The 55,457-nt window shown below is 66.4% G+C and carries 53 protein-coding genes, 1 tRNA gene and 1 riboswitch (2 of these 55 only partly in view); of the genes, 24 read left to right on the top strand and 30 right to left on the bottom strand.

Annotated features, from left to right (window positions below; genetic code table 11):
• On the bottom strand, positions 1–862 hold the 5' portion of the coding sequence (locus V3328_RS21780; protein ID WP_340331833.1) for an aspartate aminotransferase family protein. Its footprint begins 431 nt before the window's first position; 862 of the gene's 1,293 nt are visible here — the first part of the coding sequence; its start codon is at positions 860–862; its stop codon lies beyond the left edge, outside the window.
• A 97-nt stretch (positions 863–959) separates the two neighbouring features.
• The gene (locus tag V3328_RS21775; protein ID WP_340331832.1) at positions 960–1,349 is read right to left on the bottom strand and encodes a hypothetical protein; all 390 of its coding nucleotides are present in this window, start codon (positions 1,347–1,349) and stop codon (positions 960–962) included.
• Positions 1,350–1,525: 176 nt separating this feature from the next.
• On the opposite strand from V3328_RS21775, the gene V3328_RS21770 reads away from it, so the two are divergent.
• Genes V3328_RS21770 through mprF form a run of 3 tightly spaced genes read left to right on the top strand, consistent with a single transcriptional unit; the run spans position 1,526 to position 5,394 of the window.
• Positions 1,526–2,461, top strand: a complete 936-nt coding sequence (locus V3328_RS21770) for an aminotransferase class IV (protein WP_340331831.1) — start codon at positions 1,526–1,528, stop codon at positions 2,459–2,461.
• Positions 2,462–2,487: 26 nt separating this feature from the next.
• Positions 2,488–2,781 carry a GNAT family N-acetyltransferase gene (locus V3328_RS21765; RefSeq protein ID WP_340331830.1) on the top strand — a complete coding sequence of 98 codons (294 nt, stop codon included), beginning with the start codon at positions 2,488–2,490 and terminating at the stop codon, positions 2,779–2,781.
• A 15-nt stretch (positions 2,782–2,796) separates the two neighbouring features.
• Positions 2,797–5,394: a bifunctional lysylphosphatidylglycerol flippase/synthetase MprF gene (gene mprF, locus V3328_RS21760; RefSeq protein ID WP_340331829.1), complete on the top strand. Its 2,598-nt coding sequence runs from the start codon at positions 2,797–2,799 to the stop codon at positions 5,392–5,394.
• 70 nt (positions 5,395–5,464) lie between these two features.
• Here the strand turns inward: mprF and V3328_RS21755 are convergent, their stop codons facing one another.
• The 3 genes from V3328_RS21755 to V3328_RS21745 form a co-directional block, all read right to left on the bottom strand.
• A complete protein-coding gene (locus tag V3328_RS21755; protein WP_340331828.1) occupies positions 5,465–6,616 on the bottom strand; it encodes a GGDEF domain-containing protein in 1,152 nt (383 codons plus the stop codon).
• Positions 6,617–6,879: 263 nt separating this feature from the next.
• Complete coding sequence (gene rpoH, locus V3328_RS21750) at positions 6,880–7,773, bottom strand: RNA polymerase sigma factor RpoH (protein ID WP_340331827.1); 894 nt, start codon at positions 7,771–7,773, stop codon at positions 6,880–6,882.
• Positions 7,774–7,901: 128 nt separating this feature from the next.
• Positions 7,902–8,915, bottom strand: coding sequence for an RluA family pseudouridine synthase (locus V3328_RS21745; RefSeq protein ID WP_340331826.1), 1,014 nt, complete (start codon positions 8,913–8,915; stop codon positions 7,902–7,904).
• Here V3328_RS21745 and V3328_RS21740 point away from each other — a divergent pair.
• From V3328_RS21740 to V3328_RS21725, 4 genes are all read left to right on the top strand, one after another.
• Entirely contained in the window at positions 8,914–9,288 is a 375-nt protein-coding gene (locus V3328_RS21740) for a DUF6476 family protein (RefSeq protein WP_340331825.1), read from the top strand. The two genes, V3328_RS21745 and V3328_RS21740, sit on opposite strands and share 2 nt — an antisense overlap.
• Positions 9,289–9,417: 129 nt before the next feature.
• A tRNA-Glu gene (locus tag V3328_RS21735) sits at positions 9,418–9,493 on the top strand.
• A gap of 113 nt (positions 9,494–9,606) precedes the next feature.
• Complete coding sequence (locus V3328_RS21730) at positions 9,607–10,305, top strand: 2OG-Fe(II) oxygenase (protein ID WP_340331824.1); 699 nt, start codon at positions 9,607–9,609, stop codon at positions 10,303–10,305.
• A gap of 212 nt (positions 10,306–10,517) precedes the next feature.
• Positions 10,518–12,869 (top strand): putative bifunctional diguanylate cyclase/phosphodiesterase, encoded by a 2,352-nt coding sequence (locus V3328_RS21725; RefSeq protein ID WP_340331823.1) that lies wholly within the window; start codon positions 10,518–10,520, stop codon positions 12,867–12,869.
• Here V3328_RS21725 and V3328_RS21720 read toward each other — a convergent pair.
• The 3 genes from V3328_RS21720 to cysQ form a co-directional block, all read right to left on the bottom strand.
• The gene (locus V3328_RS21720; RefSeq protein WP_340331822.1) at positions 12,838–14,175 is read right to left on the bottom strand and encodes a coiled-coil domain-containing protein; all 1,338 of its coding nucleotides are present in this window, start codon (positions 14,173–14,175) and stop codon (positions 12,838–12,840) included. The two genes, V3328_RS21725 and V3328_RS21720, sit on opposite strands and share 32 nt — an antisense overlap.
• A gap of 94 nt (positions 14,176–14,269) precedes the next feature.
• On the bottom strand, positions 14,270–14,851 hold the full coding sequence (locus tag V3328_RS21715; protein ID WP_340331821.1) for a DUF1134 domain-containing protein: 582 nt from the start codon (positions 14,849–14,851) through the stop codon (positions 14,270–14,272).
• Between the two features lie 250 nt (positions 14,852–15,101).
• Positions 15,102–15,887 (bottom strand): 3'(2'),5'-bisphosphate nucleotidase CysQ, encoded by a 786-nt coding sequence (gene cysQ, locus V3328_RS21710; protein ID WP_340331936.1) that lies wholly within the window; start codon positions 15,885–15,887, stop codon positions 15,102–15,104.
• Between the two features lie 239 nt (positions 15,888–16,126).
• Between cysQ and V3328_RS21705 the strand changes: the two genes are divergently transcribed.
• Positions 16,127–16,777 carry a histidine phosphotransferase family protein gene (locus tag V3328_RS21705; protein ID WP_340331820.1) on the top strand — a complete coding sequence of 217 codons (651 nt, stop codon included), beginning with the start codon at positions 16,127–16,129 and terminating at the stop codon, positions 16,775–16,777.
• 93 nt (positions 16,778–16,870) lie between these two features.
• On the opposite strand, the gene ctrA is transcribed toward V3328_RS21705, so the two are convergent.
• Positions 16,871–17,566 carry a response regulator transcription factor CtrA gene (ctrA, locus tag V3328_RS21700; RefSeq protein ID WP_340331819.1) on the bottom strand — a complete coding sequence of 232 codons (696 nt, stop codon included), beginning with the start codon at positions 17,564–17,566 and terminating at the stop codon, positions 16,871–16,873.
• A 635-nt stretch (positions 17,567–18,201) separates the two neighbouring features.
• On the opposite strand from ctrA, the gene V3328_RS21695 reads away from it, so the two are divergent.
• Positions 18,202–18,609: a flagellar FliJ family protein gene (locus V3328_RS21695; RefSeq protein WP_340331818.1), complete on the top strand. Its 408-nt coding sequence runs from the start codon at positions 18,202–18,204 to the stop codon at positions 18,607–18,609.
• A 6-nt stretch (positions 18,610–18,615) separates the two neighbouring features.
• Here V3328_RS21695 and V3328_RS21690 read toward each other — a convergent pair whose 3' ends face one another.
• A complete protein-coding gene (locus V3328_RS21690) occupies positions 18,616–19,371 on the bottom strand; it encodes a sulfotransferase-like domain-containing protein (RefSeq protein ID WP_340331817.1) in 756 nt (251 codons plus the stop codon).
• A gap of 391 nt (positions 19,372–19,762) precedes the next feature.
• Between V3328_RS21690 and V3328_RS21685 the strand changes: the two genes are divergently transcribed.
• Positions 19,763–20,332 carry a peroxiredoxin-like family protein gene (locus V3328_RS21685; RefSeq protein WP_340331816.1) on the top strand — a complete coding sequence of 190 codons (570 nt, stop codon included), beginning with the start codon at positions 19,763–19,765 and terminating at the stop codon, positions 20,330–20,332.
• Positions 20,333–20,393: 61 nt separating this feature from the next.
• Here the strand turns inward: V3328_RS21685 and V3328_RS21680 are convergent, their stop codons facing one another.
• From V3328_RS21680 to V3328_RS21665, 4 genes are all read right to left on the bottom strand, one after another.
• Positions 20,394–21,824: a homospermidine synthase gene (locus V3328_RS21680; protein WP_340331815.1), complete on the bottom strand. Its 1,431-nt coding sequence runs from the start codon at positions 21,822–21,824 to the stop codon at positions 20,394–20,396.
• A gap of 46 nt (positions 21,825–21,870) precedes the next feature.
• Positions 21,871–22,428 (bottom strand): GNAT family N-acetyltransferase, encoded by a 558-nt coding sequence (locus V3328_RS21675; RefSeq protein ID WP_340331814.1) that lies wholly within the window; start codon positions 22,426–22,428, stop codon positions 21,871–21,873.
• Between the two features lie 11 nt (positions 22,429–22,439).
• Complete coding sequence (locus V3328_RS21670) at positions 22,440–23,573, bottom strand: type III PLP-dependent enzyme (RefSeq protein ID WP_340331813.1); 1,134 nt, start codon at positions 23,571–23,573, stop codon at positions 22,440–22,442.
• A gap of 373 nt (positions 23,574–23,946) precedes the next feature.
• Positions 23,947–24,894, bottom strand: a complete 948-nt coding sequence (locus V3328_RS21665) for a DMT family transporter (RefSeq protein WP_340331812.1) — start codon at positions 24,892–24,894, stop codon at positions 23,947–23,949.
• A 184-nt stretch (positions 24,895–25,078) separates the two neighbouring features.
• Here V3328_RS21665 and V3328_RS21660 point away from each other — a divergent pair, with 184 nt between their 5' ends.
• The 9 genes from V3328_RS21660 to V3328_RS21620 all read left to right on the top strand — a co-directional run bounded on the left by V3328_RS21660 (position 25,079) and on the right by V3328_RS21620 (position 32,823).
• Positions 25,079–26,371, top strand: coding sequence for an adenylosuccinate synthase (locus tag V3328_RS21660; protein WP_340331811.1), 1,293 nt, complete (start codon positions 25,079–25,081; stop codon positions 26,369–26,371).
• 29 nt (positions 26,372–26,400) lie between these two features.
• The gene (locus V3328_RS21655) at positions 26,401–27,795 is read left to right on the top strand and encodes a hypothetical protein (protein WP_340331810.1); all 1,395 of its coding nucleotides are present in this window, start codon (positions 26,401–26,403) and stop codon (positions 27,793–27,795) included.
• A gap of 74 nt (positions 27,796–27,869) precedes the next feature.
• Positions 27,870–27,990, top strand: a riboswitch (TPP riboswitch).
• A 137-nt stretch (positions 27,991–28,127) separates the two neighbouring features.
• Positions 28,128–28,874, top strand: coding sequence for an ABC transporter permease (locus V3328_RS21650; protein WP_340331809.1), 747 nt, complete (start codon positions 28,128–28,130; stop codon positions 28,872–28,874).
• 17 nt (positions 28,875–28,891) lie between these two features.
• A complete protein-coding gene (locus V3328_RS21645; protein WP_340331808.1) occupies positions 28,892–29,830 on the top strand; it encodes an ABC transporter substrate-binding protein in 939 nt (312 codons plus the stop codon).
• A 36-nt stretch (positions 29,831–29,866) separates the two neighbouring features.
• Entirely contained in the window at positions 29,867–30,382 is a 516-nt protein-coding gene (locus V3328_RS21640) for a DUF1697 domain-containing protein (protein ID WP_340331807.1), read from the top strand.
• A gap of 151 nt (positions 30,383–30,533) precedes the next feature.
• Positions 30,534–31,163: a glutathione S-transferase family protein gene (locus V3328_RS21635; RefSeq protein ID WP_340331806.1), complete on the top strand. Its 630-nt coding sequence runs from the start codon at positions 30,534–30,536 to the stop codon at positions 31,161–31,163.
• A 67-nt stretch (positions 31,164–31,230) separates the two neighbouring features.
• On the top strand, positions 31,231–31,644 hold the full coding sequence (locus V3328_RS21630) for a hypothetical protein (protein WP_340331805.1): 414 nt from the start codon (positions 31,231–31,233) through the stop codon (positions 31,642–31,644).
• Positions 31,645–31,699: 55 nt separating this feature from the next.
• Positions 31,700–32,185 carry a copper chaperone PCu(A)C gene (locus V3328_RS21625; RefSeq protein ID WP_340331804.1) on the top strand — a complete coding sequence of 162 codons (486 nt, stop codon included), beginning with the start codon at positions 31,700–31,702 and terminating at the stop codon, positions 32,183–32,185.
• 20 nt (positions 32,186–32,205) lie between these two features.
• Positions 32,206–32,823 (top strand): SCO family protein, encoded by a 618-nt coding sequence (locus V3328_RS21620; protein WP_340331803.1) that lies wholly within the window; start codon positions 32,206–32,208, stop codon positions 32,821–32,823.
• A gap of 2 nt (positions 32,824–32,825) precedes the next feature.
• Here V3328_RS21620 and V3328_RS21615 read toward each other — a convergent pair whose 3' ends face one another.
• The 4 genes from V3328_RS21615 to V3328_RS21600 form a co-directional block, all read right to left on the bottom strand.
• Positions 32,826–33,398 carry a histidine phosphatase family protein gene (locus V3328_RS21615; RefSeq protein ID WP_340331802.1) on the bottom strand — a complete coding sequence of 191 codons (573 nt, stop codon included), beginning with the start codon at positions 33,396–33,398 and terminating at the stop codon, positions 32,826–32,828.
• 128 nt (positions 33,399–33,526) lie between these two features.
• Positions 33,527–35,113 carry a phosphoglycerate dehydrogenase gene (gene serA / locus V3328_RS21610; RefSeq protein ID WP_340331801.1) on the bottom strand — a complete coding sequence of 529 codons (1,587 nt, stop codon included), beginning with the start codon at positions 35,111–35,113 and terminating at the stop codon, positions 33,527–33,529.
• 167 nt (positions 35,114–35,280) lie between these two features.
• Complete coding sequence (locus tag V3328_RS21605) at positions 35,281–36,453, bottom strand: phosphoserine transaminase (protein WP_340331800.1); 1,173 nt, start codon at positions 36,451–36,453, stop codon at positions 35,281–35,283.
• A gap of 205 nt (positions 36,454–36,658) precedes the next feature.
• Entirely contained in the window at positions 36,659–37,012 is a 354-nt protein-coding gene (locus tag V3328_RS21600; RefSeq protein ID WP_340331799.1) for a hypothetical protein, read from the bottom strand.
• Between the two features lie 244 nt (positions 37,013–37,256).
• On the opposite strand from V3328_RS21600, the gene V3328_RS21595 reads away from it, so the two are divergent.
• On the top strand, positions 37,257–37,472 hold the full coding sequence (locus tag V3328_RS21595; protein WP_340331798.1) for a hypothetical protein: 216 nt from the start codon (positions 37,257–37,259) through the stop codon (positions 37,470–37,472).
• A gap of 85 nt (positions 37,473–37,557) precedes the next feature.
• Here V3328_RS21595 and V3328_RS21590 read toward each other — a convergent pair whose 3' ends face one another.
• Both V3328_RS21590 and V3328_RS21585 read right to left on the bottom strand, forming a co-directional pair.
• Positions 37,558–38,232, bottom strand: a complete 675-nt coding sequence (locus V3328_RS21590; protein ID WP_340331797.1) for an outer membrane protein — start codon at positions 38,230–38,232, stop codon at positions 37,558–37,560.
• A gap of 321 nt (positions 38,233–38,553) precedes the next feature.
• Positions 38,554–39,333, bottom strand: a complete 780-nt coding sequence (locus V3328_RS21585; protein WP_340331796.1) for an outer membrane protein — start codon at positions 39,331–39,333, stop codon at positions 38,554–38,556.
• Positions 39,334–39,549: 216 nt separating this feature from the next.
• On the opposite strand from V3328_RS21585, the gene V3328_RS21580 reads away from it, so the two are divergent.
• Positions 39,550–40,719: an aminotransferase class V-fold PLP-dependent enzyme gene (locus tag V3328_RS21580; protein WP_340331795.1), complete on the top strand. Its 1,170-nt coding sequence runs from the start codon at positions 39,550–39,552 to the stop codon at positions 40,717–40,719.
• 6 nt (positions 40,720–40,725) lie between these two features.
• Here V3328_RS21580 and glmM read toward each other — a convergent pair whose 3' ends face one another.
• On the bottom strand, positions 40,726–42,069 hold the full coding sequence (gene glmM, locus V3328_RS21575; RefSeq protein WP_340331794.1) for a phosphoglucosamine mutase: 1,344 nt from the start codon (positions 42,067–42,069) through the stop codon (positions 40,726–40,728).
• Between the two features lie 203 nt (positions 42,070–42,272).
• Here glmM and V3328_RS21570 point away from each other — a divergent pair, with 203 nt between their 5' ends.
• The gene (locus tag V3328_RS21570) at positions 42,273–43,685 is read left to right on the top strand and encodes an amidase (RefSeq protein ID WP_340331793.1); all 1,413 of its coding nucleotides are present in this window, start codon (positions 42,273–42,275) and stop codon (positions 43,683–43,685) included.
• A 74-nt stretch (positions 43,686–43,759) separates the two neighbouring features.
• Here V3328_RS21570 and ftsH read toward each other — a convergent pair whose 3' ends face one another.
• The 4 genes from ftsH to V3328_RS21550 all read right to left on the bottom strand — a co-directional run bounded on the left by ftsH (position 43,760) and on the right by V3328_RS21550 (position 49,334).
• Entirely contained in the window at positions 43,760–45,694 is a 1,935-nt protein-coding gene (gene ftsH, locus V3328_RS21565; protein WP_340331792.1) for an ATP-dependent zinc metalloprotease FtsH, read from the bottom strand.
• 162 nt (positions 45,695–45,856) lie between these two features.
• Positions 45,857–47,161 carry a tRNA lysidine(34) synthetase TilS gene (gene tilS, locus V3328_RS21560; RefSeq protein ID WP_340331791.1) on the bottom strand — a complete coding sequence of 435 codons (1,305 nt, stop codon included), beginning with the start codon at positions 47,159–47,161 and terminating at the stop codon, positions 45,857–45,859.
• On the bottom strand, positions 47,148–48,062 hold the full coding sequence (gene ybgF, locus V3328_RS21555; protein WP_340331790.1) for a tol-pal system protein YbgF: 915 nt from the start codon (positions 48,060–48,062) through the stop codon (positions 47,148–47,150). The genes tilS and ybgF overlap by 14 nt, the downstream gene beginning before the upstream one ends.
• A 120-nt stretch (positions 48,063–48,182) precedes the next feature.
• A complete protein-coding gene (locus V3328_RS21550; protein ID WP_340331789.1) occupies positions 48,183–49,334 on the bottom strand; it encodes a helix-turn-helix transcriptional regulator in 1,152 nt (383 codons plus the stop codon).
• Positions 49,335–49,604: 270 nt separating this feature from the next.
• On the opposite strand from V3328_RS21550, the gene V3328_RS21545 reads away from it, so the two are divergent.
• Positions 49,605–50,555 carry a hypothetical protein gene (locus V3328_RS21545; protein ID WP_340331788.1) on the top strand — a complete coding sequence of 317 codons (951 nt, stop codon included), beginning with the start codon at positions 49,605–49,607 and terminating at the stop codon, positions 50,553–50,555.
• A gap of 27 nt (positions 50,556–50,582) precedes the next feature.
• The gene (locus V3328_RS21540) at positions 50,583–51,506 is read left to right on the top strand and encodes a hypothetical protein (protein WP_340331787.1); all 924 of its coding nucleotides are present in this window, start codon (positions 50,583–50,585) and stop codon (positions 51,504–51,506) included.
• 108 nt (positions 51,507–51,614) lie between these two features.
• Here the strand turns inward: V3328_RS21540 and pal are convergent, their stop codons facing one another.
• The 5 genes from pal to tolQ form a co-directional block, all read right to left on the bottom strand.
• Complete coding sequence (pal, locus tag V3328_RS21535; protein WP_340331786.1) at positions 51,615–52,106, bottom strand: peptidoglycan-associated lipoprotein Pal; 492 nt, start codon at positions 52,104–52,106, stop codon at positions 51,615–51,617.
• A 181-nt stretch (positions 52,107–52,287) separates the two neighbouring features.
• Entirely contained in the window at positions 52,288–53,574 is a 1,287-nt protein-coding gene (gene tolB / locus V3328_RS21530; protein ID WP_340331935.1) for a Tol-Pal system beta propeller repeat protein TolB, read from the bottom strand.
• Positions 53,575–53,653: 79 nt separating this feature from the next.
• Positions 53,654–54,571, bottom strand: coding sequence for a cell envelope integrity TolA family protein (locus tag V3328_RS21525; RefSeq protein ID WP_340331785.1), 918 nt, complete (start codon positions 54,569–54,571; stop codon positions 53,654–53,656).
• A gap of 4 nt (positions 54,572–54,575) precedes the next feature.
• The gene (tolR, locus tag V3328_RS21520) at positions 54,576–55,022 is read right to left on the bottom strand and encodes a protein TolR (RefSeq protein WP_340331784.1); all 447 of its coding nucleotides are present in this window, start codon (positions 55,020–55,022) and stop codon (positions 54,576–54,578) included.
• 3 nt (positions 55,023–55,025) lie between these two features.
• Positions 55,026–55,457 carry the 3' portion of a protein TolQ gene (tolQ, locus tag V3328_RS21515; protein ID WP_340331783.1) on the bottom strand. Its footprint extends 267 nt past the window's final position, so only the last 432 of its 699 coding nucleotides appear in the window; its start codon lies beyond the right edge, outside the window; the stop codon is at positions 55,026–55,028.

Here is a 55,457-nt window from a genome sequence, read left to right as displayed (position 1 = left end):
CGTGGCAATCCTCCTCGATCGCGGCGGTCGTGCATGTCGCCGCCAGCGGCACGCCGCCGCCCAGCGTCTTCGACAGGGTCAGGATATCGGGCTCGACCCCGAAAACGTCGCAGGCGAAGTTAGCCCCGAGCCGGCCGAACGCCGTCTGCGCCTCGTCGAGGATCAGCAGCATGCCGCGCTCCCGGCACTTCTCCTTCAGCCGCTGCAGGTAGCCCTCCGGCGGCACGATCACGCCGCCCGACGACTGCACCGGCTCGGCGATCACGGCGGCCGGCGATCCCGACGACTGCGCATCGACCATGGCGAAGCCGACGTCGAGGCAGGTCATGTCGCAGGTGCCCTGGCAGTGCCGGATCGGGCAGCGGTAGGCGTTCGGCGCGGGAATCGCCGCGGTCCCCGGCATCGCCGGGCCGTAGCCCTTGTGGCCGGCGACATAGGTCGAGGAGGCGGCTCCCGCCGTCATGCCGTGCCAGGAGCCGGTCATGCCGACCACTTCCCATTTGCCGGTATGGAGCTTGGCCATCCTGAGCGCCGCCTCGTTGGCCTCGCCGCCCGTCGACAGCAGCAGCGACTTGCTCATGTCTCCGGGCAGGATCGCCGCCAGCCGCCGGGCGAGATCGACGACCGGCGGGCTCAGCATACCGGAGAACAGGTGGATGGCGCCGTCGCAGGACGCCTTCACGGCGTCGACGATCCTCGGGTGGTTGTGGCCGAGCGTCGAGCACATCTGTCCCGACGTGAAGTCCAGGATCGCCCGGCCATCGCCATCGTAGACGTAGGAGCCGAGCGCCCGCTCGATCAGCCAGGGGCTGAACTGGGCACCGTAGCGGATCAGGTGTTCGTCTTGGGCTGTGGCGGTCATGCGCGGCTCCGGCATCGGGGGACGGAGACGACACTACCGCACCTGCGCGCATTGATGAACTGGCGCGCCGGTGCCTGCGGCGCCATTTCAGCGTCGCTCAGGCGTGGCAGAACACGATCACGCTGAAGCTCCGGTCCTCGAAGTTCGAGTTCGGCGCGTAGGTCCGCACGAGCAGTGCGCCGGATGCATTGGCTTCCGCGACGATGAAGCCCTGCTCGCCGCTCGCGCCCGGGCCGGTGATGGTCGCCGTCGCGGCGCAGGTCGGCGTCAGTTCCCTTGCGAAGGCAATCCTGTACTGTCCCTGCGGCCCGACCTTCTGTGCCGACACCGCCCCGGCGCCGCCGGCGAGGTTGCCGCTCGCGCCGACCCGCGCCGACATCACCGACATGCCGAGCGTCTTATCGGCGGCGGCCGTCAGCCGGTCGATCGGCAGGATTGCCATCATGGCGACTGCGGCGATGATCGCGGCGACTGTCCGTGCGGTCATGATCTGAACTCCTTTGCTCACGCGGGACGGCGTGCGGTGGTGATCGATTTCGGACCGAGGTCTCCTGTGGGAAAGTAGACCATATTGCAGGCCTTGGCGCAGCCTGCGCCGATCCGACTCGCCCAACGGCGATATGCGCCGTATGGAGGAGAAGCGTTCAACGAGAGGCACGGGCAATGGCCACCGGAACCCACGAATACGACGACGATCCCCGCAATGCCGATATCCTGATCTCGGTGAACGGGGAGCTGTTTCCCAGGGAGAAGGCGGTCGTCTCGGTGTTCGATTCAGGTTTCATCCTGGGCGACGGGGTCTGGGAGGGGCTGAGGGTGATCGGCGGCGGCGTCGCCTTCCTCGACGCCCATCTCGACCGGCTCTACGAGGGCGCGAAGTCGATCGACATGGACATCGGCCTGTCGCGCGAGGGGCTCGCCTCGCGCATCTTCGACTGCCTCGACGCCAACGCCATGAGCGACGGCGTGCACGTCCGCCTGATGGTGACGCGCGGTCTCAAGAAGACGCCCTACCAGGACCCGCGGGTAACTATCGGCCCCGCCACCGTCGTCATAATACCGGAGTACAAGACCGCTTCAGAGGATATAAGGCGGCGTGGCCTCAACCTGTTCACCGTCCACATCCGCCGCACGGCGCCCGACATGCAGGACCAGAAGCTCAACAGCCACTCCAAGCTCAACTGCATCCTCGCCTGCATCCAGGCGACGAAGGCCGGCGCCGACGAGGCGCTGATGCTGGATCCCGACGGCGCGGTGGCGACCTGCAACTCGACCCATTTCTTCATCGTCCGCGACGGCGAGGTGTGGACGTCGGACGGGCTCTATTGCCTCGGCGGCATCACCCGGGCCAACGTCCTGCGCGTCTGCCGCGACAACGGGGTGCCGGCGCGCGAGAAGCGGTTCTCGCTGGTCGACGTTTACGGGGCGGACGAGGCCTTCGTCACGGGGACCTTCGCCGGCCTGACCGCGGTTCACCAGGTCGACGGACGGTTGATCGGCACCCCGCCCGGCGACGGTGAGCGCACCGGACCGGTGACGCGCCGGCTGGCGGGCCTGTACAAGGAGCTGGCGCGACGGGAGTCGGTCAGGCCGGCTTGAATTGGCAAAGGGATGGGGACGGAATAATGGATGAGCCAGTGGACATCGCACTCGAGGACGGCGCGAGCAAGGGCCGCTACGTCGCCCGGATCGAGGGGGCGCCGGACGCCGAGATGACCTTCTCGCGCGGCAATCCTCATCTTGTCATCATCGACCACACCGAGGTGCCCGACGAGATGCGCGGCAAGGGGGTCGGCAAGGCGCTGGTCGAGCGGATCGTCGCCGATGCGCGCGAGAAGAACTTCAAGATCATCCCGCTGTGCCCGTTCGCGCGCGCCACCTTCGAGCGCCATCCCGACTGGCGCGACGTCCTCGCCTGACCGCGGCGCGTTCGGATGACATCGGCCGCCTGGAGCGCCCGGCTGCGCACCTTCGACACGCGACAGATGGTGATCTCGGCGCTGACTGTGCTGATCGCGGTCGCGGCGGTGCTGATCCTGCGCCACCAGCTGGCCCATGTCAGCGCCAACGACATCCGCAACGCGCTCGCCTCGGTGCCCTCGGGCGCCATCGCGCTGTCGCTGCTGATGGTGGTGGTGGGCTATGCGTGCCTCGCCTCCTACGACTGGTTCGCCCTGCGGATTCTCGATCGTGACATTCCCGCCCGCGACGTGCTGCTGACGGGCTTCACCTCCTACGCGTTTTCCAACAGCCTCGGCTTCGCCCTGCTGACCGGCGGTTCGATCCGCTATCGCGCCTATTCCGCGCTCAAGGTGCCGCTGTCCGACATCGCGCTGATCACGATCTATTCGCACATCGCATTCGTCATCGGCGCCGGTTCGATCATGGCCATGGCGGGCATTGTCGACACGAGCCAGCTGGCGGCCGCCGTCACCCTGCCGCCTGTCATCGTCCGCGCCCTTGCAATCGGCGGCGCGGTGGTCGTCGTCGGCTACCTTGCGATGGCCGCGCTCGGCGGCGGCAAGGTCTTCGAGTTCCGGCGCTTCTCGCTGCCCATCCCGACCCCGCAGATCGCGTTCTCGCAGTTCGTCATCTCCACGATCGACGTGCTGGTCTCCGCGGCCGCGCTGTACCTGCTGGTGCCTGTCGACCTGCCGTACGGGTTCCTGACATTTGCCGGAATCACCGTGGCCGCATTCGCGATCGGCGCGGCAAGCCACGTGCCGGGCGGCCTCGGCGTGGTCGAGGCGGTGCTCTTGCTCAGCGTGCCCGCCGACACCAAGGCCGGCCTGTTTGCCGCGATCCTCGCCTTTCGACTGTTCTACTTCATCCTGCCGCTCGGGATCGCCGTGGCGCTGGTATCGGCAGGCGTCGCGCGCAGCGGTGCCAACCACATCGCCGGGCTCGGCGGACAGGCGGGCGCCGCGCTGCGGACCGTCGCGCCGCAGCTGATCGGCGCCGGCGTCTTCCTGGCCGGCGCGGTGATGATCTTTTCTGCAGCCATTCCGGCCGCCACCGCCCATGTCGAAGCCCTGCGGCCGTTCCTGCCGCTGAGCCTGCTGGAAGCCTCCCACCTGATCTCCAGCCTTGCCGGCCTTGCCCTGCTCATCCTGTCGCGCGGACTGATGCGACGACTTGCCGTCGCCTGGCGGCTGACCGTGATCACACTGGCGCTCGGCACCACGCTGTCGCTGTTCAAGGGCCTCGGCCTGCTGGTTACCGTCCTGCTCGCGGCCATGATGATCCTGGTCGTGCTCGCGCGCCCGGCCTTCCATCGCCGCTCGGGCTTCGCGGCGGGCACCTTCTCGCTCGCCTGGGTGGCGGCGATTGGCGCGATCCTGGTGATCGCGGCCTGGTTCGGCTTCTTCAGCTACCGTCACGTCGAGTACCGCAACGAATTGTGGTGGCAGTTCGCCTGGAGCGGCGATGCGCCCCGCTTCCTGCGCGCCATGATCGTCGTCGGCGGGGCGATGCTGCTGTTCCTGATCTGGCGTATCCAGGCCCCCACCCGGCCCGCCGGACCCTCGGCGGAGCCGGTGCCGGATTCGGTGCGGGCGCTGCTCGCCTATGCGGAGGATCCGGAGGCGAGCGTCGTCCTGCTCGGCGACAAGCGGCTGCTCGTCACGCCCGACGAGACCGCCTTCATCATGTACCAGATCCAGGGCAACTCGTGGATCGCGCTGGGGGAGCCGGTCGGCACGCCGGAAGGCCGGCAGGAAGCGGCATGGGCGTTTCGCGAACTGGTCGACAGCTACGGCGGCACGCCGGTGTTCTACAGCTTCCGTCCGGAGTCGCTGCCGCTGTTTCTCGACCTGGGGCTGACGGTGACGAAGTTCGGCGAGGAGGCACGGGTCCCGCTCGCCAACTTTTCGCTGGAGGGACCCGAGTACAAGGACTTCCGGTACGCCATTCGCCGTGCCGGCCGCGAGGGTGCAACCTTCGAGATCGTCCCGAAGGCCAACGTGCCGGCGATCCTGCCGGAGCTCAGGGACGTTTCCGACGAGTGGCTGCAGGGCAAGTCAGGCGGCGAGAAGGGCTTTTCGCTCGGCTTCTTCTCCGACGACTATCTGCGGAACTTCGACATCGCGGTGATCCGTGCCGGCGACCGCATCGTCGCCTTCGCCAACATCCTGCGCTCCGGCGTCGACAAGGCGGAGTTCTCGATCGATCTGATGCGCCACCGCTCCGTGTCGCCCTACGGCACGATGGACTACCTGTTCGCCGAACTGATGCTGGCTGCCAAGGCGGAGGGCTATACCTGGTTCGACCTGGGGATGGCGCCGCTGTCGGGCTTCGAGCACCACCCGCTCGCCCCGATCTGGCACAAGGTCGGAAACTTCGTCTTCGCGCACGGCACGTCCCTCTACAACTTCACCGGCCTGCGCGCCTACAAGGACAAGTTCCACCCGGTCTGGACGCCGCGATACATGGCGATGCCCGGCGGCTTCGCCCTGCCCCGCGTGCTGATGGACTGCGCCACACTGATATCCGGCGGCCCGGGTGACTTCGTGCGCAAGGCGATCGGGCGCTAGTTCGCGTCAGGAGGTCAGCCTTGGCCGGCGCCCGTCCGGCAACTCTTGCAGCAGCCCGTCGAGCGCGCGGTCAGGCTATCGACCTCATCGCCGGCTCGGCATCGGCGGCGATGATCCGGTCCCTCCCGCCTTGCTTGGCCAGATAGAGACGGCGGTCGGCGCGGTCGAGGAGGCTGCCCATTGTGTCGCCCGGTTCGGCGCCGGCAATGCCGAAACTTGCCGTCACAGCTGTCTCGGGGCGCAGGAAGGCGTATTCCATCCTGGAAAGTTCCACCCGCAGCCGCTCGGCGAATACGATCGCCGCATCCCGTCCGCCATGCAGCAGGATCGCGAATTCTTCGCCGCCCGTCCTGCCGACGACATCCACAGGCCGCGCCGATACGCCCAGCAGGCGTCCGAAGGCCCGCAGCACCTCGTCGCCCGCGCCGTGTCCGTAGCTGTCGTTGATCTGCTTGAAATGATCGAGATCGCAGGCGATCAGCGTCAGGGGGCGACTGCCCGAGGTCATGATCGTGCGGGCCCTGACCTCGAAGCCGCGCCTGTTGAGCACCCCGGTCAATGCGTCGACGTCCCGCTCGCGGCGGAGGTCCTCCACCAGGTCGGAGACCGCCGCGGCAAGGAGGGCCGTGGCGAAAGCCGTTCCGAGGACCGCAAGCGACAGATGCAACGCCGCCCAGAACAGCGACTCGGCGAAGGCTGCGGCGGATTTGGGCGCATCCAGCCCGATCGTCAGCGCCGTGCGGAAGAAGAACTGCAGCGCGAACACCAGCAGCACCCAGAACAGGACCCGATCGACCAGCCGTCCCCGTCGGAGTGAGACCAGTTTGCAGGCCGCCAGCAGGAAGATCGCGCCATAGCCGAAGTTCTGGATGTAGACCCGCACAAGCGTGTTGGGCTCGATCACGGCGAAGTACCAGAGCCCGCCCATGACGGCCGCCAGCAGGACGAGACCGGTCCGGACACCGAGCCGCTTGCCGGAGCGCCACAACACGGCTTCGGCGACGAACAGCACCGCGGCCGTATAGAACAGGCCCGATGCCAGGGCATTCGGAGCCGTCCCGTCGGGGAAGCTGAACACCTGCATCAGCGCGCCGACCGCAAAGAGGAAGGGCCCGGCGGCGAGCAGCAGCAGATAGTGGCGGGTCTTCTCGATCGTCCACGCCCACAGAAAGGCGAGCGCGAACACGCACAGCACCCCGGGCGCGACGAGCGCCATGGTCATTCTGGCAGTGGATCCGTCCACTTCGAGCGCGTCTCTGGGCTCCGCCGCGATCGCGGCCAGGGAACACGAATGGCCTTCCGGTACGTCAGAAAGGGGGCTCTATACGCTGTTTTGCACGGCAAGCAAACGGTCGCTGTCTCCGCTGCCAGCGACCCGGCCGTTCGATGCCCCGGACACGGTCCGCAAAGGTAGCGAGGTGCCGACAAAGCAAGACCGCGCCGGTGGCCGGCGCGGTCCGAACATGTTCCGAAGATGTCGAAAGCCTAGGCGGCGGCTGCGCCGGCCTCGAACTTCTTGGCCGCGTCCGTCACGGCCTTCTGCACCTTCTCGAAGGCACGCACCTCGATCTGGCGAACCCGTTCGCGCGACACGCCGAACTCTTCGGACAGCGTCTCGAGCGTCAGCGGGTCCTCGTCGAGGCGACGCGCGGTGAAGATGCGCTTCTCGCGATCGTTGAGCACCTCGAGCGCGTTGGCGAGCATCTGCTTGCGGTTGTCCAGTTCCTGGGTTTCCGCGAGCGTCGTCTCCTGGGTGTCCTGTTCGTCGACCAGCCAGTCCTGCCACTCGCCGCCGCCGTCGCCGTCGACGCGCAGCGGCGCGTTCAGCGAGGCATCGCCGGACAGGCGCCGGTTCATCGAGACCACGTCCTCTTCCGGAACGCCGAGGCGCTCGGAGATCGTGGCGATCTGCTCGGGATTGAGGTCCCCCTCGTCGAGGGCGGCGATCTGGCCCTTCACCTTGCGCAGGTTGAAGAACAGCTTCTTCTGATTCGCCGTGGTGCCCATCTTCACCAGGCTCCACGAGCGCAGGATGTATTCCTGGATCGAGGCCCGGATCCACCACATCGCATAGGTCGCCAGGCGGAAGCCCTTGTCCGGCTCGAACCGCTTGACGGCCTGCATCAGGCCGACATTGCCCTCGGAGATGATTTCCCCGATCGGCAGGCCGTAGCCGCGATAGCCCATGGCTATCTTTGCGACCAGCCGCAGGTGGCTCGTGACGAGCTTGTGCGCAGCCTCGCGGTCGTCATGCTCGCGCCAGCGCTTGGCGAGCATGAACTCCTCGTTCGGCTCCAGCATCGGGAATCGGCGGATCTCCGCGAGGTATCGCGACAGTCCACCTTCCGCCGTGACGGCGGGAAGTCCAATATTGGCCATGGTTCCTCCTCTTGCGGCCCCTGCGAACTGTCCCCGTCTACGGGCGACCTCCGCCGCAGGTCCTGGAATCAGCCAAGATTTCGGTAGTTGAGAGGAAATTTGTGTCGAAACTGCGTTCCCTCTCGCAGTCACCCTCGCTTCAGAGAGTCTACCAGCGCCTGAAAGTCGGCTGGCAGCTGGCTTTCGAAACGCATCGTCTCCCCGCTGCGCGGGTGACTGAACACCAGTAGATAGGCATGCAGGGCTTGTCTTCCAAGGGATGCCAGCAAATTTCGTTGGGTTTCGGTGAGCAGGCTGGATTTCGTGCTGAATCCCGACCCGTAGGCCGCGTCCCCGAGGATCGGGTGGCCGACATGGGACATATGGACGCGGATCTGGTGCGTCCGCCCCGTTTCCAGCCTGCATTCGATCAGTCCGGCGACCGGCGAGCCGTCCGCGCCCGCGAACGTGTCGAGCAGGCGCCAGTGGGTCACCGCCGCACGCCCGCCCTCGCGCACCGCCATCCTTTCGGGATTGCGGGGCGACCGGCCGACCGGAGCGTCGATCGTTCCCTTCCGGCGCGGCGGCACGCCCCAGACCAGCGCCTTGTAGGCGCGCTCCAGCACGCCGGTGCGGCCGTGGTCGGCGAACTGCCCGGCGAGCGAGCGATGCGCCGCATCGGTCTTGGCGACGACCAGTAGCCCGGAGGTATCCTTGTCGAGCCTGTGCACGATGCCGGGCCGCTCGACCCCGCCGATCCCGGACAGGCTGCCGGCGCAATGATGCAGCAGCGCGTTGACCAGCGTGCCGTCCGGCGTGCCGGCGCCCGGATGCACGACGATGCCGGCCGGCTTGTCGATGACGATCAGGTCGTCGTCCTCGTGGACCACGCTCAGCGCAATGTCCTGCGGCGCCGGCTTCGCCGGTTCCGGCGGCGGCACCGTGAGGCGGATCTCGTCGCCCGCGTTGACCCGGTATTTCGGCTCCACTATCGTCCGGCCGCCGACCGTGACCTGGCCCGTCCGGATCAGTGCCTGCAGCCGCGAGCGGCTGAACCCGGGCAGCGACAGGGCAAGCGCACGGTCGAGCCGGTCGGACAGGTTTTCGGCTGGAAGCCTAAACGCGATCTCGTCCCCGTCCCTGCTGCTGGCGCCTGTACCCATGTCCGCTCCCGAAGCTTCCGATCAGGATCACGACCCCAATGCGGGCGGCTGGTCCGAACGCAACTACCGCATCCTGAAGATCTCGGTGATCGTCATGGGCGTGCTGATCGTGCTCGGATTGATCGTCGTCTTCGCGACGATCGTCAACCGGATGGTCGCCAGCGATGCGCCTGACGAGGCCGCACCGGTCGCCGTCGCCCTGCCCGCCGACGTCGCCACGATACTGGGGCCCGACGGCGACGTCGTCTCCACCGCGCTCGACGGCAGCCGGCTGGCGATCGTCTTCAAGCGTCCCGAGGGCCATGCGGTGCTGGTGGTGGACCTGCGCTCCGGCCAGGTGCTGAACGTGATCTCGGGCGAAGCCGCGCGGTAGGCTGGCGACCGCGCCCGGTGCGTGGTCCCGCACGGCCCCGGCCGGCTTGGCCGGCACGGTCGCAACACGCCCTTGCGGGGTCTTCGCTTCCGGTCTATATCCCGTCGACTACGTCGATCGCCTACCGCTGCTCCCTTCGTCTAGCGGTCTAGGACGCCGCCCTCTCACGGCGGAAACAGGGGTTCGAGTCCCCTAGGGAGCGCCAGCGATCGACAGATGCCGGGTGTCGGGAGCTCCTGCTAGCCGCTGCGATGCGCTGGCTTCACCCTGGCCCAATCCATCAGGACCCGAACGGTTACTCCCGGAAAGCATGATCCCATGAACGAGCAGAGCACCGCCCGAAATCTCGCGACCGCACCGAATTCCGCCGACGAGGTCCGCGACTTCGTCATCCGGTCCTTCCGCCAGTCGGCCCGCCACGACCGTCCCTACGTCCATTGGGTCCTCGACGACATGATTCCGGAGGCCTCGGCCCGCGCCGTGGTGGAGTTGCCGTTCCCCGCCCCCGTCATCGACGACACCGGCGGCAAGCGCGACACCCACAATTCCACCCGCATCTTCTTCTCGCAGGAGAACCAGGCCGCGTTCCCGGTCTGCGAGGCCATCGCGCTCGCCTATCAGCACCCCGATACCGTCGCCGCCATCAAGGAGGTGACCGGCGCCGATCTGGACGGGTCGTCGTTGCGCGTCGAGTACGCCCAGGACCGCGACGGCTTCTGGCTCGAGCCGCACACTGACATCGGCCCCAAGCGGATCACCATCCTGCATTACCTGATCGACCTGCCGGGCGCCGAGACCCTGGGCACCGACATCTACGAGGACGACGAGTCCAACACCCACTTCGCCGCCTCGCCGAGCGCCTTCAACCAGGGCATGGTCTTCGTGCCGGCGAGGAACACCTGGCACGGCTTCGAGAAGCGGACCATTCCGGGCATCCGGCGTTCGCTGATCGTCAATTACGTCGGTCCGGAGTGGCGCAACCGTCAGGAACTGGCATTTCCCGACGCCCCGGTGTGACTGGACCGGAGTGACTGGACGCCCGCCACCCGACACCGTTTCTATCCGAGGCGCCGGCGGATATTAGCCGGCGCCTTCGTTTTGTTGTATGCATTGTTCGCAAACACTGGTTTTCATCGGACCGGTCGCAGTCACGTAACGGGTTTTAAGTCGTCGCGAGCTCCGATCGGCCGGGTTCAACAGGTCCGGCGGCAGCGTGCGGACGGCAGGCAATGGCACGCGAGGCAGAAAACCCCACTCCTGGCCCGATAGCGCGGTCGCTCCGGCTGATTCGACAGATGGGCTGGAGCGACATCGGCTTCCTGTGCACGGCCGTGGCGCTTCTGTTTGTCGGGCTGGTCCGGCAGTTGCTGGGGTATCCCCCGAACCGGCCGCTGGCGTTGCTCATGTTCTTCGGGCTGTTCGTCTTTGCCGTGTGGTACGTGATCACCGCGGTACGCCGGCGGCAACGCCTGGCATTCTTCAGCGAAGCCATCAACAAGGCGCCCTCGGCCTTCGCACTGTATGACGATCTGGACCGGCTGATTGCCTGGAACGACATGTACGAGACCGTCCATCCGGGCGCCTTCAGGCAGCTCTCCCCGCCTTTCACCTACGAGCAGTTGGTACGCACGAGCCTCGCCAAGACGCTGTCGGGCAGGGAACTCGACGAGGAGCTCGAACGGCGCCTTCGCAGCCATCGCGAGGCGACCGGCGTGCCGGTCGACCGGCAAGGCAGCGACGGCCGCTGGCTGCGCGTCCTGAAGGCCCGCACCGAGAGCGGGGCCAATGTCGGAGTGGGGATCGACGTCACCGAACTCTACGAAGCGACCGCGCAGGCCGACCGCGAACACGCCCGCTTCAGGGGCGTCGCGGAAACCCTGCCGGTCGGCATCTGGCACTACGACGCCGACGGCCGCACCTTGTTCGTCAACCACAAGCTGCTGGCCCTGTTCGGCTTGTCCGATGCCGGGGAGCTGGACGGCGTCTGCGCGCCGGACTACCTGTCGCGGAACGTCGAAGGCTATCAGTCAGGCGACTGGTCCGCCAACCGCTATGAACTCGGCAACCTCACGATCCGCGGCAAGGACGGGAGTTCATGCCACGTCATCCTCTATACGTCCAAGCTGCCGAAGGGCGTAGCCGGCGGCAGCGAGACGATCATGTCTTTCGTCGACGTGACGGCGCTGAAGGACGCCGAACGGCGGATCGAATATCTGGCCCTGCGCGACATGCTGACCGGTGCCCGCAATCGCGCAGCGTTCATGGATGCGGTCGCAAGGGCCGCGGATACCGCGACGCACTCCAGGCCGTGCTGGCTGCTGGCAATGGACCTGGATGGCTTCAAACCCGTCAACGACCGCTACGGCCATGCCGCCGGCGACATCCTGCTGCGGGTCCTGACGGACCGGATCCAGAAGGCGCGGCCCGCCAATTCACGCCTTTATAGGGTCGGCGGCGACGAATTCAGTCTCGTGGTGGAGGGCGCCTCGCGGACGGAGGCCGAGGAGATCGCGAACGCCATTCTGACCGTCACCAGGGAACCGTTCCGACTCGATCACGGACAGGTCTTCGTCAACATGACGATCGGCATCGCGGCGATGCCGTTCGATACCAGCGTGCCGGAGACCGTTCAGCGCTACGCGGATCTCGCCCTGTATGCCGGCAAGCAGGTCGGCGGCGGCACCTACGTGTTCTTCGCTCCCGAACTGGCCGAGCGCAATCTTGAAGAGCACATCCTTACGCTCGATCTCGGCCGGGCGCTTGCCGACAATGAATTCTCCATGGTCTATCAGCCCGTCTTCGATCGCGAGACGCGAACGGTGGTGGCGGCCGAGGCGCTGCTTCGCTGGACCAATCGGCGCACGGGACAGAGCGTGCCGACCGCAGACTTCGTCCGCACCGCCGAACACGTCCGCCTGATAACGGGGATCGACTTCTGGGTACTGAACCACAATGCTAGGCTTGTCAGCGCCTGGCAGGCGCGCGGAGTCGCCGTCCCGCTGGTGATGGTGAACATGTCGCCGCCGACCCTGGAAGATCCCGATTTCCTCCCCAGGCTCGACGAGATACTGCGACAGTACCCCGCGATCAGGGGCCGCCTGTGCATGGAGCTGACCGAGGGTGTCGCCGTGAAGGACCGGCGCAAGCTGAGCCAGACGTTCCGGGAACTCGAAAGCCGCGGCATTCGCACCGCCATCGACGATTTCGGCACCGGCCAGACCTCGGTCACCTTGTTGCGGGACCTGCCGGTCGACTTCATCAAGATCGATCGCAGCTACATCGAGGGCATCGAGGACGACACCCAGGCCATGGCAATCGTCTCGACGATCCTGAACCTCGGCCGCAAGCTCGACGTCCGGGTGATCGCCGAGGGCGTGGAAACGAATGCCCAGCTCGACGCGCTCGAGGAAGCGGGCTGCGAGCTGATCCAGGGCTACCTGTGGGGGCGGCCGACGTCGGCTGCGGAGATCGAGGCGATGGTCGGCGGGCAGACGACTGCCGATGCGGAGGCCGGGGACCCGGACGCCGTGCAGGAACCGATGGCAGCCGTTATTCGCCGGGCGTCAGATCGACTTCCTTGATACGCTTTGCCAGCGGCAGGTGCCCTTGGGCACCCTTCTTGATCTTCACCTTGCTGCCGGCGCCGCCGTCGCCGCCGGAACCGTTGAGCGTCCGGTTGTCGCTGGTGACCGCGTCGATCAGCGCGCGGATCTCGTTGTCGCCATCTTCTGCCGCCAGCCGGGTAATGCGCGCCGCGAGGTCGGCGATGTTCTCGCGCAGCAGCGCGTCGCCAGCGCCGTCGCCGGCATGACCGTCGGTCGCCGCGGCTGCAGGCGCAAGGGCCGCAGCCACGCCCGGTGCGGGCGCCCCGGCTGTCCCGCCCGACTCGCGTTCCCGGGATTCGAACTTGGCCTCGAGTTCGGCCAGCGACGCCTTGAGTTCGGCGCGCTCGGCGGTAAGCTTCTTGATGTCTTCCTCGAACTTCAGCCGCTTCAATTCGGCCGCCGAAAGCGCCGCGGTTTTCTCGGCGACGCGCTCTCGCTGGCCATCGAGCAGTTTCTCGAGTTCCTTGGCCCGGCGCCGGCGCTCCGCCGTCAGCTGGCGGCGCTGCTTTAGCCGGTCGTTCAACAGCGCGATCTTCGCGTCCCGGCTCTTCAGGATGCCCGACATCTCGTCCACCGCGGAGGCGCGGCCTTCGGATTCCACCGATCGGGTCGCCAGTTCGGCGCGCATCTCCAAGAGCCGGCTCTTGTAGTTCTCGAGCTGCGTCGTCAGTGCGGCGATTTCCACCTTGCGGCTGTCGGCGAGGCTCTGGAGCTCGGAAAGTTCGGTGCTGCGCCCGCGCAGCGCATCGTTGGAATCCGAAATGGCCTTCTGCTTTTCCTTCAGCGAGGACGCTTGCAGCGTAACCTGGCGCTCAAGACCGAGAACCGTGTTCTTCAGCTCCTCCTCGCGGGCCTCCAGGTCCTCGATCGTCTCCTCGCGCGCGTCGAGCTCTGCCTCTAGCTCGCGGATCGTCGAGTCGCGACGCCCCAGTTCGATCTGACGACGCGCGGCCTGCGCCTTTATCTCGTCGTACTTCACCTCGATCTTGCGAAGCTGCACGGCGAAGTCGGCGCGGATCATGTCCTTTTCCGACTGGATCTCGGTCATCGACAAAGGTGTCGTCGTCCGGATGCGCTCCTCGATCAGACGCGCACCGCGGCGCCAGATGACCGGGATCACCAGAAGCGCGAACAGGGTGGCGACAAGCGCGCCTAGAACGAAGACGACGATATTTTCGATCATATGCCGACCTGCACCCCTCCGGGGCGCACGTAAAATACACATACCGGCGCCGTGCGCCAGTCCAAGCTGGCAACAGGGTAACTGGTAGCGCGGCCACACTCCAGCAAAGAAAGTGCCGCCCCGTATGTGCAGGCGTAGGCGGCGTCCGCTGCCGCGGGGTCCTACGCGTCGTCCGCTTTGCGGAGCGAAGCGCCTAGAACGGGTTCCAGGTCGCTTTGCGGGTCATCTTCAGGTAGCCGATATTGACGCCGAGCCTGGCGCCGAGGCCGGAGCGGATCGGCGCCACAAGGATCTCGTGGTTGGAGTAGAGCGAGACGCCGAACCCCGCGACGAGGTAAGCCGAGCCGTTGAGGCCGACGAAATGCCGGTAGATCGCCTCGACGTCCGGCAGGTTGTAGACCAGCATCATCGTGCGGGCGCCGTCGCCGCCGAAATCCCAGCCGATCGAGGGACCCTGCCAGAAGACCTTGTGCTGCCCGACGTTCTTCGTGTTCAGGACGCCCTCGCCATAGCGCAGGCCGGCGACGAACGCGCCGCCGCCCTCTTCGCCGAGGATGTAGCCGTTCGGCCGTCCCTGGCTGCTGAACAGCGACTCGATTGCCTCCGCAAGGCCCTGGCTGAGCTGGCCGAAGAAGCCGTGCCCGGCCTCGATGATCTCGTCTGTGGTATAGGTGCCTGGCTGGCCGGCGGTCTGCGCCGGCAGCCGTGTGGGCAGGAGGCTTCCGCCGGCCGTCGCGGCCAGGCCGACGAGCACTGATCGCCGCGTTTCCTTCATGTCCGATCCTCCGTCTCGCGCCGCGTCCGAAGGCGGCGCGTAGTGGCAAGCCCCGGCCCGCAAGGCTGTTTGGTCACCGTTACGGTCCGCCGGTTTGGCGCCGCGACGGCGCATGTGCGTGGCGCGACCGCGATGGCCGGAACGCCCGCAACCGGCCCGTCTCGCGTCGATTCTTGGGGATCAGATGGTTAATATTGTGTCTTCAAGGCGATGATTTGTGGCCCACGGCAAAGTGGGATCGAGCGGTCCGCTACCCCGGCCGGCGGCCCCAGGCGACGAATTCCGGATTGTCGTAGCCGCGCTCGCGCTTGGCGTAGGTCAGCGGCGCGCCGTCCATGGTCAGGACGCAGCCGCCGGCCGCCCTCAGCACCGCATGTCCGGCCGCCGTGTCCCATTCCATCGTCCGCCCGAGCCGCGGATAGACGTCGGCCTCGCCGCGCGCGACCAGGCAGAACTTCAGCGACGAGCCGGCGCTGCGGGTGTCGCTGACGCCGTGCCTGGTCAGGAATTCGTCGGTTTCCGCCGACCGGTGCGAGCGGCTGGCGACGGCCACGGGTCCGTCGGCGGGAACCTCGCGCGTGGTCAGCGCCGTCCAGCCTGCGGCGGCCGGCCCGCGCGCCGGATCGACCTCGGCCTGGCGCGCGGCATCGGGTCCGTCGGCAACCGCCATCATGCCCAGCGCCGGGGCGTAGACGACGCCGGCCACCGGCTCGCCGTCCTCGACGAGGGCGATGTTGACCGTGAACTCGCCGTTCTTGCGGATGAACTCCTTGGTGCCGTCCAGCGGGTCGACCAGGAAGAAGCGCTTGCCGACCTCGGGGATCCTCCCCGCCGCGGCGGCTTCCTCGGCGATGACGGGAATGTCGGGGGCATAGGCGGCGAGCCCCTTCAGGATGATCGCCTCGGCGCATTCGTCGGCCTGCGTCACCGGCGAGTTGTCGTCCTTGCGGTCGACCTCGAAGTCGGTGTCGTAGATCTCCATGATCGCCTTGCCGGCCTCGAAGGCGATCGCGGCGAGCGCGTCGCCGAGAGCCATGCCGCTGTCGATTGAAACGCTGTTCTCGGCCCTTGCGGTCACGGCAAATCCCCTGGCTGCACCCCTCCCGACGGGACCGTCCGGAGGCTGGTTGACGGCGCTGTTAGCAGATTGCGGCGGTTCCGCCCACCCCGCTTGTGGCCCCCAGTTGCACGATGTAACACTCCGGCTCCTCGTTGGGCTGTGGCCGGTGATTCTGTCGCCGATCCGGCAGTCGATACCCACGGAGGCGGACCCGAATGAGCGATACGGCACCGATGAGCGACCTCGACCTCGCCGCGCTGATGTGCAGCAAGCTGTGCCATGACGTCATCTCGCCGGTGGGGGCCATTACCAACGGGTTCGAGGTCCTCGAGGACGAGACCGACGAGTCGATGCGCGAGATGGCGCTCGACATCATCCGCACCAACGCCAACAAGGCCTCGACCCGCCTCCAGTTCCTGCGACTCGCCTTCGGGGCGATGGGCGCGACGGGCGACCGGTTCCCGCTCGATGATGCCCGCAGCCTCACCGAGAGCCTCTACGAGGGCGAGCGGGCAAGGATCGACTGGCGCGCCGGGGCCGGCAGCCTGCCCAAGGACAAGGTCAAGCTGCTGGTCAACCTGATCGTCATCGCCGTCTCGGCCATTCCGCGCGGCGGCGACGTCGTCGTGGAGGTGGACCAGGGCGGCGACGCCGTCGACGAGAGCGTCTCGATCAGCGTCAGGGCGACCGGCAAGCTCGCCAACATGCCCGACGCCGTCTACACGATCTTCGAGGGCAAGATGCCGCCGGACGGGCTAGACGCCCGTTCCGTCCAGCCCTACTATGCCTACCGCCTGTCGCGCTCTCTCGGGATGACCCTGAAGGTGAAGCCGGTCGACGGCGGCGTGCTGATGTCCGCCGCCTGAAACCCCGACACCGGTCGCCTCGGCCGCCATCCAGATACAAAAAAGCCCCGGCTCGCGACGGGGCTTTTTTCTGTTGCCTAGGGTGGACGGGCGTCAGGCCGAGAGGGCTTCCGGATCGGGATCCCGCAACACGTAGCCGCGCCCCCACACGGTCTCGATGTAGTTCTTGCCGCCGGTCGCCGCCGACAGCTTCTTGCGCAGCTTGCAGATGAAGACGTCGATGATCTTCAGCTCCGGCTCGTCCATGCCGCCGTAGAGATGGTTGAGGAACATCTCCTTGGTCAGCGTCGTGCCCTTGCGCAGCGAGAGCAGCTCCAGCATCTGGTATTCCTTGCCGGTCAGGTGGACGCGCTGGCCGTTCACCTCGACGGTCTTGGTATCCAGGTTGACCTTCAGCTCGCCGGTCTCGATGACCGACTCCGCGTGGCCCTTGGAGCGGCGCACGATTGCGTGGATGCGCGCCACCAGCTCGTCCTTGTGGAACGGCTTGGTCAGATAGTCGTCGGCGCCGAAGCCCAGGCCCCGCACCTTGTCCTCGATGCCCGCCAGCCCCGACAGGATGAGGATCGGCGTCTTGACCTTGGACAGCCGCAACGTCTTGAGCACCTCGTATCCGCTCATGTCCGGCAGGTTCAGGTCGAGCAGGATGATGTCGTAGTCGTACAGCTTGCCGAGGTCGATCCCTTCCTCGCCGAGGTCGGTCGTATAGACGTTGAAGCTTTCCGACTTGAGCATCAGTTCGATGCTTTGCGCGGTCGCGCTGTCATCTTCGATCAGCAGAACTCGCATGCCCGTCCCTTTCCGCATGCCTTTCCAGGCTGGGCGCCGCACTCGCAATTGCGGCGGTCCGATGGGGCACCGTCCCGGTGTCCACGAATCGGAAAGCTAAAGCCCAATGGTTAACAAAAGATCATTTTCGTCAACCGCGTTTTTGGATTTCAGCTTCCGCGAATCGCGCCAGCCCTCTGAAAATTAAACGAAACCTGACTTCGTCATAGTTAACGCTTTACATTAAGAAACCCGCAAAACCGATTCATTCGACTCACTCCCGCCGGATGCGGAAACGGACCGTTCCTGGTTTACGAGGCCTTAAGAGGTTCGCTCAAATTATTGACAGGAGACGTAAACGAAAGGTTACGCCCGCTTCACCCGCCGACGGTGGGCCCGCCACCGGGTCGCAAGCGCCGGTCGGCAGCCGCCGACCCATCTCGGGCGCATTAACCTTTTGAAACCAGTCTTTCGTACCATGTCCGTGTCCGCCCTGCCGCGACGGAGCGTTTTGCGGCGCGGTTCGGCAGCGCCGGACGTCTTTCTCGCTCTGAGAGAAGGAACAGCAGTCCACGACCGGCGACGCCTTGGGGGCTGGCACGGGCCGTGATCGGAAATGGCGAGGAAGCACCTCATGAGCCGGGGAGTACCGACCGATGAAGTCACGTGAAAACCTCATCCGCCTGAAGCGGTTTCAGGCCGACGAGAAGCGGCGCCAGGTGATGCAGATCGAAACGATGATCGCCGACTTCGCCCGCATGGTCGAGGAGCTCGACCGGCAGATCCTCGAGGAGGAGCGGCGCGTCGGCGTCGACGACGTCACCCACTTCGCCTATCCGACCTTCGCCAAGGCGGCCGCCCAGCGCCGCGACAATCTCAAGGGCTCGATCGCCGGCCTGGAGGAACAGCTCGCCACCGCCCGCGAGGCCTTCGCCGAGGCCCATGAGGAGCTCAAGAAGGTCGAACTGCTGCAGGAGCGCAACCAGGACCGCGAGCGCGGCGACGACGCCCAGGCGATGGGCGCCGAGATGGGCACGATCGGTCTTGCGATGCGGGCCGGCTGACGGCGCTCAGTCTGCTGCCGCCACCGGCGCCAGCTTGACCTGCGAGAGCCGGTCGTAGATCGGCCGCGCCGCCTCGGCGATCCGCAGCAGGTGCGGCGGCAGGTCCTCCACGTCCGGGTTCGGCGGACCGAATCCCGTCGACGCCGCCACCGCCTCGTACCAGTGCGCGCCCCACACCCCGTCGGTTGCCCGGAAGCCCGGATCCCAGGCCAGCATCTCGTCGCGGAACGGAATGCCGACGGCCCCGCACAGGGCGGCCAGCATGCCTTTCGGATCCTCCAGGACGTCGCGCGCGTCGATCACCGGGGGCGGTTCGCCAAGCGCGTCGGCCACGAGGTCGAACAGCTCGGCCTGCTGCAGGAAGCCGATGTCCTCGAGCGTCACCGCCTCGCGCTTGCGCACGTAGGATGCCAGCACGTTCTCCGGCCGGCGGATCAGGAAGGCGTTCTTCATCCGCGCCAGCCAGTCGCGGCCGATCTCCGGCAGCATGTGGTGCGTCATCTGCTTCTGGTAGTGGACCGAGATTCCCTCCGCGTCGAACGACAGCAGGTCGTCGGCGACCCGGCGCCAGTCGGTGGTGCCCGACGCGATCACCTCGTTGCGCATCGGGTGGTCGATGCCGGTCAGGTCGAGATAGGCGGCATAGAACGGCTCGTCCACCACGCGCGTATCCGGCCGGTTGCCGAAGGATCGCATCATCGCGGTCGAGATGTTGCGGGGGCCGGACCACATGGCGATCCGGACGGGTTCGGCGGGCGCCATCGCTCAGGCTCCCATCAAACCGGGAACCGGCCAACCACGGACCGGCCGGCCAAAGACCCTCCGGATCCACGACGTCCTGCCGGCGCGGAACCCGCCGCCGCACGGCCCGGTTTTGCAGGATCGGCTCGCCTCGCGAACGCGAACGGCCGTGCCGCGTCTCTCCATCGGCATCTCTCCCTCAGCGCCGGTATTGTCCCCGGTCGCACACCCCGCACACCCCGATGGCGGACCGCCCAAACCGGCTCCGCCCGACATCCCGGTGTCACACCAAGTTGATGGCAATTTGGCTTTCCCGGCGGAATACCGCAACCTATGTGGCCGCGTACCGCAACCTACTTTCCCGCAAACCGTTGTCCCAGGACATCTTCTCGATTCCGGAAAGGCTTCCCGAATGTCGGAAATCACCCCATTGATGCCGCGCCAGCCGGTGCCCGAACTCGAGGTCGACCTGGCCCGCGGTGGACGCTGGTGTCTCGCCGACCGGCATCCGCAGAATTTCACGCTGGTGGTGTTCTACCGCGGGCTGCACTGCCCGATCTGCAGCCGCCAGCTTCGCGACCTGGAGGATCTGCTTCCCGACTTCGACAAGCGCGGCGTCGATGTCGTGGCCATCTCCACCGACGACAGGGAACGCGGTGAGCGCACCCCCTCGGACTGGAAGCTCGACCGGCTGCCGATCGGCTATGGCCTGGGGCTCGATGTCGCCCGACGCTGGGGGCTCTATGTGTCCTCGGGCCGCGGCAAGACCTCGGCCGGCCTCGAGGAGCCGGCGCTGTTTTCCGAGCCCGGCATGTTCCTGGTCAGGCCGGACAACACGCTGTACTTCGCCTCGGTGCAGTCGATGCCGTTCGCCCGCCCGAAGACGCAGGATCTCCTGACCGCCATCGATTTCGTGCTGGCCAAGGACTATCCGGCCCGCGGCGAGGTCGTCAGCATCGATCAGGCCCTGGCGGCGGAGTAAACGCCGCAGGAGCCTATCGAAGCATCGGTTTTCCCGGCGGTTCCGCCAGGGGAAGTCGTCGCTACCGGACGATCACGTTCCTGAACTGCCAGGGATCCTCGGGATCGATGTCCTCCGGGAACAGCTCGCCGCGATCTGCAAGCGGATTCCAGTCCGTGTAGAAGCCGTCGACCGGGCCGAGATAGGGCAGTTGCACCTCCAGGCACCGCCGGTAGTCCAGTTCGTCGACCTCGACGATGCCGCTGTCCGGATTCTCGATCGCCCAGATCATGCCGGACAGCACGGCGGACGTGACCTGCAGGCCGGTCGCGTTCTGGTAGGGCGCCAGTTCGCGGGCCTCCTCGATCGACAGCTGCGAGCCGAACCAGTAGGCGTTCCGGTCGTGCCCGTAGAGCAGCACGCCGAGTTCGTCGATGCCGTCGACGATGTCCTTCTCGTCGAGGATGACGTGCTCCGACTGCGCCTGCCACTGGCGGCCGGCCATCTCGTGCAGCGACAGAACGGCGTCGTTGCAGGGATGGTAGGCGTAGTGGCAGGTCGGACGATAGACCGCCTCCTCGCCGTCCATCACCGTGAAGTAGTCGGCAATCGAGATGGACTCGTTGTGCGTCACCAGGAAGCCGTGCTGGGCCTTCGCCGTCGGCGTCCAGGACCGCACCCTGGTGCCGGCGCCGGGCCGCATCAGGTAGATCGCGGCGCCTGAGCCGAAGTCGTGCTCTCGCCCGTCAGGCGGCAGCTCCTTCTCGTGGGTGCCCCAGCCGAGTTCGGCCGGCTGCAGCCCCTCCGAGATGAAGCCTTCCACCGACCAGGTGTTGACGAACACCTCGAGCGGCTTCGGCGACTTCGCCCGCTGGGTGTCGCGCTCGGCGATGTGGATGCCCTTGACGCCTAGGCTCTGGGCGAGCCTGCCCCACTCCTCGCGGCTTTCCGGTTGCGTGAATTCGACACCGAGATCGCCCGCCAGGTTGACCAGGGCCTGCTTGACGAACCACGACACCATGCCCGGATTGGCCCCGCAGCACGACACGGCGGTCGAGCCTGTCGGCCGCCGCCTGCGCAGGTCGAGGACCATCTCGCGCAGCGCGTAGTTGGAACGCTGCGACACGGTCAGGCTGGAATCCGTGTAATAGCCCAGCCAGGGCTCGGCCACCGTGTCGATATAGAGGCAGCCGAGGTCGAGGCAGAGTTCCATGATCGCGACCGAGGAGACGTCGACGGAGAGATTGACGCAGAACCCCTTGCGGCCGCCGGCGGTCAGAAGCGGCGTGAGAACGTCCTTGTAGTTTTCGCGCGTGATCGATTCCTGCAGGAACCGGACGCCGTTCTCCTCGGCGATGTGGCGGTGCGCGTCGCTCGGGTCGACGATCACCATGTCGGCCTTGTCGAACGCGATGTGCCTGAGGATAAGCGGCAGCGTGCCGGTGCCGATGGAACCGAAGCCGATCATCACGATCGGTCCGTCGAATGTCGCGTGGGTCGTCCACTCAGCCATTTAGGGGCGCGCCCTCCTTGTCAGCGGTCGGTGTGGGTCTCTTCTCTCAGTACGGATGGGCCACGCGCGGCGCGTCCATCTCGGCGAACGGCTCGGTGTCCGGTTGTTCCACCAGCGCGCCGGTTGCCCGGACCATGCCTTTGGCCCCGGCGAGCGCGCCGGCGTAAAGCTCCAGCCCCAGGAACCGGTCGAGGTCGACCGGACCCGGCAGCGACAGGTCGCGCGTCAGCTCCCGGCTGAACGCGAACCGCCCGTAGTAGGGAGCATCGCCGACAAGTATGACGGCGCCGTGGCCCTGGGCCGTGGCCCGCTTCAGCGCGGTCTCCACCAGTTTCGCACCGATGCCGAGGTTGCGCCGCTCCCGGCGCACGGCGACCGGTCCCAGCAGCAGCGCAGGCGCGCTGCCGGCGTCGATGTTCCACAGGCGGATGGTGCCGACGAGCGAGCGCCCCTCGAACGCCACCAGCGCCAGCCCTTCGGCGGGACGCCGGCCTTCGCGAAGCCGCTCGGCGGTCTTCATCAGACGCCGCGGACCGAAGGAATCGTCCAGCAGCGCATCGATCTCCGCCCCGTCCTGGGGGTATTCGGATGCAATCATGATCATCGTCGTATCCCCTAGATCACATAGGATTGCAGAGGGGCAAAGCCGTTGAATGCGACCGACGCGTAGGTCGTCGTGTAGGCACCGGTCGACTCGATCAGGATCTCGTCGCCGATCTCCAGACCGAGCGGCAGGTGATAGGGGTCGCGTTCGTAGAGCACGTCGGCGGAATCGCAGGTCGGACCGGCGATCACGCAGGGTGCGACCTCGCCACCGTCGTGCGGGGTGCGGATCGGGTAGCGGATCGCCTCGTCCATCGTCTCGGCAAGGCCGCCGAACTTGCCGATGTCCAGGAACACCCAGCGCAGCGGGTCCTCGTCGCTCTTCCTGGAGACCAGCACCACCTCGGCCTTGATCACGCCGGCGGAGCCGACCATGCCGCGGCCGGGCTCGATGATCGTCTCCGGCAGGCGGTTGCCGAAATGCCGACGCAGAGCGCCGAAGATCGCCTCGCCGTAGGCGCCGACCACCGGCACGTCCTTCAGGTAGCGGGTCGGGAAACCGCCGCCAAGGTTGACCAGGGTCAGCTGGATGCCGCGCTCGGCGAGCGTCCGGAAGACGCCTGCCGCCATCTCCAGGGCCCGGTCCCACGCCTCGGTGTCGCGCTGCTGCGAGCCTACGTGGAACGATACCCCGGCGGCGGTCAGGCCGTTGCGGTGGGCGTATTCGAGAATTTCGATCGCCATCGCCGGATCGCAGCCGAACTTGCGGCTGAGCGGCCAGTCCGCCCCCACCCCGTCGGTCAGCACGCGGCAGAACACCCGGGCGCCGGGAGCGGCCCGGACGATCTTGTCGACCTCGGCGATGGAATCGACGGCGAACAGGCGCACGCCGAGCTCGTGGGCGCGCGCGATGTCGCGCTCCTTCTTGATGGTGTTGCCGTAGGAGATCCGGTCGGCCGACGCGCCGGCGGCGAGCGCCAGTTCGATCTCGACCACGGACGCGGTATCGAACGAGCTCCCCAGCTCGGCCAGCAGCTTGAGGATCTCCGGCGCCGGATTGGCCTTCACCGCGTAGAAGATGCGGGTGTCCGGCAGCGCGTGCGCGAAGGCCTGGTAGTTTTCGCGAACGACGTCGAGGTCGACGATCAGGCAGGGGCCCTCGGGTCGTCGCTCGGTGAGGAAGGAGCGGATGCGGTCGGTGGTCATCGGGTCGTCTCCCGTTCCCGAAAGGTTGAACCTCGCCGGCACGGATGCCTTCGGCCCCGCGGTGTGGAGACGCGGGTGCCGTCAGCGTCGACGCCGACTTCGATGCTCGGGATGCGCGAACGCGGCCGTCAGGCCGTTTCCACGTCCGGAGCCTGGTTGCCTTTGATTGGGTCGGGAGAACCGATCCGCACGTCGGGCAAGGATGGTGTGCCTCTTCAGTGACCCCGGCCTTTGGAGGGCCGGCAGAGACCAAAAAAGCCCGCACCGTCGTTGCTTTAAGCCGCCACCCTACGGAGAAACCGCGGTTGCCCGGCGACCACAGGCACGTGCGAATATTGGGCAAGCGCGGAGGTATGCCCTTCGCTGTTCACAATCAAGAAGAAATCGCAGGTGAATCGATCTTTTTTTGCCGGCGCGGCGGCGCCGTCGCCAACGCCACGCCGGACAGGATGGCGACCATGCCGATCGCGTGGAAAAGTTCGAACCGCTCGCCGAGGAAAAACACCGCCATCAGCGCCCCGAACAGCGGCATCAGGCTGAAGAACGGCCCTGCCCGGTTGGCGCCGATGAGTTCCACTCCGCGGTTGAAGAACGCATAGGCGATCAGCGAGGGGAAGATCGCCACGTAGAGACAGGCGGCGACCGTCATCAGGTCGAGCGTCGGCACGTAGCCTGTCGAGGCCTCCCAGACGAGGACCGGCGCCAGCAGGATGCTGCCGAACAGGAAGGTGGCGGACAGGAAGCTGATCCAGTGGATCGACGGCCGCTTGCGCAGGAGCGCCGAATAGAGCCCGTACAAGGCCACGGCGGCGAGGATGACCAGGTCTCCGAAGTTGAAGTGGATGGCCAGGAGCCTCGCCATGTCCCCCTGGCAGATGATCACCGTGACGCCGGCCAGCGAGATCAGGATGCCGGCCGCCTGGCGCATCGTCAGGCGCTCGCCGAAGATCAGGAACGTCGCCAGCGCGATGATCAGCGGCTGCGAGGACTGCAGCAGCACCCCGTTCAGCGCGCCGGTGAACTGCAGGCCGAAATAGACCATGGTGTTGTAGGCCGTGATGCCGGTGAAGCTCAGCACCAGCATCATCGGCATGTGCCGCATGATCACCGGCCAGTCGCGCTTCAGGTGCGGCCAGGCGAACGGCAGCAGGATCAGGAAGGCGCCGCCCCAGCGCACCGACGCCAGCGCCACCGGCGGAACGTGCCCGGCGACGAGCCGGCCGAGCACGATGTTGCCGGCCCAGAACAGCGTCGTGAGGGTGAGCAGCAGATAGGCCTGGCCGTAGAGCCACTGGCCGAATCGGGCGAACCTTCCTGGCATCGGTCTTTTTGGAAGTTGCTTGGAAAGGCGCTTCGCTACCGGCTATAGGCTGCCATGTAAAGCCGTTTGGGACAGTCGCGCAGACGCAAAAGTGTCGCTATAGTCGCGCGCCTTTGGCCCGGGGGAAAGGCTCGAGGCAACGAACCGGACACGCGTAAAGCGGCGCACAGGGAAATCTGGATATATGGCGAATGTCGTAGTCGTCGGCTCGCAGTGGGGCGACGAGGGAAAAGGCAAGGTTGTCGACTGGCTGTCGGAGCGCGCCGACGTGGTGGTGCGCTTTCAGGGCGGCCACAACGCCGGTCATACGCTGGTGGTCGACGGCAAGACGTACAAGCTGAGCCTGCTGCCGTCCGGCATCGTGCGGCCCGGCAAGCTGTCGGTGATCGGCAACGGCGTGGTGATCGACCCGTGGGCGCTGGCCGACGAGATCGGCCGGCTGCGCGAACAGGGCGTCGAGATCACGCCCGAGAACCTGCGCATCGCCGACAACGCGACGCTGATCCTGCCGCTGCACCGCGAACTCGACGCGTTCCGCGAGGAGGCCGCCGGCGCCGCCCAGATCGGCACCACCAAGCGCGGCATCGGCCCCGCCTACGAGGACAAGGCCGGCCGCCGCGCGATCCGCGTCTGCGATCTCGCCGAGCCCGACCGGCTCGCCGGCAAGGTCGAGCGTCTGCTCGTTCACCACAACGCGCTGCGCCGCGGGCTTGGCAGACCGGAGGTCGATGCTGACACACTGGAGGCAGAGCTACGGCACATTTCTGACAGTATCCTGGCACACGCATGCTCGGTCTGGGCACTGCTCGACAGCGAGCGCCGCGGCGGCCGCCGGATCCTGTTCGAAGGCGCCCAGGGCACCCTGCTCGACATCGATCACGGCACCTATCCGTATGTCACCTCGTCGAACACCGTCGCCGCCCAGGCGGCCACCGGCACCGGCAGCGCGCCGTCTGCGCTGGGCTATGTGCTCGGTATAACAAAGGCTTACACCACCCGCGTCGGCGGCGGTCCGTTCCCCACCGAGCAGGACAACGAGATCGGCAACCGGCTCGGCGAACTCGGCCACGAATTCGGCACCGTCACCGGCCGCAAGCGCCGTTGCGGCTGGTTCGACGCCGTCCTCGTCCGCCAGGCGATCCGCACCGGCGGCATCCACGGCATCGCCCTCACCAAACTCGACGTCCTCGACGGATTTGACGAGATCAAGGTCTGTGTGGAATACCGGCTCGACGGCAAATCCGTCGATCACCTGCCGGCGTCGCGCGACGCACAGGCGCGGGTCGAACCGATCTACGAAACGTTCGAAGGCTGGTCGGAAAGCACGGAAGGCGCGCGGTCCTGGGCCGAGCTCCCGGCCCAGGCGGTCAAGTACGTACGCAGAATCGAGGAACTGATCGCCGCACCGGTCGCGCTGCTGTCGACGAGCCCGCGCAGGGAAGACACAATTCTTGTTCACGATCCGTTTGAGGATTAAGAGCACCTCAGGAAAGCAAAGTACGAAAAATGGCTGATTTCGTTTCGGTTCTCCGGCGGGCGGTGGGGAACCTCGACAACAACACCGAAGCCACGCGCCAGGCCATCTACGGCAAGGCCCGGACGGCCTTGCGCGCGCAGCTCGAAGCGATCGAGCCGCCGCTCGGCCCCGAGGAAGTCGACCGTCAGATCAGGGGGCTCGACGAGGCGATCGAGGATCTCGAGAAGGAGTTCGCGGGCGCCGACTCCGAGGAGGCGCAGGAGAGGACCGAACCCGAGACGAGTTCTCCTGCAGCCGGTGCACAGGCATCCGCCTCTGCCGCCGCCGCTGCCGCGTCATCCGGCGCACACGCGCCCGCCACACCCGACCGTGGATTCCAGCCCGCTCCGCCGCCGCCTCACAATCCGCCATCTCACGACTACGAGACGCCCGAGACCGATCACGCCGCCGCCGATGCGGGCGGGTGGGAGGATTCCTACGCGTCCCGCCACGAGCCGGCGGCCTCGGCGCAATACGACACCCCCCCGGGCCGCGCATCCCGGCAGACGGAGTATTACGACGAGGAGGACGTGGCCGAGAAGGGCGGATCGGGCCGCTTCGTCGCGTGGATCATCCTGGGGCTCGTGATCGTGGGCATCGCCGGCGTCGGTTTCTGGCAGCGCGACACCGTCTCCCAGATCGTCGACTCGCTGAGTTCCGGCGACGCGACCGAGGACGGCGGCAAGATCGCCGATCGCCTGCCGGGCGACGCTGACACGCCCGACCAGCAGCAGCCGGCACAGGGCCAGTCCGGAACCTCCGAACCGCAAACCCCATCCCCTTCGACCTCGGCGCCGGCAAGCCAGCCGCAGTCGCCGCCGCCGGCGACCGCGGCGGATGGCGATCGGGTCGCCCAGGCGCTGTTGATCGAGGAGAGCGCCGCCGGCGTCACTCCCGCCTCGACGCTGGGCGGCTCGGTGGACTGGGTCCTCGCTGACGACACCGAGGCGATCGGCGGCACCGAAAAGGTCATCCGCGGCACCGTGCGGGTGCCGGAGAAGGATATTTCCCTTTCTGTCAGCATCCGCCGCAACGAGGACCAGGCGCTGCCGGCCAGCCATCTCGTCGAGCTGGTGTTCGAGACCGGGCCCAACTTCACGAACGGCGGCATCTCCAACGTACCGGGCCTGATCATGAAGGCGACGCCGCGGTCGACGGGCCAGCCGCTGGTCGGTGCGGTGGTGCCGGTGATGGACGGCTACTTCCTCGTCGGTCTGTCGGAATCGGAACTCGACCAGACCCGCAACATCGAGGAAATGAAGTCGCGCGGCTTCATCGACGTGCCGATCATCTACGAGGACGGCGGCCGGGCGATGCTGTCGCTCGCCAAGGGCGAAACCGGCACCCGGGTCTTCAACGAAGCCTTCGCAGCCTGGGGCGAATAGCGGGCAGCCGGAAGGCGATGGCAGGTATCGCGGTCTTCGCACTTGCCTTCGCCGCCGACCTGCTCCATGTTTTCCGTCGTTCCGAGGGGTGCTCCGAACGGAGCTGAGATGGTCATGCCGCGATGTGCGGACCGGCCGAACCCTTCGAACCTGATCCGGGTCATGCCGGCGAAGGGACAGGAACCTCAGTCGACCGAGCCTGATCTCCCCTAAGCCTAGAGTCCCCGGATCTCCCTGTCGTCAGAAGCGGAGATCCAAGATGCATCCTTCGCCAAATTCGCAGCCGCCGGACCCAGCCGCAACGCCACGCGGCCACTAGGCGGTCGCTCTCCATGCGTCTGCTACGCATGCTGGCAATCTCAGCGCTGATACTCGGCGCCTGGCAGGCCCTCGTCACGGTCCTGGCCGTGCCGGCCTACATTCTGCCGCCGCCGAGCCGGATCGCGACAGCGCTGTTCGCACAGGCCGGGTTCCTCGCAACCAATGCCGCAGTCACCGGAGCGGAGATCGTGCTCGGCCTGGTTGCCGGTACGGCTCTGGGAATGATCACCGCACTGTCGGCGAGCCTGTTTCCGGCCGCCGGCCGGGTCATGCTCCCGCTGATGGTGGCCAGCCAGGCGCTGCCGGTGTTTGCGATCGCACCGCTCCTGGTGATCTGGCTAGGCTTCGGCATGGCCTCGAAGATCGTCATGGCGACCCTGATCATCTTCTTTCCCGTCGCCTCCGCCTTCCTTGACGGGCTGCGCCGTACGGATCCGGGACTGCTGGACCTCGCCGCGATCTCCCGCGCCGGCCGCTTCGACACGCTGGCGCTTGTCCGGTTTCCCTCCGCGCTGCCCGGCCTTGCCTCCGGCCTCAGGGTCGCTGCGGCCGTCGCGCCGATCGGCGCGGTCGTCGGCGAATGGGTGGGAGCCTCGGCCGGCCTCGGCTTCGTCATGCTGCAGGCCAACGCGCGGGTGCAGACCGACGTCCTGTTCGCCGCGCTTTTCCTCCTTGCCCTGATGGCTCTCGTGATCCGGGCTGTCGTCGACGGGCTCACCCGCCGGATGGTGCCCTGGATCGAAGAAACCGAAACCTGAGAACTACGGAGATTTCCATGCGTCCGATCTTGTTCGCCTTCGCCGTGCTTGTCTGCCTGATGCCCCTGTCGGCGTCTGCCGCCGACCGGCTCACCGTCCTGCTCGACTGGTTCGTCAATCCAGACCATGCACCGCTGGTCGTCGCCGCCGAGCGCGGCACCTTCGCCGAGCACGGGCTGGACGTCGAACTGATCGCGCCGGCCGACCCGGCCGCTCCGCCCCGCCTGGTCGCGGCAGGCCAGGCGGACGTGGCGATCTCCTACCAGCCCAACCTCTACATGCAGGTCAAGGAAGGCCTCCCGCTGTCGCGCATCGCGACCCTGGTGGAGACGCCGCTGAACGCCCTCGTCGTGCTCGAAGACAGTCCGATCACGGAAATGTCCGACCTGAAGGGCAAGACCGTGGGCTTTTCGGTCGGCGGCTTCGAGGACGCCCTGCTCGGCACCATGCTGGAGGGGGCCGGCCTCAGCCTCGACGACGTCGAACTGGTCAACGTCAACTTCTCGCTGTCACCGTCGCTCTACGCCGGACAGGTCGACGCGGTGATCGGCGCCTTCCGCAATTTCGAGCTCAACCAGATGGACATCGACGGCCGGCCCGGACGGGCGTTCTATCCCGAGGAGGTTGGTGTCCCGGTGTACGACGAACTGGTCCTGCTCGCCCGCAACGACATGCTGGAGGACGATCGCCTGCCGCGCTTCGTCGCTGCGATCGAGGAGGCGACGATCTGGCTCACCAATCACCCCGAGGAAGGCTGGGACCTGTTCGTCGCCGCACATCCCGACCTCGACAACGAGCTCAACAAGAGGGCCTGGTTCGACACCCTGCCCCGCTTCGCCAAGCGCCCCGCCGCGCTCGACCGGACCCGCTACGAACGGTTCGGAGATTTCATGAAAGACCGCGGGCTTATCGAGGAAACGGTGCCGGTCGGCGAGTATGCTGTGGAGCTGAAGTAGGCCGGGGTCAGAGGCCGCGGGGGAACCATCTACCGGATGACGACCTATACGGCACTGCTGCGCGCCATCAATGTCGGGGGCACCGGCAAGCTGCCGATGGCCAGGCTGAAGGCGATATGCGAGGACGCGGAGCTGACCGGCGTACGCACGTATATTGCCAGCGGCAACGTCGTCTTCGACAGCGAAAAGGACGAGATGGCGGTCAAGATGGCGCTTCGGACCCGGCTCGAGGCTTACGCTGGTAGGCCGGTCGGGGTACTGGTCCGCACCGCCGCCGAAATGGCGGCCGTCCTCGATCGCAATCCCTTCTCCGACAGGGCCGCGAAGTGGACGGTCGCGATCTTCCTCGACGAACCGCCGCGCGCCGGCGCGCTGGAGGACGTCCGCGGCATGACGGACGAGGAGATCGTTCCGGGCGCACGCGAGATCTATGTGCACTACACGTCCGGCATGGGTCGCTCGAAACTGAAGATCCCTGCCGCCGCATCCGGGACGGCACGCAACATGAACACCATTGCCAAACTGGTGGAACTGGCCGGCAGCAGACGCTGATCCTGAGGGTACTTGGGACAGGTCCGCGGGAGCGCTGTTGCGGCAGTGCCCTTCAAATCCAGGCGACCGCGTGTAGAGTGGCCGCCCGTCGCGCTTGAGTCCCGGATATCGACCGGCGCATGTCACGATCCGTACGAATGGGGAGACCGCCGTGATCGATCTTTACACCTGGTCCACGCCGAACGGCCGCAAGGTCTCGATAGCGCTGGAAGAGCTCGGGCTGCCGTACAACCTCCACGAAATCAACATCATGCAGGACGACCAGTTCGCGCCGTCCTTCCTGAAGATCAGCCCGAACAACAAGATTCCCGCCATCGTCGACGGCGACACCGGCCTGTCCCTGATGGAATCGGGGGCGATCCTGCTCTATCTCGCCAAGAAGACCGGAAAGCTGATGCCCTCCAGCGAGGCCGGACACTGGCACGCGGTCGAGTGGCTGATGTGGCAGATGGGCGGTTTCGGCCCGATGCTGGGTCAGGCCCACCACTTCCTGCACTTCAACAAGGGCAAGGCGGAATATGCCGAAGAGCGCTACGCCAAGGAAGCGAAGCGGCTCTACGGCGTGCTCGACCGGCGCCTGGAGCGGCGCGACTTCCTGGCCGACGAGTACTCGATGGCCGATATCGCGACCTGGCCCTGGGCCTCGCGATTCGAGTGGCAGGGTATCGACCTGAACGAATTTCCCAACGTGAAGGACTGGTACACCCGCATCGCGGAGCGGCCGGCAGTCCAGAAGGGCTACGACGTGCCGGCTCGCGGCCAGCCGATCCCGATGCCCTGAGGCACCGCCGGACGCCCGCGCCCGAATGCCGCAATTGCATCCGCCGGATAGCCGCTAGACTGGCCTCATGAGATCGGCCGGCATCATCCAGACCCTGATCCGCGAGCGGCATCCGTTCGCCGTGCTGGCCATTCTCGCCTTCCTGATGCCCGGCCTGCTCTCGGCCGGGGGCGTGGCCGGCGCCTTTTCGAGCTTCCGTCTGGCGGACGGGACGACGGTCATCTGCACGGGCAGCGGCTTTGCGCGGGTCGCCGATCCGGCGAGCGCGCCGGACACCAGACCCGGGCACGAGAAAACGAATTGCTGCGCCACTGGCTGCGTCCACGCCGGCGGCATCGGCCTTGCCGCCCTTGCCGTCGCACAGGACGGCCTGCCGCTCGACTTCGGCGCGCCGATGCGGCCGCATGCGGCCGCCTCCAACATTGCCGCAGCCCCGGACGCGCCCGGCGCGATCCGCGCACCTCCTGCAAGGTCCGTCTGACCGAATCCACGACGCACCTTGGCGGAATGCACTCCGCCGCATTCAGGAGACAGACATGCGCAAGTACATCCTCGCGGCCGTATTCGCGGCCATCCTTCCCGTTGCCGGACCGGCCGGGGCGCACGACTACAAGGCAGGGGACCTCACGATCGGTCATCCCTGGACACGGGCGATGCCGCCGGGCGCAAAGGTCGGCGGCGGCTTCCTGGTGATCACCAACGACGGCGACACTGCCGACACGCTGCTCGCGGTCACCTCGCCGCGCGCCGACCGCGGCGAGGTCCACGAAATGGCCATGGACGGCGGGGTGATGAAGATGCGGGAGCTCGAGACAGGCCTGGAGATTCCGGCCGGTGCCACGGTCGAGTTGAAGCCGGGCGGCTATCATATCATGTTCATGGGAGTCACCGACGGCTTCAAGGAGGGGGAGAGGGTTCCCGCCGTCCTGGTCTTCGAGAAGTCCGGTGAGGTTGCAGTGGAGTTTTCGACGTCGCCGGTGGGCGCCAAGGACATGCCGCACAAGCACGGCCAGACCAACTGAACCCGAGGAGACCGGAACCGATGCGTGCCATTCGCTGGACAGCCTGGCTTCTCGTGGTGCTGGTGGCCGGAATCACTATCGCCGTTCTGGTCTCCGACGACGCCCGCGAGGCCGTCCTGGGGACACCCGGTGACGGCCCCGGCATCGCTTCCGTCGGCGGCCCGTTCGAGATGGTCGACCACACCGGCGAGACGGTGACGGAGGCAGATTTCCTCGGAAAGCCGTCGGTCTACTTCTTCGGGTTCACCCACTGTCCCGACGTGTGCCCTACAACGCTTTACGAGATGTCGACCTATCTCGGCGAACTGGGCGAGGACGCAGACAAGCTGAACGTCGCCTTCGTCACCGTCGATCCGCAACGCGACACACCGCAGGTCATGAGCGACTACATCTCGCCGTTCGACCCGCGCATCGTGGGGCTGAGCGGGTCGCCGGAGCAGGTCGAGGCGATGACGAAGGCCTGGCGAGTCTATTCGCGCCGTGTCGACCAGGAAGACGGCGAGTACACGATGGACCACACCGCCACGGTCTTCCTGATGGACGCCAACGGCAGGTTCGTCGGCACGATCGCCTATGGCGAAGCCGACGACATCGCGCTCGGCAAGCTGGAGCGGCTGGTGGAGGGTTCCGCCAGCTGAGCCTACCTGGGGAATGGGCCGAGCCTGCCCAGCACCTCGCCGCCATCTCCGGTCGGGCGGATGACGACGATTTCTCCCGAAGCGGGGAATATCTTCGTCAGGGCCGTGATGTTGACCTGGTGCGTCACCAGCAGCCGGGTCGGCGAGCCCGGCGTTACCTCGGCGATATAGTCGCGGACAGCCGCCGTCTGCTGCGCACCGGAGCCCCTGTCGGAGAAGAAGGAATTCAACGCAGGGTCGGCCACCACCGGACCGAGGTCGAGCAGTTCCGCCGTCTCCGCACAGCGGCACCACTGGCTCGACCGCACCTCCAGGGTCTCGATGCCGTTGGCCCGCATGGCAGCGCCAGTTGCCCGGGCCTGAAGACGCCCGCGATTGTCCAGATTTCGCTGGGTCGAACAGTCATCGATGCGGAATTCCTCCGGATCCCCGGTGCCGGGCGCGTTGGCGTGGCGCATCAGGACGACATGCCCGCCCCCGCGCAACGCGGCCCACAGCTCCTGCTCCGACAGTTCGGCGCGCGCCGCATTCGGCAGAAGCAGCAGTAATCCGATTATCAGGACAGCTGCTCGCATGCCGGGTAAGTAGGTGCGCCGCCGCCGGCGTCCAGTTGCCCATCAGGCAGCGACGTCCGATCGCCGGGTCGGCTGATGCGCGGCCTTCCGCGAACCGAAGGCCGGCATCGCTGCCGCAGCCGTGCCCCTTAGAACGCCAGCGGCTTCGCCTGCTGGACGTGCGGCAGCGCCTCGACGGCGGCGAGCACGTCGGGGGCGAGCGCGTCGTCGATCTCCACGAGGGCAATCGCGTCGCCGCCGCGCGCCTGGCGGCCGAGATTGAAGGTCGCGATATTGACGCCGGCGTTGCCCAGCACCATGCCGAGCGCGCCGATGAAGCCCGGCTTGTCCTCGTTGGTGATGTAGAGCATGTGCGGGGCCAGTTCCGCCTCCATGTTGATGCCCTTGATCTGGATGATGCGGGGTCGGCCGTCGGAGAACACCGTTCCGGCGACCGAACGCTCCTGGCGCTCGGTGATCACCGTCAGCCGGACGTAGTTCTCGTAGGCGCCCTGCTGCTCGCGCCGGACCTCCTCGATGCGGATGCCGCGGTCGCGGGCGATCGCCGGCGCCGAAACCATGTTAATGTCCTGCAGCAGCGGCCGGAGCACCCCGGCGATTGCAGCCGAGGTCAGGGCCCTGGTATTCATCTCGGCCACATCGCCGGCAAATTCGATGCGGATCCCCTTGAGGCCGGTCTCGGTGAGCTGGCCCGCAAACGAGCCGAGCTGCTCTGCCAGCGTCACGAACGGCTTCAGGCGCGGCGCCTCCTCTGCGCTGATCGAGGGCATGTTGAGCGCGTTGGTGACGGCGCCGGTGAGCAGGTAGTCCGACATCTGCTCGGCAACCTGCAGGGCGACGTTCTCCTGCGCCTCGGTCGTCGCGGCGCCGAGATGCGGCGTGCAGATCACGTTCGGCGCGCCGAACAGCACGTTCTCCCTGGCCGGCTCCACCGAATAGACGTCGAAGGCGGCACCGGCGACATGGCCGGACTCCAGCGCCTCGCGCAGCGCCGCCTCGTCGACCAGTCCGCCGCGGGCGCAGTTGATGATTCGCACGCCCTTCCTGGTCTTCGCCAGCGCCTCGCGCGACAGGATGTTCTTCGTCTTGTCGGTCAGCGGGACGTGCAGGGTGATGAAGTCGGCGCGTGTGAGCAGATCATCGAGCTCGACCTTCTCGACGCCCAGTTCGACTGCCCGTTCGGGCGTCAGGAAGGGATCGAAGGCAATGACCTTCATGCGCAGTCCGCGCGCGCGGTCGGCGACGATCGAACCGATGTTGCCGCAGCCGATGACGCCGAGCGTCTTGCCGGTGACCTCGACGCCCATGAAGCGGTTCTTCTCCCACTTGCCGGCCTGGGTCGAGGCATCGGCTGCGGGAATCTGGCGGGCGAGCGACAGCATCAGCGAGATCGCGTGCTCCGCCGTGGTGATCGAGTTGCCGAACGGGGTATTCATCACGATGATGCCCCGCTTGGTGGCGGCGGCGACGTCGACGTTGTCGACGCCGATGCCGGCCCGGCCGATCACCTTGAGGTTGCCGGCGGCCGCGATGACCTTCTCGGTCACCTTGGAAGCGGAGCGTATCGCCAGGCCGTCATAGTCGCCGACACGGGCGGCGAAGGCCTCCTTGTCGCTGCCCAGTTCGGGTTCGAAGTCGACCGCGATGCCGCGGTCCTTGAAGATCTGGACGGCGGCGGCTGACAGCTTGTCTGAGATGAGGACGCGGGGGGGCATTGCGAACCTTTCGTTTGTTTCCGGCCTCCGAACTCTCCTTCGTCATCCCGGCCGTCGCGGAGCGGAAAGCCGGGATCGGAGAGCCGCGGAGGGCCTGTGGCTCTCCGATCCCGGATAGCCGCTGATGCGGCTTCCGGAATGACGACAGTTGTGTTGGAAGCAGCCGCTCAGGCGGCCTTGGCGATTTCGGCCTTGGCGGCGGCGAAGGCCCAATCGATCCAGGGCGTCAAGGCCTCTACATCGGACGTTTCGATGGTGGCACCACACCAGATTCTCAAACCGGGCGGGGCATCGCGATAGTGCGCGATGTCGTAGGCGACGCCCTCCCGGTCGAGCAGACCGGCGACGCGCTTGGAAAACGCAGACTGGTCAGCCACCGGCATCGCGGAAATGTCGGGATCGGTGAAGGCCAGGCACACCGAGGTGTTGGAGCGGATCGCAGCATCGGCTGCCAGGAAGTCGATCCACGGCGTTGCCGCCACCCAGGCGGCGATGGCCGCGGTGTTGGCGTCGGCCCGGGCGACGAGCCCGTCGAGACCGCCGACCGATTCCGCCCAGTCCAGCGCATCCAGATAGTCTTCGACGCACAGCATCGACGGGGTGTTGATCGTCTCGCCCTTGAAGACGCCGTCGATCAGCTTGCCGCCCTTGGTCAGCCGGAAGATCTTCGGCAGCGGCCAGGCCGGCGTGTAGCTTTCCAGCCGCTCGACCGCCCTCGGCGACAGGATCAGCATGCCATGCGCCGCCTCGCCGCCGAGCGCCTTCTGCCAGGAAAAGGTCGCTACATCGAGCTTTTGCCAGTCGAGCCGCTGGGCGAAGGCCGCCGAGGTCGCATCCGCGATCGTGAGGCCGGTCCGGTCGGCGGCGATCCAGTCGCCGTCCGGGACGCGCACGCCGGAGGTGGTGCCGTTCCAGGTGAAGACGACGTCGCGGGAGAAATCGACCTCGCCGAGATCCGGCAGTTCTCCGTAAGGCGCCTTGAGGATGCGGGCGTCGAGGCCGAGCTGCTTGACGACGTCCGTGACCCAGCCCTCGCCGAAGCTCTCCCAAGCTAGCATGTCGACGCCGCGCTCGCCGAGCAGCGACCACATCGCCATCTCTACGGCCCCGGTATCGGAGGCCGGCACGATGGCAATCTTGTAGTCGGCGGGAACCTTGAGAACCGAGCGCGTCTGCTCGATGGCCCTGAGGAGGCGCTCCTTGCCAGGCTTGGAGCGGTGCGAGCGCCCGACGAGGGCATCCCGCAACAGCTCAGGCGACCAGTTCGGTCGCTTTGAGCAGGGGCCGGAAGAAAAATTCGGATTTGCCGGCCGGATGGCCGGTTTCGTCGATGTGGTCATGTCAGCCTACCCTTCCAGATAGAAGCCCCTCGTTGGGGAGGGGTGTCCCACGGATGGACGTAGGCGGGTTCGCAATTTCTGTCAAATGAATTGCATGCGACGTTTCGTTGCCGCATTGCGACCCTTGGCTGAGCCACGGGTACCGGGGTCGCTCGAAGCCTAGAGCCTTCCGGCAAGGGGCCCGGCTCAATTGGGGTGGGAGGGCCTATGCCCTCTTGCGCTCACTGGCGCGGCGCAACGCCGCATCCCTGGGCGAAACGATCCCGGCATCAGGATCATTGGCAGTGATCATGGGATGGGGATCGAGCCAGCCGGACACGTGCGCAGCATTCCTGAACCGCTTGACCGCATCGCCAAATGCTTCCGTGCGGCCCGATTCCAGTGCCTGGATCAGCGCTTCGTGGACACCAATCCATTCCGTTGCCTGGTCACCGCCGAACTGCCAGGCCTCTCTTGCGAACTCGATCGCGTTCTCGCAGTCGTCCACCACGATGTATCTGCCGTTTGCGTGCAATAAGATTGGATCGAACTGCGGGGAAAGGCGATCTTGCATCGCCATATGGTTTCACGCTCCTTTCGCGTCTTTCCGGACCCTCCGGCCAAGACAGCCACAGGTATCGTTGCGATGTAAGGTAGTACGCCTGGCGTGCGTCGTAGAGTCCCCGCCGACTCACAGGGCGCAGGCGTTTCCCTATGTGACATTGACGGAACCGACGGTCATGTCGCGTTTTCCGTCACTTACTAACTTGTCGTCAGTTGTGCCTCACACTACATATGACGCTGATGAAATGCCGGGGGCCAGGATGAACAGGTCACGCGAGGAACGTCTGCAGATCATGCTGAGCTCGCACGAACGAAAGGCCATCGACGATTGGCGCTTCAGCACGCGCATGCCGAGCCGGGCCGCCGCGATCCGCGAGTTGCTGCGAAGAGGTCTGAAGGCCGAGGGCTTCGAACTCGCCGACGGCGATACCAAGTCCGGCGACTTCGGCGTCCTGGAAAACGGCAGCGACGAGTAGGCTATCGGACGAATACGGCGGAGCCGCGGCTCCGCCGAAACGAGTTCTCCACTCCCGCCCGCACTACCGCATTCGGACAGACAAGTCAGTAGATCAGGTAGCGCAGCCCCACGCGGAACTCGTGTGAGTTGACGTCGTCGATAGCGATACGCCCGCCGATCTGGTCCACCGTCGACACATCCCCCATGGCCAGGTACCGGTAGTTCACGTCGAGCAGCAGGTTCGAAGTGAGATCGTAGCTCGCACCCGCCGTCGCCGACCAGGCAAAGTTCCACGCGTCCGCGTCGGCGCCGAATCGGCCCGTCGCCGCCAGGAACGGCGGGTTGTAGCCGGTATAATCCGACAGGCGCAGGTTCGCAGCGCCGATGCCGCCGCCTACATACGGGGTGAGGCCGGCCCAGTTGCCGAGGTCGATATAGGCGTTTGCCATGACCGTCCAGGCGGAGATGCGTCCCGACTCCAGCGTATAGGGGAGCCCGGGGCAGGCGATACAGGCGATCCTTCCGCCGAAATCCGACGGAGCGGCGTAGTCGACCGTCACGTCGGTACGGAACCACTCGTTGAACTTGTAGCCCAGGCCGAAACCGACGAGCCAGGCGTCGTCGAGGTCCTGGTCGTAGTAGCCCAGCGTCCCACCGAGGGCGGGTTGGTAGGAGGCGTCGGGACCGGTGTAGGCCCTGTAGCCGACATCGCCGCGCAGGTACCAGGAGGACACCACCTCGACCGGCAGGATCGGCTCGAGGAACACGTCGTCCGTCACGTCGGCCGCCTGCGCTCCGCTCCCAATGCCGAAAATGGTCAAGGCAAAACCCGCGGTCGCGGCAGATTTCATCAGGGCATGCATGGCCGAAACTCCGTCACATCCGTGCCCGCCCCGGGACGCGGGACGTGGGCGATCATGCTTTCGACGGACTATGCGCAGCCAATCGTTAAGGGGCGCTTAACCACGTTCCTTAACCACGTTCGTTCATGAAGGCCGCGCTTCGAGGCCGGCCCCTGCCCGTCGTGGCGCAGCCCTGAATGCGCGTACGGCGGGCCTGCCGACCCGCCGTACGCTGGAACGGTGCGTGTCTGAAATCGGCTACAGGAAACTGTAGCGGAAGCCGAGCATCACGTCGTGCGAGGTGATGTCATTGAAATACATCGGATTGTAGACGGTGTTCGCGCCGTTGAATCCGACCAGGTCGCCCGTCTGCGCGTCGCCGAGATCGGCGTAGCGGTAGCCCAGTTCGATGGCGAAGGCGGGTGCGATGTTCCACGCCATTCCGGCATACAGTGCCCAGGCGAGATCCCAGTTCGGGGCGGCATCCGCATAGGCGATGGCACCGGTCACTGCGTTGATGTCGGTGAAGCCGGTGATCGTGTTGCGCGACGTGCCGATGCCCGCGCCGACATAGGGCGTCAGCGCATTCCAGGTTCCCAGGTCCAGGAACACGTTGGCCAGGAACAGGGCTTCGGACTTCCTGCCGGAATAGTCGTTGGTGCCGTCCCAGATGCCGTCGGAATTGAAGTCGTACCTGTCGAAAGCCGAAAAATCGGCGGACGCGCGGTACTCGGCGGTGACGTCGATGCGGAACCAGTCGTTGAAGCGCCAGCCGACGCCGCCGCCGAAGAACGGCGCCGCGTCGAAGTTTCCCTTCTCCGTGAACTGAACGATCCCGCCCACGTGGAAGAGCGCATTGTCGAGGTTGCCCAGCTGCTGGTTGCTCGCGCCGACGAAGCCGCGCAGGTACAGTCCGCCAATCGGTACGGGCTCGACATACGGCTCGACGATCTGGACCATGTCGGCCGCCTGCGACTGTCCCGCCATGGCGACGACGGCCACGCCACCCGCCAGAAGAGCTTTTGCGATTCTAATCATACCACTACATCCCGAAAACCGCGGTGAGCCTCGTGACAGCGCCGTGCTGACAAGTAGGATTGCGGATGATCTTGGCGCTCATTCGTTAAATCGGGCTTAACCACGCTCCTTAACCACGTCTGTTAATCAACCGGCCCCGTTCGGGGGCGGTTTTGTCCCATGATTTCGACAATTCCGCCGGTCCGCCGGCCACATCGACAACCGGAGAGAGCACACATGTCCGACCGTGATCTGATCCCGAGCCAGCGGCACCTGTTCGACATTCCCCGGGACATGGTCTGGCTGAACTGTGCCTACATGTCGCCGCTGATGAACACGTCGGTTGCGGCGGGACAGGCGGGAATCCTTGCCAAGGCGCATCCGTGGACGCTGACTCCGCCCGACTTCTTCTCGACCTCCGAGACGGCCAGGACGTCGTTCGGGCGTCTGATCAACGCCACCGCCGACGACGTCGCGATCGTCCCGTCAGCCTCCTACGGCATCTCGGTGGCGGCGGCCAACTGCCCGGTTTCGGCGGGTCAGGAGATCGTTCTGCTGGAGGACCAGTTTCCCTCCAACGTCTATTCCTGGCGCCGTCTCGCCGAAGGCCGCGGCGCACGCGTCCGCACCGTCACACGCGCCGAGGCGACGGGCGCCAACGGCGCGGTCGACTGGACCGCTGCCCTGGCCGACGCGATCGGTCCCGATACGGCGATCGTGGCGGCGCCGAACTGTCTTTGGACGGACGGCTCGCTGGTCGATCTCGTCGCCGTCGGGCAGGCGACCCGGAAGCACGGCGCCGCGCTCGTCCTGGACGTGACACAATCCGCCGGGGCCTACCCGATCGACGTCGCCGCCGTCCAACCGGACTTCATGGTCGCTGCGAGCTACAAGTGGCTTCTCGGACCCTACGCACTGGGCTTCCTCTACGCCGCGCCACACCGCCAGGCGGGCCGCCCGATCGAGGAGAACTGGATCGCCCGGGCGGGCTCGGAGAACTTCGCCGGGCTCGTCGACTATCAGGACACCTACCAGCGCGGCGCGCGGCGCTACGACATGGGGGAACGGTCGAACTTCCACCTGATGCCGATGGCAGTGGCGGCGCTGGAGACGATCCTCGGTTGGGGCGTCGATCGGATCGCCCGCACGCTCGGCACCCGCAACCGGGAAATCGTGCGGCGGGCCGCCGAACTGGGCTTTTCGACGGCGCCGGAGGATTTCAGGGCGCCGCATTTCCTGGGACTGCGATACGCAGAGGGAATCCCCGACGACCTGTTGCCGCGGCTGGCTGCGGCCGGCGTCCACGTCAGCGTGCGCGGCGACTCGATCCGCGTGACGCCACACCTCTACAATGACGCGCACGACGTCGACCGCTTCTTCTCGGCGCTCGAAGAGGCGCTCGCGTAGGCGGTCTCAGGCAGCGCCTTCGAGTGCCGACACGATATCGCTGACGACCGACTCGACCAGCCTGGAATCCTCGCCTTCCGCCATCACCCGGATGACCGGCTCGGTGCCGGAGGGCCGGATGACGAGCCGGCCCGCGCCCGCAAGGCGGCCTTCGCCGGATTCGATCGCCTCCTTCACCAGGCTTGTCTCCAGCGGCTTGCCCGCCTTGTAGCGGACGCTGCGGAGGAGTTGCGGCAGCGGTTCGAAGCGATGGCAGACCTCGCTGACCGGCTTGCCCGACCGCGACACAACCGCGAGCAGTTGCAGGGCGGCGACAAGACCGTCCCCGGTCGTGGTGAAATCCGACAGGATGATGTGACCGGACTGCTCGCCGCCGACATTGTACCCGTCGGCCAGCATCGCCTCGAGGACATGCCGGTCGCCGACCGAGGTGCGGACCAGTTCCAGGCCGATGGAGCCAAGATAGCGCTCCAGGCCGAGGTTCGACATGACGGTCGCCACGATGCCCGGCTGCGACAGCCGACCGTCCTCGTGCCACGACTGGGCGACCACCGCCATCAGCTGGTCGCCGTCGACGATGCGGCCGTGCTCGTCGACGATGATCACCCGGTCGGCATCGCCGTCGAGGGCGATGCCGATGTCGGCGCGAACCTCGTGCACCTTGCGGCACAGCGCGTCGGTCGACGTCGAACCGCATTCCTTGTTGATGTTGAATCCGTTCGGATCGACACCGATCGAGACGACCTCGGCGCCGAGTTCCCAGAGCGCGTCCGGGGCGACCTTGTAGGCGGCGCCGTTGGCGCAGTCGACCACCACGCGCAGGCCGTCGAGCCGAAGGTCGCGCGGCAGGGTCCGCTTGGCGAACTCGATGTAGCGCGCGTGTACGCCCTCGATCCGCTTGGCGCGTCCGAGCACGTCGGAGCCGGCGAGATATTCGGACAGGTCCGAATCGATCAGGGTCTCCATCTGCTCCTCGGCTTCACCGTTCAGCTTGTAGCCTTCGGGGCCGAAGAGCTTGATGCCGTTGTCCTGATAGGCATTGTGCGAGGCGGAGATCATCACTCCCAGATCGCAACGAAGCGACCGCGTCAGCATGGCGACCGCGGGCGTCGGCATGGGTCCGAGCAGGAAGACGTCCATGCCGACCGCTGTGAAGCCGGCAACCAGCGCCGACTCGATCATGTAGCCCGACAGGCGGGTGTCCTTGCCGATAACCACCCGGTGACGATGGACACCGCGCCGGAAGACCGTTCCCGCCGCCATGCCCACCTTGAGGGCGATCTCCGGCGTGATCGGATGGCGGTTGGCCAGACCGCGGATGCCATCGGTTCCGAAATATTTGCGCGACATCGGCCGCACCCCGCTTGTCTTCTACGTTTCTGCCATTTTTTCGCGCGGCATTATGACGGCAACATACTGCCGGAATCTTCAAAAATCATGAGCAATTGTTTCACGCCGACCTGGCCCGCAACAGCGGGGGCGCTGGCAGGTTTTCTTCCGTTGCGACCGTGCGTACGATCATCAGGCATGGTCTTCGCTGGAGAAACCGCCGCATGAACCGGTGCTCGGACATTTCGAGTTTCACCGCGCACGAGTTGCTGACGCACTTCCGCCACAGGTCACTCTCCCCTGTCGAGGTCACGCGCGACGCACTGGAACGCATCGAGCGTTTCGAACCCCGGATCAACGCGTTCGTCGTCGTCGATTCGGAAGCGGCGCTCGCCGCTGCCCGGGCCTCCGAGGCGCGCTGGCTGAAAGGCGAGCCGATCGGTCTCGTCGACGGCCTGCCGACGACGATCAAGGACATCGTCGACATGGCCGGCCTTCCGACCCGGTTCGGATCGCTCACGACGAGTTCGAAACCGGCCGCCGGGGACGCCCCCGCGGTGGCAAGGCTTCGCGAATGCGGCGCGGTCTTCCTCGGCAAGACGACCTTGCCGGAATACGGCTGGATCGGCGCCTGCCACTCGCCGCTGACCGGTATCACCCGCAATCCGTGGAATCTCGAGCGCACCACCGGCGGCTCGTCGGGCGGCGCCGCCGCGGCGGCCCTGCTCAATCTCGGCGTCCTCCACCACGGCACCGACGCGGCGGGATCGATCAGAATTCCCGCAGCCTTCACGGGCGTGTTCGGCATCAAGCCAAGTTACGGCCGCGTTCCTGCCTATCCGGCCTCGGTGATGACGACGCTCGCCCATCAGGGGCCGCTGGCGCGCAACGTTCGAGACGCCGCGTTGATGCTGAGCGTGATGGCACGTCCCGACGCCCGCGACGCGACCGCTTGGACCACGCCCGCGCCGGACTACCGGATCGGCCTCGAAGACGGCGTCCGTGGCCTGCGCATCGCCTGGAGCCCGCGGCTCGGCTACGTCCGGACGATCGACGCCGATGTCGAGGCGACGGCGGCAAAGGCCGCGAAGGCGTTCGCCGACCTCGGCGCGATCGTCGAAGAGGTCGATCCCGACGGGCCCGATCCGACCGAAATCCTGCTGACGCTCTGGTATTCCGTGTCGGCGGCGGTCATCCTGGCCAAATCCCCCGAGGATCGCGAAAGGATGGATCCGGGCTATCTGGCCATCGGAGAGCATGGCCGGCGCTTCTCCCTGTTCGACTACCTCCAGGCCCAGAGCCGCCGGGCCGAGTATCGCAACGCCATGCTGCGGCTTCACGACCGCTACGACCTGCTGCTGACGCCGCAGATGCCGATTCCCGCGATCGAGGCGGGGCGCGTCACGCCTGCCGATGGCCGTTTCGGCGAGGACTGGATCAACTGGTCGCCCTACACCTACCCCTTCAACCTGACCCAGCAGCCGGCCGCTTCGATACCCTGCGGCTTTGCGGAGGACGGCCTGCCCGTGGCCCTGCAGATCGTCGGACCGCCCGGCCGCGACGACCTTGTCCTGCGCGCCGCACGCGCCTACGAGAGCGGGCACCCGATAGCGACCCTGTCGGAACCTCGCGGATAGCGGTGTCAGGGGCGCCAACGAAAAACCCGGCGCCGAAGCGCCGGGTCATCTGATGTCTCCCGTCTGACCGGCGGTCAGGCCTGCGGCTGCGGTTCCATGCCGCCCGCATCGGGCTCCTCGCCTGACGGCTTGGACTTGCCCGCCTTCGGCACCGCCGACGACTTCGGCTTGCTGGTATCGGAGCCGATGTCGGTGTCGCGGATCGGCGGCTTGCCATCGAGCAGGTCGCGGATCTCGTCACCGGAAAGCGTCTCGTACTCGAGCAGGCCGTTGGCGATGATGTGCAGATCGTTCAGGTTCTCGGTAAGGACCTTCTTGGCCGTTTCGTAGCCGGTATTGACGAAGCCCTTGATCTCCTCGTCGACCAGCTTCTGTGTCTCGTCGGAGACGTGCTGCTGGCGCGCGACGGAGTGGCCGAGGAAGACCTCCTCCTCGTTCTCGCCGTACATCAGCGGTCCGAGCTTGTCGGACATGCCGAACTGGGTCGCCATCGCCCGCGACAGCTTGGTCGCCATGCGGATGTCCGCCGATGCGCCGGACGTCACCTTCTCGTGGCCGAAGATCAGTTCCTCGGCGACGCGCCCGCCCATCGCCACGGCGAGGTCGGCGTAGCACTTGGCCCGCGTCAGCGAGATCTGGTCGCGTTCGGGAAGCCGCATCACCATGCCGAGCGCGCGGCCACGGGGAATGATGGTCGCCTTGTGGATCGGATCGGACGCCGGCATGTGCAGGGCGACCAGCGCGTGGCCGGCCTCGTGATAGGCGGTGAGGCGCTTTTCCTCGTCGCTCATGACCAGGGTGCGGCGCTCCGCGCCCATCATCACCTTGTCCTTGGCGTCCTCGAACTCGGCCGCCGTGACCAGCCGCTTGGAGCGGCGGGCGGCAAGCAGCGCGGCCTCGTTGACGAGGTTGGCGAGATCGGCGCCGGAGAAGCCGGGCGTACCCCGGGCGACGACCTTCAGATCGACGTCCGGTGCCGTCGGCACCTTGCGGACGTGGACCTTGAGGATCTTCTCACGGCCGGTGACGTCGGGGTTCGGCACCACGACCTGGCGGTCGAAGCGGCCCGGACGCAGCAGCGCCGGATCGAGCACGTCGGGACGGTTCGTCGCCGCGATCAGGATGATGCCCTCGTTCGCCTCGAAGCCGTCCATCTCGACGAGAAGCTGGTTCAGCGTCTGCTCGCGCTCGTCGTTGCCGCCGCCGAGGCCCGCACCACGATGGCGGCCGACGGCGTCGATCTCGTCGATGAAGATGATGCAGGGCGCATTCTTCTTGGCCTGCTCGAACATGTCGCGCACCCGGCTCGCGCCGACGCCGACGAACATCTCGACGAAGTCGGAACCGGAAATCGTGAAGAAGGGCACGTTCGCCTCGCCGGCAACCGACCGGGCCAGCAACGTCTTGCCGGTGCCGGGCGGGCCGACCAGCAGAACGCCGCGCGGAATGCGGCCGCCGAGGCGCTGGAACTTCTGCGGGTCGCGGAGGAATTCCACGATCTCCTCGAGGTCCTCCTTCGCCTCGTCGACGCCGGCGACGTCCTCGAACGTGACGCGACCGTGCGCCTCAGTCAGTAGTTTCGCCTTCGACTTGCCGAACCCCATCGCCTTGCCGCCGGCACCCTGCATCTGACGCATGAAGAAGATCCATACGGCGATCAGCAGCAGCATCGGGAACCAGGAGACGAACACGCCGAGCAGCGACGGCACGTCTTCCGAAGTGGGCTTGGCGGTGATCGAGACGCCCTTGTCCTCGAGCTTGGAGACGAAGTTCGGATCGTCCGGCAGATATGTCTGGAAGGTACGCCCGTCCGTCAGGGTTCCGGTCACCTGCGGGCCGGATATCGTCACGGCCCGGACCTTGCCTTCGTCAACCTCCGCGAGAAGCTGGGAATAGCTCATCTCGTTCGGCGCGCCGCGCTGGGCCGGACTCTGGAACAGGTTGAAAAGGGCGATAAGGAGAAGCCCGATTATCACCCAGAGTGCAAAATTGCGAAAATTGGCGTTCATCTGTGTCCTGACTGACCCGAAACGGACGAGGATTTTCTAACAGAGTGGGGCCTGACGGCGCTACTGATCGTTAAAATAGGTACCAATGGGCGATATGCCAATGATCCACGTCACATCAATGCAATTCGACGTAAACGCCATACCCGCTCATCGCAAACCGTGTCACGCAAATCGCGCCGCACCAACGAACGAAAAGGTGAACTCCGCTCCGGAGTAGGGCCCGGGGCGCGCTTCCACCAGCGGCGCGGCCAGAAGTGTCTCGCCCAGAAAGACGGCCGGCGCAACCCGTGCGGCCACGACCGGGATCGCCCGCAGTTCCGAGGTCCTGCGGACCACGGCCACCCCGTCAGCGCCCAGCGCCCTGACGGTCAGCCCCTTCGCCGGCGCGCCGGCCCGATCGATGCGGAAGCGTCGATCCCAGACGACCCCTGGCGCCGCGTCGAGGGACACGACCGGCAGGCCGACGCGGCCCGCTTCCCGTAGGACCAGTACCGTCTCGGGCGATCTGACGACCCGGCACCCGTTCAGCGTCGCGGCGGCCGGCGCTTCGGTTTCACAGGTCAGATCGCCGTAGAGGCGTTCCAGGCGCTCCAGCCTCGGCGGATAGTCCGTGCCGCCGATCCCCATCAGCAGACGTGCCAGCACCCTGAGGCCAAGTTCCTCGGGCGCGCTCGACCATGCCTCACGGTCGATGCGGCAGAACCCGGCCGGATCTTCGCGGACGACCGCCCGGTGCAGGTCCGCGGCCGCCGATTCCAGCGCCGCGCGCGCCCGTCGCATCCGCCGCGCCGTTTCGGCGAGACGCTGCGACGCCAGCCCCTCTTTCGCCAGGTCGGGCATCAGCGCGCGAATACGGGATCGCGCGAAGCGGTCGTCCCGGTTCGACGGGTCTTCGATCCAGGTCTGCCCGAAGCGGGCCAAGGTCGCGCCAAGTCGCGCCTTCGCTGTGCCCAGGAACGGACGAAGGTGGACCACGCCCCGCCAGTCCGAGGCCTCCGGCATTGCCGCCAGACCGTCGACGCCCGACCCTCGGGCAAGTCGCATGAGGAGCGTCTCGGCCTGGTCGTCGCGATGATGGGCGGTAACCAGATGCGACAGGCCGTGTGCCGCGCAGGCTTCGACCAGCAGCCGGTAGCGCGCCTCCCGGGCGGCCGCTGCGATGTCGGCGCGAGGCTTGGCCCCCTCCCACACCAAAGTCGCGTGTTCGAGGCCTGCCGCGCGCGCCCATTCCGCAACCTGAGCCGCCTCCGCGGCCGCCTCGGGCCGCAGCGCGTGATCCACGGTGAAGACCATCATCGGCAGGCGGGGATGCAGGCGGTGGCGCCAGTCCGCGGCAAGCCGCATCAGCGCCAGACTGTCGGCACCCCCCGAAACGGCCAGCCCGATGCCGGCGGCAGCGGCGAGAGGGGCCAGCAGACGGTCGGCTTCCGGCCGGCTCAGCGGTGCATCTGCGCTATGAGCAGCCACTTTTCTGCATTTCGCTGCGCGCCCGCTCCTGGACAGCCTGCGGCGCATTGGGATAGCGGCGGGCAATCTCGGCGAAGGTCGAGCAGGCAGCGTCCGCCTGGCCCAGTTCCTTGAGCGACATGCCGAGCTTGTAGAGGCTGTCCGGTGCCTTGGCGCTGTCCGGATAGTCCGAATAGCCCTTCAGGAACGCATCGGCGGCCTGCCGGTAGTCGTTCCGCGCAAACAGCGATTCGCCGAGCCAGTACTGGGCGTTGCCGGCCAGCGGGTCGTTGGGGAACTGGTTTAGGAACTGCCGGAAGCTCGCCTCCGCCAGATCGAACTCGCCGCGCAGGATATAGCCGTAGGAGAGGTCGTAGGCGTCCTTGGGATCGCCGCTGGGGGCGAGCACCAGTTGCGGATTCTGACCGCCCACGGCCGGGGTGTTGAACATCGACTGGTCCTGCCCCGACTGGGGAAGCGGCTGGCCGAGCGCCGACGACAGGTCGAGCGGCCGGCCGGGGACCTGGCCGAGAGACTGCGGCGGCGCCCCTGCAGAGCCTCCCTGGTTCATGCCCGAACCCTGTTGCATCTGCGAGGGCATCCGCGGCTGCAGGACGGTGCCGGAGGAGCCCATACTGCTCTGCCCGGGCACCTGCCCCTGGACGCCGCCGTTGCCGGACGACATCGCCTGCTGCTGCAGTTGCCTGATCTGGAAGTTGAGCTGTTCGATCTGGCCGTTGAGCTGGCGGACCTGGTCTTCCAGGGTATTGAGCCGCACGGTGAGGCCCGCGACGTCGGCCTGGCTGTCGCCGCGCTGCAGGAACTGAGCCGAGGCCGTGCCGGCAAGGACGACGGCAATGGACGTGCCGATCGCGGCAACGCACAGGAGCCGCACGAGGCAGCGGGATGACGGATACGCCATGGATACTGAGCCGATCATGATCGCGATGTCGAGAAACCGGCTCTTACCATAGGATCGACTGGGACCAAAGTTGGGCAGTTGCTGTTGCGCCATGCATCCGGTCCTCATAGCGATTGGCGGTCACGGCTCGGGCCGTCTTGCAACCGGCACGAGTTGCGTCACCAGGCGCATGAGGTCGACCTGCCGGGAGGTGCCGGTCTTCTGGAAGATGTTGTCCAGATGAGTCTTGGCCGTCGACGGTGCGATGCCCAGGACCCGGGCGGCTTCGGAAAGCGTTCGGCCGGCGAAGAGGCCCGCGAGAACCCGGGTTTCGGCCGGCGTCAGCCTGAATGCAGCGGCCATGGCCTCTGCGCCGTCGCGCTCGCCGGGCGGCGCGCCAATGAAGACCACTGCGACTGCCGAGGGATCCAGGTCGGCGCGGAACGCGCTCCCGCGGATCGGCAGGACATGAGCGAACAGCGGCGATGCGGCTGGATCTGCGAGCGGAACGGCGAGGCCCGATGCGCCGATTTCCGTTTCATCGGTTGCGGCGATTCGGATTGCCACCCCCAGTTCGCGCGCCGCTTCAATTGTGCCGGCGCGAAGCGCGCCGCCGACCGTACGGATGGCGCTGCCTGAACGGAGCATTTCCTGCGCCCTCCTGTTGGCGTACAGAACCATTGCTCGTTCGTCGACCAGTATGACGGCACATCGCAGAGCATCGAGCGTCTCGGCAAAACGCGCCCGTTCTAGCGCCCGTACGTCGAGCAGATTGCTGATCGTCACCGCTCGGCGCAGATGTGGCAGAAGCAGTTTGCCGATCCGGATTTCCCGGTCGGTGATCAACCCCCGGTTGACGCTCAGCCCAACGACGAGCTCGGAGAAGTAGGCCGGCGTCTCCATCAGCACGTAATGCATGATGTCGGCGATCCCTCGCGGTTTCAGGCAGTCGCGGACATAGGCGGAAGCTTCGAGATAGGCCGCGTCCAGCTGCTGCGAGGCGACGTAGGGCTCGTCCGGTGACGGGCCGCGGGCCAGCCATTCCGACAGCCGTGCATGGATCTCGGGAAGGTGCTTCTGGCGCTCGGCAAGCCAAGGCGCGCCCCATCCCACGCTTTTTTCGATCAACAGTCGGTCGGCACTACGATCGTTGAGTGAAAGGTTGACCACCTCCCCGCCGAAGGCGACGGCAATGCCGGCAAGTGTTTCGTCCCATCGTCCGGGATCGAACGTACAGTCATAGATCGAGCCGACCAGGCCGGAGAACGTTTCCAGCGAGGCTTCGCCACTCACCGCCGAACGCTCCCGCAGATGCACACGCCGAGCGGCCCGACCCGCATCGAACCAGCCTTTTCCATTCATGTGGGCGGATCCCGGCAGGAAGTCGCTGGCGACCGGTCCAATCCGAGGATCGACTCGGGACTATCTCCCCCAAACGGCGGAGGCGCAAGCCGCGTCGATATGGAACCATGAGCCCATTGTACCGGCCGTCATCGGGCCGATCATTGGAGAAAGGTCATTATGGTATTGCACCGCCATGCCAGGGCGAAACTGGCCTTGGGAATGATTCTGGCAGCCGCCAGCACCAGCAATGCTGCATCGCTGAAGTTGACAGTCGCAACCATCGAGAGCGGCCGGCTCATGGTCGAGGGAACGGCGCCCGAGGCCCGCCAGACGGTGACGCTGGACAGCAAGTTCTCCGTCAGGTCGGATGGGGGTCGGTCATTTGCCTTCTCAATCTCGAACTATCACCCCGAAGACTGCATCGTTGCACTCAAAGCCGGAGAAATCTCTGCCACGGCCGTCGTCGGAAATTGCGGCGTCCGCGGCGTCACACCTCGCGGAGCCTGGAAGAAATCGGCATCCTACGACACCGACGACCTTGTCAGCCACAACGGTTCGACCTTTCTGGCCCTGCGCCCCGGCAAAGGAAAGGTGCCGGGAAAGGACACCCGGTTCTGGGACAAGTTCGTGTCAAGAGGCGCTGCCGGACCGGCCGGGCCGCAGGGCGATCCCGGGCCGCCCGGAAAGGCCGGCCCTCAGGGACCGGCGGGCGCTGCCGGACCGGCGGGACCGGCCGGACCTCCGGGGGTCGCCGGCCCGGCCGGTCCGCAAGGTCCCTCGGGGGTGGTGCAGACGGTACGCATACGGGAATCCGACTTCCTGACAGTGCCGCCCTCGACCGGTTTCACCATCCTCGGATCGCTGCCCGCCGTATATTTCTCGGCGGATCAGCGCCTGACCGGATCGCTATCGCTTAACGTCCAGATCGGCGCCGACCACACCCAGGTCTCCTACAACCTCTGCTACTACAAGGACGGCGCCCTCGTGCTGTTCAACAACGAATACCTGAGCATGAACATTTCGGCAGGCACCGAGCGGGCGCTGTCGATAAGCGACACCGCCGTGCCCGGCTACAACGGCTCCGGCAGCGTCGGCCTTTGCCTGAAGAACTGGGGACCGAGAGACCTTTACGTATACCGCGTCAATGGCTGGATCCAGGTCACCAACTAGCGCTGATCCCGTGTTCCGAGGCGTCCGATGAATACTTTTCGAAAGGCAACGAACGTCTCGATTGTCCTTCTGGCTTCCTTTGGCCAGGCCGAGGCGTCAAAGCTGACCGTTTCGGACGCCAGGATTGCCGGAGGTCGGCTCGTTGTCGAAGGAAAGACGCCGGAGCCGAGGCAGACGGTGACCCTCGACGAAAAATACACGGCAAAGTCGAATTCTGAAAGGTCGTACTCCTTCTCCCTTCCCGCTTATCATCCTGCGGACTGCATCGTCGCGATCGACGCCGGGCTGAGTTCCGCGACGGCCGTTGTCGCCAATTGCGGCGCTCGCGGCATCAAGCCGAGAGGCCCATGGTCGAACTCAACCTCCTACCAGGCCGACGACCTGGTGACCTACAAGGGGTCCAGCTATCTGGCGAAACGATCCGGTAAGGGCGGAGCCCCGAACCAGAGCGCCAGGCAGTGGGAGCGTTACGTGTCTCGCGGCGCTCCGGGAGTGGCCGGACCGCGAGGACCGGCAGGGCCGACTGGCCCGGCGGGACCGCAGGGCCTCGCTGGACCGCAAGGGCCCCAGGGCCTGGCCGGAGCGCCCGGTCCGCAAGGGGAAAAGGGCGATCCAGGCCACTCCAGCGTCTTGTCGGCGGTGGTCTCCGTGGAGGGCAATCTGGTTCGCGGCACTGGGGCGGTTTCGGCAATCCAGCGCAATACGGGCCAGTACGAGGTCATCTTCAATCGGAGCGTTGTCGACTGCACCTATTCGGCGACCGTCGGTCATCCCGGCGATCCCGGCGTGACCAACTTTCTGTGGGCCGCCAGCGCAATGCGCACGACGTTCCACGAGGATCTGGGGTCGAACAGCGAAACCACACTGGTCGTCCTCGTCGGCGTGCCCACCACCGGATTTCCGGCGTTCCGCAACGCCCCGTTTCACCTGCTCGTCTTCTGCCCCGACTGAACTTGATGTAGGGGACGTTGACGAACTGAACCCGACCGAAGCAATCCGACCCGCCTCCGTCTGGAGGCCGGGCCGGATCACAGGCGAAGGCGGGCGAACAGGATCCTGTCAGCTCGGCGGAGCGTTGTTGAGCACCGTCACGGCACGGCGGTTCTGGGACCAGCAGGATTCCGCGTCGCAGACCGCCACCGGGCGCTCCTTGCCGTAGGAAATCGTGCGAATCCGGGTCGGCTGGATGCCTTGCGCAACCACATAGTCGTAGGCGATCTGGGCACGGCGGGCACCGAGGGCGAGATTGTACTCCCGGGTGCCGCGTTCGTCGGCGTGTCCTTCGATGGTCACCGTGTACTGCGGATACAGCCGCAGCCACTGGGCCTGCTTGTTCAGCGTATCGCGGGCCTGGGCCGTCAGCGACGTTGAATCCGTCTCGAAGAAGATGCGATCCCCCACATTGACGACGAAGTCCTGCGCGCTGCCCGGCGTCACGTTGCCGTCGGCAGTCTGCTGGGCCTTGTTCTGCGCGCACGCGGCAACGATCAGGGCGGCGGCCAGAACGACCGCAACGCGCGCGCCGCGGCCGAAACTCGTCAAACTCGACATTCCGGCTAACTCCCTTTTTGAACCGGATACACGTTCGATTTACCTAGTCGGTTTTCCTTAACCGCCGGTTCCGAAACGTGGTTAACGCCCCCTCGCCCCGAGTGAATTGCGTTAACACAATCGGTGCTGCAGCAGCAGCGGACCGTATTCAGTAAAGCCCATCTCCTGCAGGCCGGCCCGTTCAGTTCAAGAGCGGCGACCAGGCCGGATCCGACCCGAAGGCGGGCGTGGGTACGCGCTGCTCGTTGTAGCCGGTCAGGTCGACCGTCCACAGCTGCGGGCCGCCCCCGGCGCCCGGGATCTCGCGGAAGAACATCAGCACCCGGCCGTTCGGGGCCCAGGTCGGGCCCTCGTTGTGGTAGCCCTCGGTGAGGATCCGTTCCCCCGATCCGTCAGGCCGCATCACGCCGATCGAGAACCGGCCGCCGGCCCGCTTGGTGAACGCGATTAGGTCGCCGCGGGGAGACCAGACGGGCGTGCCGTATGACCCCTGGCCGAAGCTGATGCGCTGCTGGCCGGTCCCGTCGGCATTCATCACGTAGATCTGCTGCGCGCCGCCGCGATCGGACTCGAAGACGATCTGGCGGCCGTCCGGCGAGAACGACGGACTGGTGTCGATGGAGGGGGTGTTGGTGAGCCGCGTGGTGCGCCGGCTCCTGAGATCCATCATGTAGATGTTCGCGTTGCCGCCCTGCTCCAGGCTGAGCACCACGCGCTGTCCGTCCGGCGAGAACCTGGGGGCGAACGTCATTCCCGGAAAGTCGCCGACGACCTCGCGCTGGCCGGTCTCGATATTGAGCAGGTAGACCCGCGCCGTCTCGCCGTAGGGCTGGGACACATAGGTGATCTCCTGGCGTGAGGGGCTGAAGCGCGGGTTGCGGATGATCTCGTTCGGGCTGTTGGTGAGATAGCGGACGTTGGCGCCATCCTGGTCCATGATCGCGAGCCGCCGGACACGTGCGTCCTTGGGGCCGGTCTCGTCCACGAACACGATGCGGGTATCGAAGTAGCCGCGCTCGCCGGTCAGCCGCTCGTAGATGGCATCCGCAATGATGTGGGCGAGCCTGCGCCAGTTCTCCGGCGTGGTGAAGTACTGCTGGCCGGTGATCTGTTCGCCGCCGAAGACGTCCCACAACCGGAACTCCGCCTTCAGCCGCCCGTCGGATTCGCGTGTCACCCGCCCGGTGACCAGCGCCTGGGCATTGATGACGCGCCAGCTTCCGAAGTTCGGCACGGCATCGAAGCCGGTATTGTCGATGAAGGCCGCCCTGTCGATCGGCTTGAACAGGCCAGATCGCTGCAGGTCGGCCGACACCACGTCGCTGATCTGCCGGCCCATTTCCGGGTCGCCTCCCGGACCGGCGAAATCGGTAATGGCGATTGGAAGCGGCTGAATGTTGGCCTGTGTGATGTCGATCTCGACAAGCGCCTGCGCGGGCCGGATCGAGGTGCCTGTCAAAAGCACCATCGCAATCAGGGTGAATGCCGCGGTGAGGATTTTTCTCATCGTTCTTGCTCGATTTACCGGTCCGGGATGGGAGGCGAGATTAGCCGCCCATCAGTTCCCGTGGGTCGAATGTCATGCGGATCTCCCGCCACGACTCGTACTTCTCGGGCGGCAGGTAATAGGGCTGGCAGGTGTTGACGGCGCGGATTGCAGCTTCCGCGGCGACGGTGAAGATCGGATCGGCCGACGCGTTCAGCAACGCCGGCGGAGAGGCGAGCGTTCCGTCGACGTTGAGGTCCATGCCGAGGCGCACCAGGAGCTGGCCGGCCTCCAGCACGCCGACTGGCGGATTCCAGCACCGGGCGATCTGGGCCCGCAGAGCGTCGATCTCGCTCATCGTGAGGGCGGCGCCGGTGCCGGTCGCGGTTCCCAGCGAGGGCGTGTCCGAGCCGATGTCGGCCGGCGATCCGCCGCCGGAATCGGGGATCTTGTTCAGGAGCGCGGCGATGTTGTCGGCGTCGAACTCCTGGGACGTCTTCTTCGGCTCCGTCTTGGGGGCGGGAGGCTTCGGCTTCGACGCGACCTTCGGCTTGCTGCGCGGAACCGGCGCATCCGCGAGCGGCTCGGGCGCAGGTTCGGATTCGGCCTGCGGCGCCGGCTCGGGGATCGGGGCCGGCTCGGAGTCCTCAGGCGGCAGCGAAGCCGTGCGCAATTCGACCGGCTCGGGTTCCGGCTGGGGCGCCGGCGCGGCGGTCGGCTCGGGCCTCGGTTCGGGGTCCGGCTTCGGCTGGTCCACAGGCGGCGCCTTCTCGACGGGCTTGGGCGGCGTCGGTTCGAGCGCCTTGTCGCCGTCGCGCGTGCCGGCGGTGATCTCGGTGAACTCCGTGATCGACACGAGGTCTATGGGAAGCGACGGCTGCGGCGTCGACTCGTATGGGTCGGTGCCCGGCAGCGCGATCATGCCCCAGACGAGGATCGCGGCATGGCCCACGGTCGAGACTGACAGCGCGACGCGCATTGCCTCACTGCTCGCTCTGTTCCATGTCGGTGACGAGCGCGATGCGGCGGAATCCGGCCGAGTTCAGGCGGCCCATCACCCGCATCACCGTGCCGTAGTCGACGGTGCGGTCGCCGCGCACGAAAACACGCTCCTCGACGCCCTGCTCGGCGACGGCCGTGAGCTTGGGGACCAGCTCTTCGATCTTGATCTGCGTGTCCTGCAAGAACACCCGTCCCTCGTTGTCGACGCTGATCGTCAACGGCTCCTTCTGTCCCTCCAGCGGCTTTGCCTGGGATTCGGGAAGATCGATCGGAACGCCGACGGTCAGCAGAGGTGCCGTAACCATGAAAACGATCAGCAGCACGAGCATCACGTCGACGAACGGCGTGACGTTGATTTCGCTCATCGGGCGGTAGCGTTGGCCGCGCCGGCGCCTGCTGCCGTTGTTTGCCGCAAAGCTTGCGCCCATGGGTCAGCTTCTCTCTTCCAATTGCCGCGAAAGTATGGCGCTGAACTCGTCCGCGAAGCCCTCCATCCGCATGACGATCTTGGCCACGTCGCTGGACAGCTTGTTGTAGGCGATGACCGCAGGAATTGCCGCGAGCAGCCCGAGTGCAGTGGCAAAAAGCGCCTCGGCGATACCCGGTGCGACGACCGCAAGGTTGGTGGACTCGGATGCAGCGATCGCCTGGAAGCTGGACATGATTCCCCAGACCGTGCCGAACAGGCCGATGAATGGTGCGGCGGCGCCGACGGTGGCCAGAAACAGCAGCCGGTTTTCGAGCCGGGCGGCTTCCCGCGACATCGTCACGTCCATCACCTTCTCGATTCGCGACTGGACGCCCATCATCGACAATGCGCCGGTCTCGTGGCTGCGCTTCCACTCGCGCATCGCGGCGACGAA

Origin of the sequence: Microbaculum marinum, assembly GCF_037855135.1 — a bacterium.
GTDB classification, from domain to species: domain Bacteria; phylum Pseudomonadota; class Alphaproteobacteria; order Rhizobiales; family Tepidamorphaceae; genus Microbaculum; species Microbaculum marinum.
This window is presented reverse-complemented; position numbering and strand designations above follow the sequence as displayed.

What these genes read in the sequence shown, in the direction of transcription:
- V3328_RS21775 (WP_340331832.1), bottom strand. Translation starts at nt 1,349, where the DNA reads ATGACCGCACGGACAGTCGCCGCGATCATCGCCGCAGTCGCCATGATG.
- V3328_RS21770 (WP_340331831.1), top strand. Translation starts at nt 1,526, where the DNA reads ATGGCCACCGGAACCCACGAATACGACGACGATCCCCGCAATGCCGAT.
- V3328_RS21765 (WP_340331830.1), top strand. Translation starts at nt 2,488, where the DNA reads ATGGATGAGCCAGTGGACATCGCACTCGAGGACGGCGCGAGCAAGGGC.
- mprF (WP_340331829.1), top strand. Translation starts at nt 2,797, where the DNA reads ATGACATCGGCCGCCTGGAGCGCCCGGCTGCGCACCTTCGACACGCGA.
- V3328_RS21755 (WP_340331828.1), bottom strand. Translation starts at nt 6,616, where the DNA reads ATGACCATGGCGCTCGTCGCGCCCGGGGTGCTGTGCGTGTTCGCGCTC.
- rpoH (WP_340331827.1), bottom strand. Translation starts at nt 7,773, where the DNA reads ATGGCCAATATTGGACTTCCCGCCGTCACGGCGGAAGGTGGACTGTCG.
- V3328_RS21740 (WP_340331825.1), top strand. Translation starts at nt 8,914, where the DNA reads ATGTCCGCTCCCGAAGCTTCCGATCAGGATCACGACCCCAATGCGGGC.
- V3328_RS21745 (WP_340331826.1), bottom strand. Translation starts at nt 8,915, where the DNA reads ATGGGTACAGGCGCCAGCAGCAGGGACGGGGACGAGATCGCGTTTAGG.
- V3328_RS21730 (WP_340331824.1), top strand. Translation starts at nt 9,607, where the DNA reads ATGAACGAGCAGAGCACCGCCCGAAATCTCGCGACCGCACCGAATTCC.
- V3328_RS21725 (WP_340331823.1), top strand. Translation starts at nt 10,518, where the DNA reads ATGGCACGCGAGGCAGAAAACCCCACTCCTGGCCCGATAGCGCGGTCG.
- V3328_RS21715 (WP_340331821.1), bottom strand. Translation starts at nt 14,851, where the DNA reads ATGAAGGAAACGCGGCGATCAGTGCTCGTCGGCCTGGCCGCGACGGCC.
- cysQ (WP_340331936.1), bottom strand. Translation starts at nt 15,887, where the DNA reads ATGGCTCTCGGCGACGCGCTCGCCGCGATCGCCTTCGAGGCCGGCAAG.
- V3328_RS21705 (WP_340331820.1), top strand. Translation starts at nt 16,127, where the DNA reads ATGAGCGATACGGCACCGATGAGCGACCTCGACCTCGCCGCGCTGATG.
- ctrA (WP_340331819.1), bottom strand. Translation starts at nt 17,566, where the DNA reads ATGCGAGTTCTGCTGATCGAAGATGACAGCGCGACCGCGCAAAGCATC.
- V3328_RS21695 (WP_340331818.1), top strand. Translation starts at nt 18,202, where the DNA reads ATGAAGTCACGTGAAAACCTCATCCGCCTGAAGCGGTTTCAGGCCGAC.
- V3328_RS21690 (WP_340331817.1), bottom strand. Translation starts at nt 19,371, where the DNA reads ATGGCGCCCGCCGAACCCGTCCGGATCGCCATGTGGTCCGGCCCCCGC.
- V3328_RS21685 (WP_340331816.1), top strand. Translation starts at nt 19,763, where the DNA reads ATGTCGGAAATCACCCCATTGATGCCGCGCCAGCCGGTGCCCGAACTC.
- V3328_RS21680 (WP_340331815.1), bottom strand. Translation starts at nt 21,824, where the DNA reads ATGGCTGAGTGGACGACCCACGCGACATTCGACGGACCGATCGTGATG.
- V3328_RS21675 (WP_340331814.1), bottom strand. Translation starts at nt 22,428, where the DNA reads ATGATCATGATTGCATCCGAATACCCCCAGGACGGGGCGGAGATCGAT.
- V3328_RS21670 (WP_340331813.1), bottom strand. Translation starts at nt 23,573, where the DNA reads ATGACCACCGACCGCATCCGCTCCTTCCTCACCGAGCGACGACCCGAG.
- V3328_RS21665 (WP_340331812.1), bottom strand. Translation starts at nt 24,894, where the DNA reads ATGCCAGGAAGGTTCGCCCGATTCGGCCAGTGGCTCTACGGCCAGGCC.
- V3328_RS21660 (WP_340331811.1), top strand. Translation starts at nt 25,079, where the DNA reads ATGGCGAATGTCGTAGTCGTCGGCTCGCAGTGGGGCGACGAGGGAAAA.
- V3328_RS21655 (WP_340331810.1), top strand. Translation starts at nt 26,401, where the DNA reads ATGGCTGATTTCGTTTCGGTTCTCCGGCGGGCGGTGGGGAACCTCGAC.
- V3328_RS21650 (WP_340331809.1), top strand. Translation starts at nt 28,128, where the DNA reads ATGCGTCTGCTACGCATGCTGGCAATCTCAGCGCTGATACTCGGCGCC.
- V3328_RS21645 (WP_340331808.1), top strand. Translation starts at nt 28,892, where the DNA reads ATGCGTCCGATCTTGTTCGCCTTCGCCGTGCTTGTCTGCCTGATGCCC.
- V3328_RS21640 (WP_340331807.1), top strand. Translation starts at nt 29,867, where the DNA reads ATGACGACCTATACGGCACTGCTGCGCGCCATCAATGTCGGGGGCACC.
- V3328_RS21630 (WP_340331805.1), top strand. Translation starts at nt 31,231, where the DNA reads ATGAGATCGGCCGGCATCATCCAGACCCTGATCCGCGAGCGGCATCCG.
- V3328_RS21625 (WP_340331804.1), top strand. Translation starts at nt 31,700, where the DNA reads ATGCGCAAGTACATCCTCGCGGCCGTATTCGCGGCCATCCTTCCCGTT.
- V3328_RS21620 (WP_340331803.1), top strand. Translation starts at nt 32,206, where the DNA reads ATGCGTGCCATTCGCTGGACAGCCTGGCTTCTCGTGGTGCTGGTGGCC.
- V3328_RS21615 (WP_340331802.1), bottom strand. Translation starts at nt 33,398, where the DNA reads ATGCGAGCAGCTGTCCTGATAATCGGATTACTGCTGCTTCTGCCGAAT.
- serA (WP_340331801.1), bottom strand. Translation starts at nt 35,113, where the DNA reads ATGCCCCCCCGCGTCCTCATCTCAGACAAGCTGTCAGCCGCCGCCGTC.
- V3328_RS21605 (WP_340331800.1), bottom strand. Translation starts at nt 36,453, where the DNA reads ATGACCACATCGACGAAACCGGCCATCCGGCCGGCAAATCCGAATTTT.
- V3328_RS21600 (WP_340331799.1), bottom strand. Translation starts at nt 37,012, where the DNA reads ATGGCGATGCAAGATCGCCTTTCCCCGCAGTTCGATCCAATCTTATTG.
- V3328_RS21595 (WP_340331798.1), top strand. Translation starts at nt 37,257, where the DNA reads ATGAACAGGTCACGCGAGGAACGTCTGCAGATCATGCTGAGCTCGCAC.
- V3328_RS21585 (WP_340331796.1), bottom strand. Translation starts at nt 39,333, where the DNA reads ATGATTAGAATCGCAAAAGCTCTTCTGGCGGGTGGCGTGGCCGTCGTC.
- V3328_RS21580 (WP_340331795.1), top strand. Translation starts at nt 39,550, where the DNA reads ATGTCCGACCGTGATCTGATCCCGAGCCAGCGGCACCTGTTCGACATT.
- glmM (WP_340331794.1), bottom strand. Translation starts at nt 42,069, where the DNA reads ATGTCGCGCAAATATTTCGGAACCGATGGCATCCGCGGTCTGGCCAAC.
- V3328_RS21570 (WP_340331793.1), top strand. Translation starts at nt 42,273, where the DNA reads ATGAACCGGTGCTCGGACATTTCGAGTTTCACCGCGCACGAGTTGCTG.
- ftsH (WP_340331792.1), bottom strand. Translation starts at nt 45,694, where the DNA reads ATGAACGCCAATTTTCGCAATTTTGCACTCTGGGTGATAATCGGGCTT.
- ybgF (WP_340331790.1), bottom strand. Translation starts at nt 48,062, where the DNA reads ATGGCGTATCCGTCATCCCGCTGCCTCGTGCGGCTCCTGTGCGTTGCC.
- V3328_RS21545 (WP_340331788.1), top strand. Translation starts at nt 49,605, where the DNA reads ATGATTCTGGCAGCCGCCAGCACCAGCAATGCTGCATCGCTGAAGTTG.
- V3328_RS21540 (WP_340331787.1), top strand. Translation starts at nt 50,583, where the DNA reads ATGAATACTTTTCGAAAGGCAACGAACGTCTCGATTGTCCTTCTGGCT.
- pal (WP_340331786.1), bottom strand. Translation starts at nt 52,106, where the DNA reads ATGTCGAGTTTGACGAGTTTCGGCCGCGGCGCGCGCGTTGCGGTCGTT.
- tolB (WP_340331935.1), bottom strand. Translation starts at nt 53,574, where the DNA reads ATGGTGCTTTTGACAGGCACCTCGATCCGGCCCGCGCAGGCGCTTGTC.
- V3328_RS21525 (WP_340331785.1), bottom strand. Translation starts at nt 54,571, where the DNA reads ATGCGCGTCGCGCTGTCAGTCTCGACCGTGGGCCATGCCGCGATCCTC.
- tolR (WP_340331784.1), bottom strand. Translation starts at nt 55,022, where the DNA reads ATGGGCGCAAGCTTTGCGGCAAACAACGGCAGCAGGCGCCGGCGCGGC.